The 57671-nt window shown below is 60.1% G+C and carries 49 protein-coding genes and 1 pseudogene (1 of these 50 running past the window's edge); 19 read left to right on the top strand and 31 right to left on the bottom strand.

Annotation, left to right across the window (positions count from 1 at the left end):
- The 9 genes from ACFQ00_RS03130 to ACFQ00_RS03090 all read right to left on the bottom strand — a co-directional run.
- On the bottom strand, nt 1–1187 hold the 5' portion of the coding sequence (locus tag ACFQ00_RS03130) for a TonB-dependent receptor (RefSeq protein ID WP_381486078.1). Its footprint begins 952 nt before the window's first position; only the first 1187 of its 2139 coding nucleotides appear in the window; its start codon is at nt 1185–1187; its stop codon lies beyond the left edge, outside the window.
- A 171-nt stretch (nt 1188–1358) separates the two neighbouring features.
- Nucleotides 1359–1985, bottom strand: coding sequence for an MSMEG_1061 family FMN-dependent PPOX-type flavoprotein (locus tag ACFQ00_RS03125; protein WP_381486076.1), 627 nt, complete (start codon nt 1983–1985; stop codon nt 1359–1361).
- Nucleotides 1982–3070, bottom strand: a complete 1089-nt coding sequence (locus ACFQ00_RS03120) for a DUF917 domain-containing protein (protein ID WP_381486073.1) — start codon at nt 3068–3070, stop codon at nt 1982–1984. The genes ACFQ00_RS03125 and ACFQ00_RS03120 overlap by 4 nt, the downstream gene beginning before the upstream one ends.
- Entirely contained in the window at nt 3067–4653 is a 1587-nt protein-coding gene (locus ACFQ00_RS03115; protein ID WP_381486070.1) for a hydantoinase/oxoprolinase N-terminal domain-containing protein, read from the bottom strand. The genes ACFQ00_RS03120 and ACFQ00_RS03115 overlap by 4 nt, the downstream gene beginning before the upstream one ends.
- Before the next feature lie 99 nt (nt 4654–4752).
- Entirely contained in the window at nt 4753–7407 is a 2655-nt protein-coding gene (locus ACFQ00_RS03110; protein WP_381486067.1) for a LuxR C-terminal-related transcriptional regulator, read from the bottom strand.
- Nucleotides 7408–7602: 195 nt separating this feature from the next.
- Nucleotides 7603–7857, bottom strand: a complete 255-nt coding sequence (locus ACFQ00_RS03105) for a hypothetical protein (protein WP_381486064.1) — start codon at nt 7855–7857, stop codon at nt 7603–7605.
- A 44-nt stretch (nt 7858–7901) separates the two neighbouring features.
- Complete coding sequence (locus ACFQ00_RS03100; protein WP_381486061.1) at nt 7902–8801, bottom strand: fumarylacetoacetate hydrolase family protein; 900 nt, start codon at nt 8799–8801, stop codon at nt 7902–7904.
- A gap of 62 nt (nt 8802–8863) precedes the next feature.
- Nucleotides 8864–9514, bottom strand: a complete 651-nt coding sequence (locus ACFQ00_RS03095) for a TetR family transcriptional regulator (RefSeq protein ID WP_381486058.1) — start codon at nt 9512–9514, stop codon at nt 8864–8866.
- A 40-nt stretch (nt 9515–9554) separates the two neighbouring features.
- Nucleotides 9555–10676 (bottom strand): Rieske 2Fe-2S domain-containing protein, encoded by a 1122-nt coding sequence (locus tag ACFQ00_RS03090; RefSeq protein ID WP_381486056.1) that lies wholly within the window; start codon nt 10674–10676, stop codon nt 9555–9557.
- A 162-nt stretch (nt 10677–10838) separates the two neighbouring features.
- Between ACFQ00_RS03090 and ACFQ00_RS03085 the strand changes: the two genes are divergently transcribed.
- The 5 genes from ACFQ00_RS03085 (at nt 10839) to ACFQ00_RS03065 (ending at nt 16233) form a co-directional block, all read left to right on the top strand.
- The gene (locus ACFQ00_RS03085; protein ID WP_381486053.1) at nt 10839–11372 is read left to right on the top strand and encodes a cupin domain-containing protein; all 534 of its coding nucleotides are present in this window, start codon (nt 10839–10841) and stop codon (nt 11370–11372) included.
- Between the two features lie 114 nt (nt 11373–11486).
- A complete protein-coding gene (locus tag ACFQ00_RS03080; RefSeq protein ID WP_381486050.1) occupies nt 11487–13703 on the top strand; it encodes a TonB-dependent receptor in 2217 nt (738 codons plus the stop codon).
- 6 nt (nt 13704–13709) lie between these two features.
- Nucleotides 13710–14873 (top strand): thiolase domain-containing protein, encoded by a 1164-nt coding sequence (locus ACFQ00_RS03075; RefSeq protein ID WP_381486047.1) that lies wholly within the window; start codon nt 13710–13712, stop codon nt 14871–14873.
- Nucleotides 14870–15598 (top strand): CoA transferase subunit A, encoded by a 729-nt coding sequence (locus tag ACFQ00_RS03070; RefSeq protein ID WP_381486044.1) that lies wholly within the window; start codon nt 14870–14872, stop codon nt 15596–15598. The genes ACFQ00_RS03075 and ACFQ00_RS03070 overlap by 4 nt, the downstream gene beginning before the upstream one ends.
- Nucleotides 15598–16233 carry a CoA transferase subunit B gene (locus ACFQ00_RS03065; protein WP_381487820.1) on the top strand — a complete coding sequence of 212 codons (636 nt, stop codon included), beginning with the start codon at nt 15598–15600 and terminating at the stop codon, nt 16231–16233. Before ACFQ00_RS03070 ends, ACFQ00_RS03065 begins: the two co-directional genes overlap by 1 nt.
- 926 nt (nt 16234–17159) lie before the next feature.
- Here ACFQ00_RS03065 and ACFQ00_RS03060 read toward each other — a convergent pair.
- The 3 genes from ACFQ00_RS03060 to ACFQ00_RS03050 all read right to left on the bottom strand — a co-directional run bounded on the left by ACFQ00_RS03060 (nt 17160) and on the right by ACFQ00_RS03050 (nt 19652).
- Nucleotides 17160–17897, bottom strand: a complete 738-nt coding sequence (locus ACFQ00_RS03060) for an SDR family NAD(P)-dependent oxidoreductase (RefSeq protein ID WP_381486041.1) — start codon at nt 17895–17897, stop codon at nt 17160–17162.
- Nucleotides 17898–18066: 169 nt separating this feature from the next.
- Nucleotides 18067–18417 carry a hypothetical protein gene (locus ACFQ00_RS03055; protein ID WP_381486038.1) on the bottom strand — a complete coding sequence of 117 codons (351 nt, stop codon included), beginning with the start codon at nt 18415–18417 and terminating at the stop codon, nt 18067–18069.
- The gene (locus ACFQ00_RS03050; protein WP_381486035.1) at nt 18414–19652 is read right to left on the bottom strand and encodes an aromatic ring-hydroxylating oxygenase subunit alpha; all 1239 of its coding nucleotides are present in this window, start codon (nt 19650–19652) and stop codon (nt 18414–18416) included. The genes ACFQ00_RS03055 and ACFQ00_RS03050 overlap by 4 nt, the downstream gene beginning before the upstream one ends.
- Before the next feature lie 371 nt (nt 19653–20023).
- On the opposite strand from ACFQ00_RS03050, the gene ACFQ00_RS03045 reads away from it, so the two are divergent.
- Nucleotides 20024–21025, top strand: a complete 1002-nt coding sequence (locus ACFQ00_RS03045) for a fumarylacetoacetate hydrolase family protein (protein ID WP_381486032.1) — start codon at nt 20024–20026, stop codon at nt 21023–21025.
- A gap of 116 nt (nt 21026–21141) precedes the next feature.
- Nucleotides 21142–23289, top strand: a complete 2148-nt coding sequence (locus ACFQ00_RS03040) for a molybdopterin-containing oxidoreductase family protein (RefSeq protein WP_381486029.1) — start codon at nt 21142–21144, stop codon at nt 23287–23289.
- A 22-nt stretch (nt 23290–23311) separates the two neighbouring features.
- Here ACFQ00_RS03040 and ACFQ00_RS03035 read toward each other — a convergent pair whose 3' ends face one another.
- The 5 genes from ACFQ00_RS03035 to ACFQ00_RS03015 form a co-directional block, all read right to left on the bottom strand.
- Entirely contained in the window at nt 23312–24001 is a 690-nt protein-coding gene (locus ACFQ00_RS03035; protein WP_381486027.1) for a TetR/AcrR family transcriptional regulator, read from the bottom strand.
- 64 nt (nt 24002–24065) lie between these two features.
- Nucleotides 24066–26090, bottom strand: a complete 2025-nt coding sequence (locus ACFQ00_RS03030; RefSeq protein ID WP_381486024.1) for an acetoacetate--CoA ligase — start codon at nt 26088–26090, stop codon at nt 24066–24068.
- The gene (locus ACFQ00_RS03025) at nt 26087–26521 is read right to left on the bottom strand and encodes a nuclear transport factor 2 family protein (protein ID WP_381486021.1); all 435 of its coding nucleotides are present in this window, start codon (nt 26519–26521) and stop codon (nt 26087–26089) included. Before ACFQ00_RS03025 ends, ACFQ00_RS03030 begins: the two co-directional genes overlap by 4 nt.
- Nucleotides 26521–28179, bottom strand: coding sequence for an FAD-dependent monooxygenase (locus tag ACFQ00_RS03020; protein ID WP_381486018.1), 1659 nt, complete (start codon nt 28177–28179; stop codon nt 26521–26523). The genes ACFQ00_RS03025 and ACFQ00_RS03020 overlap by 1 nt, the downstream gene beginning before the upstream one ends.
- A complete protein-coding gene (locus ACFQ00_RS03015) occupies nt 28176–29054 on the bottom strand; it encodes a fumarylacetoacetate hydrolase family protein (RefSeq protein ID WP_381486016.1) in 879 nt (292 codons plus the stop codon). Before ACFQ00_RS03015 ends, ACFQ00_RS03020 begins: the two co-directional genes overlap by 4 nt.
- A 241-nt stretch (nt 29055–29295) precedes the next feature.
- On the opposite strand from ACFQ00_RS03015, the gene ACFQ00_RS03010 reads away from it, so the two are divergent.
- Nucleotides 29296–29667, top strand: coding sequence for an EthD domain-containing protein (locus tag ACFQ00_RS03010; RefSeq protein WP_381486013.1), 372 nt, complete (start codon nt 29296–29298; stop codon nt 29665–29667).
- Nucleotides 29668–29701: 34 nt separating this feature from the next.
- On the opposite strand, the gene ACFQ00_RS03005 is transcribed toward ACFQ00_RS03010, so the two are convergent.
- Nucleotides 29702–30280 carry a VOC family protein gene (locus tag ACFQ00_RS03005; RefSeq protein ID WP_381486010.1) on the bottom strand — a complete coding sequence of 193 codons (579 nt, stop codon included), beginning with the start codon at nt 30278–30280 and terminating at the stop codon, nt 29702–29704.
- A gap of 275 nt (nt 30281–30555) precedes the next feature.
- On the opposite strand from ACFQ00_RS03005, the gene ACFQ00_RS03000 reads away from it, so the two are divergent.
- From ACFQ00_RS03000 to ACFQ00_RS02985, 4 genes are all read left to right on the top strand, one after another.
- Nucleotides 30556–31320: an SDR family NAD(P)-dependent oxidoreductase gene (locus ACFQ00_RS03000; RefSeq protein ID WP_381486008.1), complete on the top strand. Its 765-nt coding sequence runs from the start codon at nt 30556–30558 to the stop codon at nt 31318–31320.
- Nucleotides 31321–31380: 60 nt separating this feature from the next.
- Nucleotides 31381–31950: a nuclear transport factor 2 family protein gene (locus tag ACFQ00_RS02995; protein ID WP_381486005.1), complete on the top strand. Its 570-nt coding sequence runs from the start codon at nt 31381–31383 to the stop codon at nt 31948–31950.
- A gap of 286 nt (nt 31951–32236) precedes the next feature.
- Nucleotides 32237–34486: a TonB-dependent receptor gene (locus tag ACFQ00_RS02990; protein ID WP_381486002.1), complete on the top strand. Its 2250-nt coding sequence runs from the start codon at nt 32237–32239 to the stop codon at nt 34484–34486.
- A 67-nt stretch (nt 34487–34553) separates the two neighbouring features.
- Nucleotides 34554–35768, top strand: a complete 1215-nt coding sequence (locus tag ACFQ00_RS02985) for an amidohydrolase family protein (RefSeq protein WP_381485999.1) — start codon at nt 34554–34556, stop codon at nt 35766–35768.
- A gap of 196 nt (nt 35769–35964) precedes the next feature.
- Here the strand turns inward: ACFQ00_RS02985 and ACFQ00_RS02980 are convergent, their stop codons facing one another.
- Nucleotides 35965–36918 (bottom strand): phytanoyl-CoA dioxygenase family protein, encoded by a 954-nt coding sequence (locus ACFQ00_RS02980; protein ID WP_381485996.1) that lies wholly within the window; start codon nt 36916–36918, stop codon nt 35965–35967.
- Between the two features lie 365 nt (nt 36919–37283).
- Here ACFQ00_RS02980 and ACFQ00_RS02975 point away from each other — a divergent pair, with 365 nt between their 5' ends.
- The gene (locus ACFQ00_RS02975; protein WP_381485993.1) at nt 37284–38306 is read left to right on the top strand and encodes a zinc-dependent alcohol dehydrogenase family protein; all 1023 of its coding nucleotides are present in this window, start codon (nt 37284–37286) and stop codon (nt 38304–38306) included.
- A gap of 509 nt (nt 38307–38815) precedes the next feature.
- Here ACFQ00_RS02975 and ACFQ00_RS02970 read toward each other — a convergent pair.
- Nucleotides 38816–39167, bottom strand: a pseudogene (locus tag ACFQ00_RS02970) (MobA/MobL family protein); the annotation flags it as partial.
- A 174-nt stretch (nt 39168–39341) separates the two neighbouring features.
- On the opposite strand from ACFQ00_RS02970, the gene ACFQ00_RS02965 reads away from it, so the two are divergent.
- The 3 genes from ACFQ00_RS02965 (at nt 39342) to ACFQ00_RS02955 (ending at nt 40316) form a co-directional block, all read left to right on the top strand.
- Complete coding sequence (locus tag ACFQ00_RS02965; RefSeq protein ID WP_381485990.1) at nt 39342–39665, top strand: conjugal transfer protein TraD; 324 nt, start codon at nt 39342–39344, stop codon at nt 39663–39665.
- A gap of 26 nt (nt 39666–39691) precedes the next feature.
- Nucleotides 39692–39901, top strand: coding sequence for a conjugal transfer protein TraD (gene traD, locus ACFQ00_RS02960; RefSeq protein ID WP_381485987.1), 210 nt, complete (start codon nt 39692–39694; stop codon nt 39899–39901).
- Nucleotides 39902–40112: 211 nt separating this feature from the next.
- Nucleotides 40113–40316, top strand: coding sequence for a hypothetical protein (locus ACFQ00_RS02955; RefSeq protein ID WP_381485984.1), 204 nt, complete (start codon nt 40113–40115; stop codon nt 40314–40316).
- 9 nt (nt 40317–40325) lie between these two features.
- On the opposite strand, the gene ACFQ00_RS02950 is transcribed toward ACFQ00_RS02955, so the two are convergent.
- Nucleotides 40326–41417, bottom strand: a complete 1092-nt coding sequence (locus tag ACFQ00_RS02950) for a tyrosine-type recombinase/integrase (protein WP_381485981.1) — start codon at nt 41415–41417, stop codon at nt 40326–40328.
- 493 nt (nt 41418–41910) lie between these two features.
- Here ACFQ00_RS02950 and ACFQ00_RS02945 point away from each other — a divergent pair, with 493 nt between their 5' ends.
- On the top strand, nt 41911–42249 hold the full coding sequence (locus tag ACFQ00_RS02945) for a hypothetical protein (RefSeq protein WP_381485978.1): 339 nt from the start codon (nt 41911–41913) through the stop codon (nt 42247–42249).
- Here the strand turns inward: ACFQ00_RS02945 and ACFQ00_RS02940 are convergent.
- Nucleotides 42230–42829, bottom strand: coding sequence for an FMN-binding negative transcriptional regulator (locus ACFQ00_RS02940; RefSeq protein ID WP_381485976.1), 600 nt, complete (start codon nt 42827–42829; stop codon nt 42230–42232). The two genes, ACFQ00_RS02945 and ACFQ00_RS02940, sit on opposite strands and share 20 nt — an antisense overlap.
- Before the next feature lie 119 nt (nt 42830–42948).
- Between ACFQ00_RS02940 and ACFQ00_RS02935 the strand changes: the two genes are divergently transcribed.
- Nucleotides 42949–43194 carry a hypothetical protein gene (locus ACFQ00_RS02935; RefSeq protein ID WP_381485973.1) on the top strand — a complete coding sequence of 82 codons (246 nt, stop codon included), beginning with the start codon at nt 42949–42951 and terminating at the stop codon, nt 43192–43194.
- Between the two features lie 18 nt (nt 43195–43212).
- Here ACFQ00_RS02935 and ACFQ00_RS02930 read toward each other — a convergent pair whose 3' ends face one another.
- The gene (locus ACFQ00_RS02930; protein WP_381485970.1) at nt 43213–44502 is read right to left on the bottom strand and encodes a hydroxymethylglutaryl-CoA reductase, degradative; all 1290 of its coding nucleotides are present in this window, start codon (nt 44500–44502) and stop codon (nt 43213–43215) included.
- A 113-nt stretch (nt 44503–44615) separates the two neighbouring features.
- Here ACFQ00_RS02930 and ACFQ00_RS02925 point away from each other — a divergent pair, with 113 nt between their 5' ends.
- Nucleotides 44616–45986, top strand: a complete 1371-nt coding sequence (locus ACFQ00_RS02925; protein ID WP_381485967.1) for an aminotransferase-like domain-containing protein — start codon at nt 44616–44618, stop codon at nt 45984–45986.
- Here ACFQ00_RS02925 and ACFQ00_RS02920 read toward each other — a convergent pair.
- From ACFQ00_RS02920 to ACFQ00_RS02885, 8 genes are all read right to left on the bottom strand, one after another.
- Nucleotides 45983–46750, bottom strand: coding sequence for an enoyl-CoA hydratase/isomerase family protein (locus tag ACFQ00_RS02920; protein ID WP_381485964.1), 768 nt, complete (start codon nt 46748–46750; stop codon nt 45983–45985). The two genes, ACFQ00_RS02925 and ACFQ00_RS02920, sit on opposite strands and share 4 nt — an antisense overlap.
- Complete coding sequence (locus ACFQ00_RS02915) at nt 46751–47995, bottom strand: CaiB/BaiF CoA transferase family protein (RefSeq protein WP_381485961.1); 1245 nt, start codon at nt 47993–47995, stop codon at nt 46751–46753.
- The gene (locus ACFQ00_RS02910; RefSeq protein ID WP_381485958.1) at nt 47985–49589 is read right to left on the bottom strand and encodes an MFS transporter; all 1605 of its coding nucleotides are present in this window, start codon (nt 49587–49589) and stop codon (nt 47985–47987) included. Before ACFQ00_RS02910 ends, ACFQ00_RS02915 begins: the two co-directional genes overlap by 11 nt.
- A 35-nt stretch (nt 49590–49624) precedes the next feature.
- Nucleotides 49625–51298, bottom strand: coding sequence for an amidohydrolase (locus tag ACFQ00_RS02905; RefSeq protein WP_381485955.1), 1674 nt, complete (start codon nt 51296–51298; stop codon nt 49625–49627).
- Nucleotides 51299–51341: 43 nt separating this feature from the next.
- Complete coding sequence (locus tag ACFQ00_RS02900; RefSeq protein ID WP_381485952.1) at nt 51342–51836, bottom strand: hypothetical protein; 495 nt, start codon at nt 51834–51836, stop codon at nt 51342–51344.
- Between the two features lie 13 nt (nt 51837–51849).
- The gene (locus ACFQ00_RS02895) at nt 51850–53445 is read right to left on the bottom strand and encodes an alpha/beta hydrolase (protein ID WP_381485950.1); all 1596 of its coding nucleotides are present in this window, start codon (nt 53443–53445) and stop codon (nt 51850–51852) included.
- Between the two features lie 78 nt (nt 53446–53523).
- On the bottom strand, nt 53524–56514 hold the full coding sequence (locus ACFQ00_RS02890) for a TonB-dependent receptor (RefSeq protein ID WP_381485947.1): 2991 nt from the start codon (nt 56512–56514) through the stop codon (nt 53524–53526).
- Nucleotides 56515–57132: 618 nt separating this feature from the next.
- Nucleotides 57133–57552 carry a fumarylacetoacetate hydrolase family protein gene (locus ACFQ00_RS02885; protein WP_381485944.1) on the bottom strand — a complete coding sequence of 140 codons (420 nt, stop codon included), beginning with the start codon at nt 57550–57552 and terminating at the stop codon, nt 57133–57135.
- Nucleotides 57553–57671 lie beyond the last annotated feature (119 nt).

Raw genomic sequence — 57671 nt, 5'->3', positions numbered from 1 at the left:
ACCGTGTTGATCACGCGGTCTTCAGCGATCCCGTAAAGAAGCTCGGCCCGCCGCTTGCGTTCCTGATAGAAGCCGCCGATCTGATAGGTGAGCCAGTTGCCGATCTCTCCGGCGTAGCGCAGTTCCTGGTTCCACGCCCGCGTCGTAACCTTCCAGTCCTGCAGGAGGTCATAAAATTCCGGCGGGACCTCCGGGAACTCCAGGTGCGGTTCGACGGTCGGAAGCCAGTCCCCTTCCCCGACGACGGCATCGACGGTTTTTCCAAAACTTGTGACCGAAGTCAGCGTGCCGCCCCACGGCGCCTCCCATGCGACCTTTACCGAACCGAAGCCCAGTTCACGATCATCCACGCCCACGCTATTGTAATCGAGGCGGATCGTATCGAAGTCGTTGATCTGCGACGGCACCGCCATCTGGGTGAGTTCATTGTAGATCGCACCCGCATGCGTATCGACATAGGTGCCGCGCACGTCGATGGTCAGCGTTTCGGTCGGCCGGAATTCAAGCTGACCGCGAAGGGCGAGTTCCCGATAGAAATCGACCGTGCTGTCGTCGTAAGCGTTCCTGAGCGTGCCATCCTCGTCGCGGTAGCCGCCGGCAACGCGGAAGAAGATGCGGTCTTCCACGATGGGACCGGACAGCACGGCATTGACGGCCTTGTAGTCACCGTTGCCGTACGCAAGCTTCAGCTTGCCTTCCAGATCGTTCGTCGGCGCCTTGGTGGTGATGTTGATCGCGCCCGCGATCGCGTTCGCACCGTAGAGGGAGCCTTGAGGCCCACGCAGAACCTCGACCTGTTTGAGATCGTAGAAATCCTGGTTGATGAAATCGAGCGCGGGCATGACGACGCCGTCGACCATCACGGCGATCGGCGCTTCATTTTCCTGCGTGGTGGAAATGCCGCGTGCCGTCAGCGTGATGAAGCCCGGCTTGATGCCCTGCATGGCGACCACGTTCGGAACCGACTGGACGATATCCTCCATGCGAAAAACCCCGGTGTTCACCAGCGTTTCCTCGCCGATGACGCTGATCGAATCCGGCACATCGATCAGAAGGTCCGCCTGCCGCCGTGCGGTGACGGTGATTTCTCCCTCTGTCGCGCCGCTCTCCGCCTGCTGGGCGAGAGCCGGAACGGAAAGGCTGGCAGCAGCCACCGAGATCAACAGGAACCCACGAACAGACATCATCTTACCCCCCGTCTCCAGATACACTCCCACGTTCAGCGCAACTCCCCTGCTACGCCGTTCGGCCTTCAACTGTGCCTGTGGCGCTATCATATCGCAGGCCGCGCTCACGCAAATCGGCCGTTAGAGTAAATCCGACCACCCAGGCGGGTAGTCGGGCACCCTTTGCGGCGCTCAATACAAATCTTCCTCGATTCCGCGCCGGTACGCCGCATCGAGTTCGTCCTCGTCGGCATCCGCCAGCTTCGCCTGATCCGCCATCATGCGGCCGATCTTCGGAATGGCATCACGCCCGGGCCAACTATCCGGCTCCCAGATGCGCGAGCGCTTTATCGCCTTGCCGCAGTGAAAATAGGCCTCGTCGACCTGGACCCGGATCGCCAGCTTCGGCGGCCGGTTGAACTCGACGAGCGCGTTCAGCAGAGCGGGATCACGCGTCAGCGTCGCCGTGCCGTTCACGCGCAGGAAAAGGTCATGGCCCGGCAAGAGGAAGACGACGCCGCAGCGAGGGTCTTCAAGCAGGTTGTGCATAGTTTCGAGCTTGTTGTTGCCCGGCCAGTCCGGAATGGCGAAGCTCTTGCGGTCGATGACGTGCACGAAGCCGTGCTCGCCGCCACGCGGGGAGATGTCCGCGCCCGTGCCGCCGACCGATGCCAGAAAGCAGACCGGCGCTTCGCGGATCATGGCGAGGGCATGATCATCCAGAAAGTCGAACTTCGTCTTCAGGATGATCTCCGACGGAGAGGCGTAGAGCGCTTCGAGATCGGCCACGGATGCAATGCGATGCGGGTCGTCCATCATGCCATCTCCTCGATCGGCTGAAACGGATCGGTGAAGCCAAAAGCCTGCGGCCCCACGACGCGGAGCGCGGCTTCGCTGCGCAGGATCGGCGGCGCGCTGATCCCGATGACCCGCACGCGCTGGCCGTATTTCAGCGTTTCGGCCGTGATCGGCGTCGCGGTTTCGCTGTCGAGGATGGCGATGAGGTCGGGGACGATCGCGACCGGCTTTCCATCTTGCCGCGCGACGAGATACTCGTTGCGAAACTGAATACTGATGCGTGCCTGCGCGGTATTTTCGATCTCGACCGTGCCCACCGTGAAGCCCTGCGCGATCTCTCGCCGAAGGTCCACGATGCGGCCATCGAACAACGATCGACAATGCTTGTAGTAGTCGGTCGTGGGCAGATAGGTCAGCAGCGCCTCGAAAGGATCGCACATCTGCTCGCGCGCGACGCGCAGCAACCGGCCGATTTTCCATGCAAGACCGACCGTGCCGCGCACTGCCGAGCGCTTCGCTTCCGCGCCGCTCATCGGATAGCAGCAGATCTGCGCGGCCGCGCCCATCGCAACGACGATCTGGCGCCCGAGCCGTTCCGCCGATTCCACATCCACCGTCCGCACCGCCACGCAGTTGCCGAGTTCGTCGCTGATCGCGAGCGGCGATATGCTCTGGCCGAAGATGTTGAACGTCACCATCGGCAGTTCGGGAAACGCCCGGCCCATACCGTCGCCATCGACCAGCGGCAGCCCGCGCCGCGCGGCGAGCACAATCGGCAGCATCGCGTTCAGCCCACCGATTTCAGGGGCGATGATCGCATGCGCGCACTTGCCGATGGCGGTTTCGACGGCTTCAAGCGCGATTTCGGCTTCAGCGCCGTTGGGTAGTTTTTCGACCATGACGGAGGGTGCGCCCATCATGGCGGTGGGCACGATCAACGCTTCGTCCGGCACCGCCTCCACATGGATGAGCTCTACCGGCCCGAAGGCGCGGATCGCTTCCTCGACCATCAACCGGCCGATATAGGGATCCCCGCCGCCGCCCGCGCCCAGCAGCGCCGCACCCGTCGCGATGTCCGCGACATCCGCGATATCGATCCGCTTCATACAGCCTCCGCCACCCGGTCGTCGCGCCGGCTCACCACCTTCACGCGGACACGCACGGTGCGCCCCGGCAGGTAGGACAGCAGCACCTCCTCGATCTCGAGAACGTCAAGATCGCCCCCGGCGCCCGCATCGCGCGCCCTTTTGCACGCTTCCGACCTGACGGCAGCGATGGCCGCCTCTCGCCCTTCGTCATCGTAGGAGCAGACTTTTTCATATTCGCCGCCGATCTGCGCGATGGCCGCGCCGATGGCGTTGGCGACCGCCGCGTTCGCGGGCATCAGGATTTCCGAAGCGCCCTTGATGCCGCCCCGGAATATCACGCCGCCGCCGCCCACGAGGATCACGGGTACAGGGTCCGGCGAGGTCTTGACGCGTTCGACGGCATCTTCGATGCGCAGCCTGAACTCCTCCAGGCCGGCCGCGACGAAGCCCCTGTCGAGATGTGCCACGCGGCCGGCGTCACCGACATCGAGTCGCCCATCCGCAACAGCCAGATCGGTAAGCGTCATATCCTCGCCCCCAAAGACGAGGGCGCGTGTCGACAGTTCGTAGCCGACGGAATCGGGGCCGATCGACACCGTGCCGCCAATCGAACATCCCGCATGTGTGTCGGAGGCCCTTCGCACGCGGCTCCCCCCTCCCACGCCAATGGCCAGAACATCGGGCATTCGGAAGTTGGTCTTCACACCGCCGATATCGACCGAAACCGCTGATTCGCGAGGGAATCCGGCCTTGATCGCACCGACATCCGAAGTGGTCCCCCCGATATCCACCACAATCGCGTCCTCCCGCCCGGTCAGGAACGAGGCGCCGCGCATGCTGTTCGTCGGCCCGGAAGCGACCGTGAACACCGGAAGCCGTTCGACCTGCCCGATATCGAGCGGCGTTCCGTCGTTCTGGCTCACATAGAAAGGCGCTGCGATCCCAAGCTCCCGAAGCGCTTCGCGGAAGGCCTGCGTTACGGAGACCGACAAGGCCCGCAGGGCCGCATTCAGGATCGTCGCGTTTTCACGTTCGAGAAAGCCGATGCGTCCGATTTCCGAGGAAAGGCTGACACTGGCGCCCGGGATGATTTGCTCCACCAGCGCGGCGCAGCGGCGCTCCATATCGTCTCGAAGCGGCGAGAAGATACAGGAGATCGCCACAGAGCGGATACCGTCAGCGGCGAAGCCCGCGATGGCCGCGTGCGCCGCATCGTCATCGAATGCGGCGATGGGACGCCCATCGACGTTGTAGCCGCCGCGCAGCCCGGCCACGCCTCCCCGGATGATGCCGCGAAGCGCGTTCGGCCAGCCGACGAACGGCGGCAGACAGCACCCGGCCGGCTCGGCGATACGAAGCACGCCGACCCGCTCGAGCGATAGTCCCTGCACGAGCGCGTTCGTGAAATGCGTCGTGCCGATCATGACGCCGGTGATCCGGCCCCCGGCGATGCCGCTCTCATTCAATATGGCTCTCACGGCAGCGACGACACCGGCGACGACGTCGCGGCTCGTCGGAGCCTTGGTCGCAGCGAGCACCTGCCGACCGCTCATCAACACGGCATCGGTATTCGTTCCGCCGACGTCTATTCCTACGCGCATACCATCCCCGGTGCTGATTTTCCGGCACCTTAGAGGGAATGAGGGAGGTCGTACGCAGGCGCGAAGTGTAAGAACGGAAGGCTTGGCGGGTAGTCGCGTCTAGCCTTCGATACCCGAGATCAGCCCCTGTTGACGTGCGACGACGACCGCCATGGCGCGATCGCTGACCCCGAGTTTCGCGAACAGCTTCTTGACGTGATATTTGATCGCGTCCTCGCCGAGACCCAGCCTGCGCGCGATATGCTTGTTGGAAAGGCCTTCACCGAGACCGGCCAGAACCTCGGCTTCCCGGCCGACCAGCAGGTTTGCGTTACCGTGCACAGCCACGGCTTCTTCGTCCCGGCGTGATGTGGACCGCACAATCTTCGCCATCAAGGCAACCTCTGACGATGTCAGATTGACGGCCCGGAACCAGCGCATCGCCTTCTGGACAAGACTTCCCACCTGTTCCCCGGCTTCCACAAACGGCCGATAGAGTTGTTCGTCCGCCGCAAGGTGAATTGCCCGGTGAAGTGCTCCAGCGGATTCGTCTTCAAGACCCATCCTGTCCAGCGCCAGCGCCTTCAGCATCAGGAGTTTGATCACCGAGCGTCTCCGCCCCAAGCGGGCACACGCATCGATCTGTTCATCAACGAGCGCCGCAACGGCTTCTGGCGTACCGCCCTCGAGCGCTACAAACGCGCGCGTGGCGGCGCTGATTTCACGCTCGAGCAGCGTCATCTCGACGGGGGAGTCTCCGAAAGACGTCGAGTGCGTTCCAAAGGCCTCCAGCGTCACGTCTTCCGGAAGGGCCATTTCCACGCGCAACTCACCAACGATGCGCGCAAGCCTGGCGAGTTTCCGTTCCTGGGCTGTCCGGGCAGCCCGCTCCAGCACGCTGCGCCCCGAAGTAAAATCTCCCCGGACACGGAATATCTGCAGGAGTACGGCATAGGCATGTTGATAGATTTCGAGCCAACATTCGCCCTGCTCGATCGCATCGAGCGCGGCGGAGATGCGTTCGGCGGCGGCGTCTTCGTCGCCCTTTTCGTAAAGCCATGCGCCATAAAGGACGTCGATCATGGCGACGGCTGAGCGGTCGCTCGACAAACTTGCGCCGGCCAGTTTGCGGGCCTCCGACAACACCGAACCGGCCTGAGCCAACTGAGCGGCCGCCAGATAGGCAAGCCCCAGATGGAGGCGCGCGAAGATGCGGCCGTTGATCGATTCGAAATCCTCGTAGAGCCGGACCGCGCGTTCACCAGCCTCGATTGCGGCATGGATATTGCCTTCGCGGATCATCGACACGCAGAGCATTTCCGCGCACGGGGCCTCCATCCAGCGGTCGTCGCCCGTAACGGACGACAAGGCTTCGACGTCGTCGCGAAGCATTCCGGCATCACCCTGCTCGACAAGGCTGAGCTGTACGGCGGCGAGATCGCGCGCAAAGACGATTGGGTCGCCGAGCGCGTCGCGCGGCACGGCCCGCAGCGCGGCCATTTCCAGTCTTGCATCGTCATAGCGTCCGGATTTCAGCCAGATGAGCGCCCGGGCGGCGCGAAGGCGTGGACGGGCGTCAATCTGTTCGCATGTCAAATTGTCGAGCAGCGCCTTCAACATCGGCGCGCCGTGCCGAACCGCGATCCATATGCCGTCGGCCTTTTCGATCATGTCGCAGGCCGCTTCCGCGTCTCCGGCCCGGCACATGTGAGACACCGCGCCCACCAGCCGCCCCTGCCCCGCATACCATTTGGCGGCGCTTCGATGCAGCGATCGTACGGCCTGTTCCCCGCGCAGCTGTAGTCGTGCGGCTAGGTGATCCCGGAAAAGCGTATGATAGCGAAACCAGCCTACGCTGGCTTCAACCGGCGTGATGACGGCCGAGGATCGTCCCAGCTCGGGTAGCAATGCCCAGCTGTCGTTCCGCCCGGTCAGTTCCTGCGCCAGATCCCCGTTGACCTCATCGACGATCGAAGTCGAAACGAGGAAATCGGCGATGTCCGCGGGAATTTCGTCGATGATCTGTTCGGTCAGATAGTCCGAAACGTCGCCCGCCGCACCGGAGAATTCAAGGATGCGGCTATCGGCATCCGGCCGTCCTTCGATCCACATGCGGGCGAGCTGAACGGCCACGGGCCAGCCTTCGGTACGCTCGTGGAGTGCCGCCACGGCATCTTTCGAGACAAGCGAGCCGACAAGGCTCTCGATCTCGCCGACCGTAAGCCGGAGCTCATCCTGATCGACCTCCATCACGGCGCCTGCTGCCTTCAACGCCGTCAACGGGATCAAGCCTCGCTGCCGTGTCGCAACCAGGAAGCGCACGTTCTTGGGCGCCGCCGTGAAAAGTCTCGCAAACATCTGGTGAACTTCGCGGCCTACCAGATGGAAGTCATCCAGGATGAAAACGATGGGCCCGAGCGGGCCCATATCCTGAACAAGGCCCGCAAGTGCGTCTGAAACAGTACCTCGAAGCTCAGTGCCGGCAGACCTTCCCTGGCCCTCGACGGCATTCGACAGGGCATAACGGAGATGTAGCAATACGGAGATGGGATGAAGGTCGTACTTGTCCAGACAGAGCCATATGACCGTCTGCCCCTTCGCGAGCAGCCTTTCACGCACCTGCGCCAGAAGCGTCGTCTTCCCATAACCGCCGCCAGCGTTGAGGACGCTCAGACGAACCGGCTCCCCATCGAAGACTGCTAACAGCTTGGACCGCCCAATAAGATCGGACCTAAGATGTGGGGGTAACAGCTTATGGGGAAACAGCCCTTCCATGCAGAATTGCTGGCATAGCAATCGTCCGCTTTCAACACTCAACAAACGCTAATTCGCACGTGTCGACGCTTCACGTCCTGTCCGCCATAGTCCGAACTAACTTTCTGCGAACCGCATTGGATTGTTGTGGACGTCAATGGACACAGCCGCAAAGGACTGGAGAGCCCTTCCGAGAGGCCCAGAAAATCCATAAACTTACATTGATGTAAATATTGGACACCACGACCGATAGTAGATGCCGCGCTCTGCGAGCCCGGCGGCGAAGCGCCCCGATCGATCGAGAAGCTGGCCATAGGTCAGCGTCGTGGTGTTGTCGCCGATCAGCGAAACGCCGTCTTGTCCGCCGCGTGACGTTTCCAGCAGGAGCTGCGTGAGGCTGAGCGCGGGCTTCTCGTAAACAGCGATGATCTGTTCGAGGCGGCTCCCGATCTCCACTGGATAATGGAACACGGGCATTGCGCCTCGAGTTGAGAGACAAGGGAGGTCGAAACCGGCTACGCGGCGGCGAAACGCACGGTGTTTCGCAGCGTGCCGATCCCCTCGACTTCGAGTTCGACGACATCCCCGTCCGCCAGCCGCTTGTCGATCTCCAAGCCGCAGCCGTTAAGCACGGTGCCCGATCCGATGATTTCGCCCGGAACTAGGGAGCGATCCTGGCTGAGCTTCGCGATCGCGTCCTCGAAGCTCCAGTGCATCGTGCCGGTCGTGCCCTGCGACCAGACCTCGCCGTTAACACGGGCGGTCATCGCCAGCGCATAAGGGTCCGGGATGGAATCGGCGGTGACAATGCACGGCCCGAAGCTGTTGGCGAAATCCTTCCCTGCACCCGGCCCCAGGCCGCAGGCCATGAACGGCATCTGCAGGTCGCGCGCCGACCAGTCGTTCAGGATCGTGTAGCCGAAGATGTGCTCGGCCGCGTTTTCCCGCGCGATGTTCGCGCCGCCCTTCCCGATCACCACCGCCCATTCCAGCTCGTAATCGGCTTCCTGCGAATCCCGCGGCCAGAGGACCGTATCGCCGGACCCGAAGACATGCACATTGTCCGCGTTGTAGTAGATAATCTGCTTCTTGAACTGCGGATCGAATTCCCGCCCGATCATCCCGTAAGCCTTTTCGAGATGTTCGAGGAACAGGCACGCGTCGCGAAACCGCACCGGCCGGGGGATGGGCGAATGCAGGCGCACGCGCTCCGGCGCCAGGCAATCCCCGGCATGATCCTGCAGGATGGTCCGCGCTGTCGCCAGCGCCGGCGCACCACCTTCGATCAGGCCCTGCATGGTGCCGGGGATCTCCATCCCCTGCCCGCGCGCCGCCGACACGAGATCGACGATTCCGGACGCAGTGATCCCACCGATGCGCGGCCCCGAGCCGGCATCGTAAGTGACGAGCTTCATGATTCTCTTCTCCTGTCAGCCGCCCCGCGTTGCCGGAGTGCGGCAAGGGTCGGCGCTCATTTCTATCCGGACGCGAGACCGTTCAGCAGCAGCGGCACCACGATCCGAAGTGTGTCATCGACATTCTCGGGGTCGGCGCGGCCTTCGCTCAGCCGGGTGATGCGCCCCCCGTCGGCCATGATGAAGATCATCACGCCGATGATCATCTGGTACGCCCAGTGCACTTCGGCGTCGCTTCGCTGGGGCCAGATGAGCTTCAGCTGACCGATGATCTCGCGGGCGATCGGGTCGAACATCTCCTGCAGGATACCCCGTTCCGTCGAACGCGGATCTCCGGTTTCGCGGGCAAGCAGAAGGCTGAAATGGTTGATGCCTTCCCGCGACCGCAAGTTCAGCATGGGAACGAGGATCGCCTTCACGATCATTTCCAGCCGGCGGCGCGGGTCGTCCTCCATGGCCGCCATCGCCAGACCGACGCGCCGTTCTTCCACCACGACGGGCGCCCGCGCCTGGAAGATCGCGCGGTAGAGCCCTTCCTTGCTGCCGAAGTAGTAGTTGATCAGCCCGACGGGCACATCGGCCTTCTCGGCGATCTGCCGAACCGAAGTCCCGTCGATCCCCGAATTGGCGAACAACTCTTCAGCCGCGTGCAGGATGCGCGACTGCGCGCCCTCCTCGTCATGCTCCGCACGGCGCCGGCCAGTTGTCTTCATGCTGCTCACAATCCCGATTGCGGCCGAACGAACCGGCGGTTCAGACATTTGCCTCGACCCGTTCCTTCTCGGCGGTGGCTGGTCCCTCATCCGTAGGCGATCGCTCCTGACGTATCAACTTGGCCAGCGTCCGCCGCGCGTACACCGCGGCCTTGTCGGTCTCCAGGATCAGCGGCTGCATCCTGAAGAAGTCGCGGTCGCCCATCACGCCCTGAACGTCCTGAATCATGGGTGCGTCCTCATCCACGAAAGCGCGGCGCACGATCTCGCCCATCGCCGCCGTGATCTTGTCGTCGCCCAGCTTTTCGCTGCGCGAGATCGCGTAGAAGTAATGACAGGTGGATTCGGTCTCGGGGGCGAGCAGGTGCGCGCTGGGCATGTGCACGCCTTCGTTCTTGGGCTGCCCCAGGTCCGTCATCGTCAGATCCAGGATAAGACTGGAGGCCGGATGCAGCGCCATCGGCACGTGCACATCGCCGACATCCTTGCCCGCGAACAGCGCGAAAAGCGGTGTCGGCGGGCTGTTTCGGAAGATGTAGTCCGAATTGATCACGCGGCCGTCGGTGTGGAAGTTGTATTCCATCTTCGTTTCGCCGATCCAGTCGTCGGCGCTCACACCCACCGTGTTGACGTGGATATAGGCTGAGTGGGTCAGGTCCAGCAGGTTGTCGATCACCAGCTGATAGTTGGCATTGATCCGCAGATAACCGGTCGTGCCCGACCAGCGCGCGCGGTCCTCGACGAAGTCGAACGCAACGATCTGGCTTTCATCGAGACTTTCAGGGTCGCCCATCCACACCCAGAGGGCGCCGCTTTTCTCGACCACCGGATAAGCCCGGATGTGCGCGCCGGGCGCGATGGCGCCGCTGCCGTGAGGATTGCGGATGCATCGCCCCTCCGCACCGAATTCCAGCCCGTGATACCCACAGCGGATGGCGTCCCCGACAACCGCTCCCCGCCAAAGCGGCGCGAAGCGGTGCGGACAGATGCCGGTGAGGCAGACCACCGCGCCGTCCTGCTTGCGATACAGGACGAGTTCCTGATCGAGCAGCTTGATCCCGATCGGATCGGTTTTCAGGTCGCCCGACCAGCCCGCGCAATACCAGCTGTTGTAAAGGAAACTCAACGGCTCCTCCCCTTCATTCCATGGCGCTTCCGGCACGTGCGCGTTTCACGTCTGCACGGCCGTATCTGTTCAGGCGCCTATCGGAACGGGCTTACCACACGAAAAACAGTCGATCAACATGATTGATCACTTGTTCAAATTAATGATTGACTCGTTCAATTTGCCTTTCTATCCCTAGGCCACCAAGGGGAGAAGAACATGGTCTGGAAAGTACGGCGCGTCGTTACGGGGCATGACGATCAGGGGCGCTCCACATTTCTGTTCGACGACCAGAACGGGCGCATGAAGGAAATGGACTCGATGCCGGGTCTCGCCCTCACCGACATCTGGGAAACGACGTCCACGCCCGCGTCGAATGCCGGCGCGGATGACGCCGCGGGCAGGCCGGTGCGGCTGGAGCCTTTGCCCGGCGGCTCGATCTTCCGCATCGTGGAATTCCCGCCGGACACGGTCTGGATGGGCAAGGTCGATCCCGCCATCGCCTTCGAATCCATCGGCGCGGGCGACGTGCACGACAGCGCGTCGGACGATCCGCTGCGCCACAAGACCAACACCATCGACTACATCATCATCCTGCAGGGTGAGATCGATGCCGTGCTCGACTCCGGCTCGGTACGCCTTCGTCAGGGCGATGCGCTGGTGCAGCGCGGCACCGTGCACAGCTGGAGCGTCAAGGGTGACGAGCCCTGCATTCTCGCGGTCGTCCTCATCAACGCCGTGCCCGCGCCGTAGCGCGTCGCGCACGCTGCCGCACAAATGCGCCCCAAACGGCTGAAGCCGGGGGCCAAGAACAACGAAAAGACTGGCGGCGCCATGAAGCCCGCCAGACCATTGGGGAGATGGATCATGAGCAAGCGTGTCTATTGGACTGCGTTATTGTCATCCGGCGTCATCGCCATGTCCGCCGGCATCGCACAGGCGCAAAGCCAGGCAGAGGCGAGCCGGGACTCGACCACGGACAGTCTCGGCGCCATCGTCATCACGGCGCAGCGCCGCGAGGAAAGCGTGCAGGATGCAGCGCTGTCGATCACGGCGCTCGGCGGCGACACGCTGCTCAACCGGCAGATCACCTCGGTCGAGGCCCTTTCCAAAGCGATCCCGAACGTCGATTTCGGAACCTTTGGCGGATCGGCGCGCATCGCCGTTCGCGGCATCGGCTTCGACACGATCAATCCGGGCGCCGAGGGGCGCATCGCCTACCACCTCGACGGCGTTTACATCGGCCGTCCGGCTGCGCAGATCGGCACGTTCTTCGATGTGGAGCGCGTGGAGGTGCTGCGCGGTCCGCAGGGCACGCTCTATGGCCGCAACGCGACGGGCGGCTCGATCAACGTCATCAGCCGCAAGCCGAAGGATCATCTCGAAGGCTATGCGCGCGTTGGCTACGGCAACTACGATCGCATGACGTTCGAAGGCGCATTGGGCGGCCCGCTCGCCGAAGGCGTGCGTGCGCGCGTCGCTGTCCAGGCCGAAGATCGTGATGGCTATGGCACGAACCTGCACACCGGCCACGATATCGACGATTCCCGGCGCTGGGGCGTACGCGGCACGCTGTCGTTCGATCTCGGCCCAACGGCGACGCTTGACCTGACGGCAGACTATTACCGCGAGAACGACCGCAACTACGGCAACCACTTCCTCGGCGCGGGCAATGATTTCATCCCACCCGTCGGCCTTGCCCTTGGCGGAACCGTTCCGGACAAGGCCCGGGACATCGACGATGTCTACGAACCGCGCAACCGCCGCGAATTCTGGGGCGTCGCCGCGAATTTCGAAGCCGAACTCGGCGACCTGACGCTGCGCGCGATCAGCGCCTACCGCGACAGCGACATGTACCTGCGCACGGAGTTGGACGTCACCAGCCTCCCGCTCACCTTGTTCGATTTCACGGAGCGTGCGAAACAGTTCAGTCAGGAAGTGCAGCTCTCCGGCGACTACAGCTGGGGCAGCTTCGTCGCCGGTGTCTATTATTTCGACGAGAAGATCTTCGGCGGATCGGAAATCCCGTTCAGCGGCCTCGTGTTCGGCATGTCCGAGCCCCTGCTCGAGGCTTACGAAGCCTTTGGCGATACGCACACCAAGGCCGCCGCCGCATTCGGTCAGGTCGATATTCACGTAACCGACACGCTCACCGCGGTGGTTGGCCTACGCTACAGCTGGGAAAAGAAATCGGTCGACGACTATGGTCAATTCGATCTGTCGCGGCTCTACGCGCCCGACAATCCCCCGCTACCCATCGTCAGCCGTCAGGCTTCCACCAGCGACAATTCCATCACCCCGAAGCTGGGTCTGGAATGGCGGCCGGTCGACGACGTGATGGTCTATGCGACCGTTTCGAAGGGCTTCAAGAGCGGCGGCTTCAATCTCGGCGACAATCTGCCGCCCTTCGAACCTGAAACCATCTGGGCCTACGAGGCGGGCCTGAAATCGACGTTCGCCGACGGCCGGGTCCGCTTCAACGCGGCGGGCTTCTACTACGACTATTCCAATCTTCAGGTCTCGAAGGTGATCGGCACCTCCGTCACCATCGTGAACGCCGCCGGGTCCGAGATCTACGGCATCGAGGCCGACCTCAACGTCATGCCCGTCGATGGCCTGCAGTTCGATATCTCCGGCGCGCTTCTGCACAGCGAATACAAAGACTTCTCGACGCCAGATCCCGCGCGTCCCGAGCTGATCACGCCCGAGAATCCCACCGGCACCGTCGTTCTCGATGGCAACCATCTCACGCAGGCGCCGAAGCGGTCATTCAGCGCGGGCGTGCAGTACGAGATGGAAATCGGCGATGTGACGCTCACGCCGCGCGGCGAGCTGACCTATCAGTCCCGCGTCTTCTTCACGCCGTTCAATCTCGATCGTGTGTCGCGCGCGCCCAACACCAAGCTCAACGCGTTCCTCACCATCGAGAAGGGACCTTGGACCGCCAGCCTCTACGGGCGCAATCTCACCAACCGCCGCACCATCGGCAATGCGCTGGTCGCTTCCGCCCTCGCCGGCTTCCCGGTCATCGGCACCTACGATCCGCCGCGGACCTATGGTGTCGAACTCGGCGTCCGGTTCTGAGGCGGCATGAGCGCGTGTATCGTCGGCTACGGCCATACGCCGTTCGGGAAACTCGACGCGCTCGGATTGGAAGACCTCATCACGCTCGCCGTGTCGGAGGCATTGGCGAACGCGGGCGTCGACGCGGCGGAGATTGACGCAGTCTGGCTAGGGCATTTCAATTCGGGTCTGGTTCCCGATGCCTTTGCCGCGTCGATGATCCTGCACGCGCATCCCGACCTGCGCTTCAAGCCCGCGATCCGCTGCGAGAACGCCTGCGCATCGGGAAGCGCAGCGATCTTCGCCGCGCTCGATGCGGTGAACAGCGGGCGGTGCAAGCTCGCGCTGGTCGTCGGCGCGGAAAAGATGACGGGCCTCGGCACTGAAGGCGTGACCCGCGCGCTTGGCGGCGCGAGCTATCAGGCCGAGGAAAGCGGCGTTTCCTTCCCCGAGATTTTCGCCCGCTTCGCGCGCGCCTATCAAGACGCCTACGAGGATCCGGCCGAAGCCATGGCGCGCATCGCGGTGAAGAACCACGCGAACGCGATGCGCAATCCGCTTGCGCAGATGCACCGCCCGCTCGATCTCGATTTCTGCCTGACGACGTCCGACAGGAACCCGTTGATCGCCGATCCGCTGAGGCTCAGTGATTGCTCGCTGATCTCCGACGGCGCCGCCGCCATCGTCATCGCGCATCCGTCCCTGCTGGGTCGCTTCGACCGTGCCGTCGCCTTCCGCGCCGCGGAAATGGTCAGCGACTATCTTCCCCTGTCCGCCAAGCAGCTCGCGCATTTCGAGGCACCGACGCGTGCCATCGCGCAGGCCTACGCAGCGGCAGGTGTGGGCGTGGAAGACATCGACCTCGCCGAGGTGCACGACTGTTTCACCATCGCCGAGCTGCTTGCCACGGAAGCGCTCGGCCTTTGCTGCCGGGGTCATGGCAGCGCCGTGCTGCGCGAAGGCCAGACCGAACGTGACGGGCGCCTGCCCGTCAACCTTTCGGGCGGGCTGAAGGCCAAGGGGCATCCGGTCGGCGCCACGGGCGTGTCTATGCATGTGATGGTCGCTCGCCAGCTGCTCGGCGAAGCCGATGCGATGCAGATCGAAACGCCCCGGCTCGGCCTTTGCCTCAACATGGGCGGCGGCGCGGTGAACGCGGCGGTCACGATCCTCGAGGCAGTGAAGGCGTGATCGGCGCAGGAACATCCGCTCAGCGGATTTACCCCGACGCAATCAACGCGCTGGTGGATCTTCTGCGCGACGGGATGACGATCTGCGTGGGTGGCTTCGGCCTATGCGGCATTCCCGAGCGCCTGATTGACGCCGTTGTCGGAAGCGGCGTGAAGAATCTCACGGTGGTATCGAATAATGCCGGAATCGACAATGAGGGTTTGGGGAAGCTCCTTCGCACCCGGCAAATAGCGAAGATCATCAGCAGTTATGTCGGCGAGAACAAGGAGTTCGAGCGGCAATATCTGGCTGGCGAAGTTGAAGTGGAATTCTGTCCGCAGGGCACACTTGCCGAACGCATGCGCGCCGGTGGTGCCGGCATTCCAGGTTTCTACACACGGACCGGGGTGGGCACGCAGGTAGCCGAAGGCAAGGAAACGAAATTCTTCGACGGAGAGGAATATCTGCTGGAGCACGGCATCTGCGCCGATGTGGCGCTGGTCAAGGCCTGGAGATCGGACGAGACCGGCAATCTTGTGTTCCGCAAGACCGCACGCAATTTCAACGTGCCGGCGGCAACCTGCGGCAAAGTCTGCGTGGTGGAGGTCGAGGAGTTGGTGCCGACCGGCAGCCTCGATCCCGATTGCATTCATCTTCCGGGTGTCTACGTCCAGCGCGTACTTGTGGGAGCTCCCTACGACAAGAAGATCGAATTCCGCACAGTGCGCCCCAGGGAGACGGCATGATGGCCTGGACTCGAGACGAGATGGCAGCGCGCGCCGCGAAAGAACTGGAAGACGGCTTCTACGTGAATCTCGGTATCGGCATTCCCACGCTGGTGGCAAACCATGTACCCGAAAGCATCACGGTCACGTTGCAGTCCGAGAACGGGATGCTCGGCATTGGCCCGTTCCCCTATGCAGGTGAAGAAGACGCCGATCTTATCAATGCCGGCAAGCAAACGATCAGCGAACTCCCGCAATCGGCATATTTCGACAGCGCCCAGAGCTTCGCGATGATTCGGGGCGGGCATATCGACCTCACGGTTCTGGGCGCGATGGAGATCAGCCAGAAGGGCGACATCGCGAACTGGATGATCCCCGGCAAGATGATCAAGGGCATGGGCGGCGCAATGGACCTCGTCGCCGGAGTGAGGAAGGTGATCGTTGTGATGGAACATCTGAGCAAGGCGGGGGATCCAAAGTTTGTCCCTGAATGCACGCTGCCGCTCACGGGCAGAAACGTGGTCAACATGATCATCACCGATATGGCCGTATTCGAGCGTTCCGACCGCGCAAGCCTGTTCAGGCTGACCGAGTTAGCGCCCGGCATAACGGCAGAAGATATCGCGAATGCGACAACCGCAGCTTATCTTCAGTAAGAGAAAAATATGTCTGCGTGCCATGAAGGACGCAAACGGACATGTATGGACACCAAGCAGAGGCGGCTCCCGCGCGGCTTTACAAGCAGATAAAGACCGCACCCGTCACCAAGCTTGTACACTTTCTCGCGGGTTTTCGCGTCGCGGATCGCCAGCGCCGAGAGTCGCATGGCACCTCCTTCCAGAGGGCAACTCGACAACCCGAATAATACCATGGTATCGTCGTGGTATCGGGCGAATTTCCCGATCGCCTGCAGACGCCATAGCAAAAACAGTTCAGGAAACCAGTCGCTTGGTGGACGAAAATGGACGTCCACGGACGGTTTTGGTGCCAGGAAAGGCACTCGATAGTAAAGTATAGTACTTTGAAATATTAGGTGAAATTCCAAGAAAGATTTCCGCGGCCCGATTTGATGGCCCAATTCATGCCTGTTTTTGAGATGTCTGCAATGGTTCGAGAACTTATGGAGCCTCAAGAACGCCGGTATCCGTACGTTGTCAGCTATGGGTACCAGCCTTCACCGGCATCCATTGTCGCGTAGCAAATCTCATTTGCACGGTGTTGCTAGAGGCGTCGAGCTGTGTCGCAGAATAGTGGGGCCCAAAGTGGGGCCAGTAACAAACGTCCTCTAAAAAATCTTAAAAATCATATTGCTATGATATGAATTGGCGGAGAGGGAGGGAAGGCATATTTCCAAGAAAGTCAAATTAAATACAGATAGTTAAGGAATTTCGTGATGAATATGCCCCATTTGATGCCCATTTCGAGTTCCGCGTATTCAGTACTGCGAACAGCGGGAGGAAATTGGTTTTCCTCACTGTCTGGAACTCGATCGGCTACCGTTTTCTCCTCCGGGTTCCTGCTCATTTTTCAGATTGGCTAGGCAGGCCCTGCCCGAATCTGCACTACTCTAGCCGGAGCGCACTCACGTGAGGGCCAGCCCTCCATCAACCGGCATGACAAGGCCAGTGACGAAGCTGGCTTCGTCACTCACGAGCCAACTCACGGCGTTCGCTATCTCGGCCGACGTGCCGATCCGTTTCATTGGCGTCAAGTCGATCACGCCGGCGCCATATTCCATTGCGACCCTTCGATACATGGGCGTGTCCACGATTCCTGGGCAAACTACGTTGACCCGAATGCCCGCGGATGCATTTTCGAGTGCCGCAGCTAAGGTGATGCCGACCACTCCCCATTTGGACGCCGTGTATGGGATGACTTGCAACATCGGACGTATACCCGCAGTCGATGAGATGTTGACGATCGAACCTCCGCCATGATCTCGCATGTGGTTGATAGCGGCCCGCATCGTGAGGAACGTCCCGCGCAGGTTCACCGAGTTAACCACGTCAAAATCCTTCAGGGTAACGTCACCGAAGGCAGTAAAGGGACTGGTTATACCGGCGCAGTTCACGAGATAGCGGACGTTGCCAAAACTGGCCGCGCATTTCTCGATGAGTGTATCCCCCAGAGCCTCGCTGGAAACGTCTCCTTCCACGGTGACAAGCCGGTCGCAACCGATCCGTGCGGACAGGGCGGCCAGCCCGGCGCCGTCACGATCCATGGCGACGACACTGGCGCCTTCACGCAGCAGCCGCTCAACGACCGCTTCACCCATGCCGCTGGCACCGCCTGTGACGATCCCTGCCTTGTCCTGCATCATTGCCTTCCTCCCCCCTACCCTAAAAGTTACTGCCTCGGACCCACATTCTCGATTCGGAGGCGATGCAGCCGATCGTGCGTTTCTTTTTCTCGATGGGAGACGCCAACCAGCGCGCCAAGGGCCTCCCTGTAGACCGCGGATTTCGCATCTGCCCGTGCCGGTTTGCGCGCTACGATCTGCCCTCCAGAAGGCGGAGAGTATTCGGATAGGTCGCGATTGGTCCGCACGGCCATTGATGCAGCTCGACGGCGATCGCCGCTTGAATCAGCCCCAGGCTCAATTCGTAGAGCGTGTTCGCTGCCGGTGGCAGACAATCGGGTGAATACTGATCCAGATAATCGAGTATCTCTTCCAGCCGTTCGATGCCCGCGTCGTAAAAGCGAACTATCTCATCATAATCACATGAGACTCTGCGTTCGATGCGTTCACCCATGGTGGGCACCGCCCAATACTCGACGAAGGGCTGGAGGTCGGCAAAGCAGTCAGGAATCTTTCCTGCGTCATCGGGCATGTCGCTCACGCGGAGATCGCCTCCTTCACGGTTTCGGATCGGACCCATTTATCGACTGCGGACAGAGAGTGTCGGATAAGGACCTCGTTGTCCTGCAAATGGATGTGGCTTTTGCCGCCGGAATTGATGGCCTTCTGGGTCCGCTCAACATTGCTGAGGTCTTCCAGGACCGTCTCCATAATCCGGGCGATGAAGTGATCCTGCTGAAGGCGCGTGCGCATCGATTTGGGCGTGGGCATGTAGAAGCGCGCCTCATACCGCGAAGTGTCCTTCGTGATCGGCCAGAACTGATGCGTTATGACCCCGCCCGGGTTGATATCGAGCTGGGTGTTGGGGAACATCCAGTTGACGTCCAGGGACCAGGTGTTCGAACGGGCCGGATTGACGGCCGGGTGAGACAGAAAATCCGCAACCGCTTCGGCGTCCACATCCTGAGACAAGCCATTGGTGATATTGAGCAGCATCCGGTCGAGGCGCTGCCTTGCCGGCGCGACATAATCCGGATCCCCGTACATCGAGCCCGATCTGTGCGACCCGAAAAATTTCGCGTCGATCAATTTGCCACTGGCATTGTCCTTGGACGCAAAAATGCCGCCAATGGTTTTGGGGTGAATACAGGCAATATGGTATGACTCGCCGAAGGCATCCGCGAGAACCTTCCAGTTGCACTTCATTTCTGCAGTGAAAACGACTGGAGTTGCCGCGCTATTGTAGCGAATGCCCGACAGATATTTTCCGAAATCGCCGAGAAATTCCTCGATCCCGATTTCGGGCTCAGGCGACAGGTTGATGAATAGCCAGCCCTCCCAGATCGCCAGGGCCACGGGGGTCAAGCCGCAGTTGGCCTTGTCGAGACCGCCGAAGTCAGCTTCGCCGGGAACGCCGGCCAGACTCCCATCGGGTTTGTAGGTCCAGGCGTGGTACGGGCATTTAAAACCGCGCGCAGAGCCTTTTCGGTTCCAGACAAGCTGATTGCTGCGATGCGAGCACACATTGTGGAACGCGCGAACCACCCCTTTTCCATCTCGTGTGATCAGGATCGAAGCGCCAGCAACCTCGACCTCCTGGACGACGTAGTCGTAAGGATTCGCGATCTGCTCCTCACGGCCAACAAGCAACCAGGCGCGCTTGAAGATCCGCTCCTTCTCGAGCTCAAAATACGCTTCGGACCGGTAGGGCTCAAGCGAGACTGGCTCCATGGCAAGGCCGGCCGCATGCGTCCAACGCGCAACCTTTGTCGTCATCACGCTCTCCAAATCCAGCCCCACCTCTTGATGTTATCCCTGGCAAAGCCCCCCCTCCAAGGGAGAGGCGATACCTTATTCTCTCTTTCTGCCCTCTACTGTACATTTGATCAACATAAATGTGCATACTCGAGTTTTGACTACTTTTCCTTCATGCTGCTAGAGCATAATAGAGGCACGATCTTTCGCAGCAAATTGCAAATATGCCTACGCCCATATCGAGTGGGTCTCACGCACCCTTGATAACTTTGTAAATGATCAATATAAATCACCCTCAACGGACGGACCTTGCTTCCGTTGTTTTCATCGGCTGACGCGGAACGGCGCCGTTCCGCGGGCGGAGCCAGTCAGGTCGCCGAAAGGGAAGACGCATGAAACTAGTGACGTTCGAGAACGAGGGGGCGCCAAGGCTCGGCGTCATGGCGTCCGACATAGACCTCGTCGACATAGACATTGCTCTGGAAACCCTGACTGCTGAACGAGGGTTTGGCGACATGATCGGCCTGATCAAAGCGGGGAGAAAGGGCCTGGATCAGGTTGCGGAGGTCCTCTACCGGGCGCCCGAGCAGGCACTCCGAAGCCTCGCGAATGTTCGCCTGCGTGCGCCCATACCGGCGCCACCACGCCTGCGCGATACGCTGATGTTCCTTGAGCATATGGAGAATGGTTTGCGGGAATGGGCGCGCAACCTCGCGAAAGATGCCCCCGATCCTGAAGCGAAGTTCGCCGAATTGATGGCATCGGGTCGGTACAGCATACATCCTGTCTTCAGGGAGCAGGTGATTTATTACAACGCGGATCACCTTGCCATTTCGGGGCCGGAAGACGCCATCGACTGGCCTGCGGCGTCTTCGTACGCAGATTTCGAACTGGAATGGGCTGTCGTAATCGGATCTGCCGAGCGCGGCATGTCGCCGGAAGCCGCCAGAACAGCGATTTTCGGCTACACCATCTTCAACGACTGGTCTGCCCGTGATCTTCAGCTGGACTTCATGCAGGCCAATCTTGGCCCGTCTGGCGGGAAGGACTTTGCCGGCGGCAATGGCTTTGGCCCATGCATCGTGACGCCCGATGAAATCCCCGATCCTTATGCCCTCAGGATGGAAGCCCGTGTGAACGGGGAGCTATGGTCGCAGGGTTCGACCGGATCGATGCATCACAAATTTGAGGATGCAATCGCCCAATTCAGCCGTTTTGAGGACCTCGCGCCAGGTGAAATCATCGGTTCGGGCACCGTTCTGCATGGCTGTGGCTATGAACTTGGCCGGAAACTCTCGAGCGGCGATGTCGTGGAGCTTAGCGTCGAGAACATCGGGACCTTGCGCAACAGCGTTCGGCTCCAATTGTCCGAGCTTCAACGGAATGCGAACTAGGGCAACCACCGATACGATTGTGGCGGATCGGTCGGCCATATCGAAGTCATTCCAGGACAGGTGACCGCCATCTCATGCCACGGCAAGGCCAACGGCTGCTGTAGAGGGAAACCGCGATGAAAGAGAGCCACAGGACGTTTTGCAGGGTCTGCTCCTCCCTTTGCGCCGTCAAGGTCGAGGTTGAGGACAACCGGATCGTCGCCATCCGGGGTGACCGGGATAATCCGATGACGAGCGGCTATTTTTGCATCAAGGGATCGAAAGCCCAGGCACTTCACAATGGAGACGATCGCCTTTTCACGTCATTGAAGCGCGATGGGAAGGGCGATCTGGCCCCTGCCGATACCGACGACGCGCTCGACGCGGTCCATCTGCGCCTCTCGCAATTAATCGAGAAGTACGGCCCGCACTCGGTGGCCTTGTACTTTGGTACAGGCATCAATCAGAATGCCGTGGGCGCGGCCGCGATGAAGGACTGGTTCAGCATGCTGGGCTCGCCCTTCATTTACTCAAGCATGACGGTCGACCAGTCCGCGAAGTGGGTCACCATGGGGCGAATGGGATTCTTCGCGACCGCAAAATACAATTTTCTGGATGCGGACGTGCTTCTTTTGGCAGGCACGAATCCCGCCGTTTCTCACTTTACGTTCGGCATGCCGACAATGAATCCCGTAAAGTGGTTACGCCAAGGGATCGCGCGCGGGCTGAAGCTAATCACTGTCGATCCGCGCGTGACGGAAACGGCCACGCTGGCAGACACGCACGTCTCGATTCGCCCTGGCGAAGATGCCGCATTCTTCGCCGGGCTGATCCGTGTTGTGCTGGAAAACGGATGGGAGAACCGCGCCTTCTGCGATCGGTATGTGGCAGGCTTGGAGGCTTTGCGTGCGGCGGTCGAGCCATTTTCGCTGGATATCGTAAGGGCCCGCACCGGAATCGCCTCCGAACAGATCGTCGAGGTTGCAAGATTATTCGCAGCCGCCAGGCGCAAATCCGCCGTCACCGGAACGGGGCCAAATATGAGCCCCCACTCCAACGTCTCGGAACATCTTTGCGAAGCCTTCAATGCGATCTGTGGCGGGTATCGGCAGGCGGGGGACTTTGTCTACAATACGGGCCTTCTTTCCGGTGCCGGTGCGCAAACGGAGCAGGTCGTCCCGCCCTCGCGCAGCTGGGAACGCGGCGTGAAATGCCATAGCGCAGATATAGGCCCTCTGTTCGGTGAGTATCCGTCGGGCCTTCTGGCGGACGAAATTCTGGCCGAGGGTCCAGATCGTCTGCGCGCGCTTATCGTCGTCGGGGGCAACCCGGCGAAGGCTGTGTGTGGTTCGGAGCGCATGCTCGAAGCCTTGGACAAGCTAGACCTTCTGGTCAGTATCGGTCCGCGCATGAATGATACGGCCGAGCATGCAGATTTCGTGATTGCAACCGATCTGATGTACGAACGCTATGATTGCACTGCATTTCACGATTCCATTTTGTCCCACAGCTACGCACGGATCACGGAACCGATACTGAAGAGACCCGAGGGGGTCGTGAGCGATCTGGAGGTGTTCTGGGGCCTGGCGCGCCGGCTCGGTCAAAAGCTGATGGTGCGCAAGCCGAGCTATGGTGTGGATTATGCCGCCGCGCCCGCAATCGGGATCGAGTTCGGCGGCGACGCCCCGCCCAGCACGGAAGACGCTGTGCGGTGGATGGTTTCTCAGGGCAAGCTTACTTACGAGGCGCTTCGAGACAGCGAGCAAGGCATTCTCATCGAAGCCGATCTACCTGTCATCAAGGCCCCTAAGGAAGACGACGGCGCGCGCCTCGATCTCTGCCCGACGGACGTCGCCGATGAAATAGCGGCTGTCTTTGAGCAGGGCGGTATAACGCAAGGCGGCTACCGGCTGACGGTTCGCCGGATGCTGGACACGTTGAACAGCGCGTTTGTCGAGGCGAGCCAAACGCGGCAACGCTACCGGATCAATCCCACTTTCATGAACCCGGAAGACATGGCGGCTGAGGGTCTGAATGGCGGTGATGCGGTCAGGATCACCTCCTCGCACGGATCCGTCATTGGATATGTGAAACAGGACAAAGGCTTGGCGCGCGGTGTCGTTTCAATCACACATGGTTGGGGGAAAGTCGACCAGAATGAAGATCCGCTAAGCCTCCTCGGCACTTTTAGCGGACACCTGGTGTCGCCGGATATACGCGAGAGCATCAATTTCATGCCCTGGCAGAGCGGCATCCCTGTGACTGTGAGCGCCGCGGGAAGCTAGAACGTCGAGAAGTCGCTTCCTGCTAACCGCCGAAGACCATGTGTTCGATAAGTTCGATCGATCTCTTGATTTCGCCTGCCGAGAAGGGGTTTTTACCCGTAAGATATTCGTACTCGGCCGCTACCGAAAATGGCACCGCGGCAATGCCGATGATGGCGTACCACAGCCGGGGAAGTCCGAGATCGGCCCTGATGGCGCCCTCTCGTTGGGCCTGACCTGCGACATCCAGGAATTCGTCGTAGTTGGCGCGTGTGAAGCGTTCGCTGAGCCAGGAAAGCCGGGGCGAAGGCTGCATGCCTTCCTGCGTCATGATGCGATGGAGTTCCGGGTGTTTCGATTGAAACAGGACGATATCGGAGATCAGTTGCCGAAGGCGTTCGGCCGCACTGGTTGCGCCGATCGTTTCCGCCCGGCTCTGATGGAACTGCTGGTACTCGGTGAGGATCCTCTCCATGACCAGTTCCCAGAGCCGCTCCTTTGTCTTCACATGATAAATGAGGAGCTGGATCGTGATGCCGGCGTCAGCCGCGATCGAACGCATGCGGGCACCCTTGAACCCATCGCGGGTAAAGGCGGCCGTCGCGGCCGCCATCACGTTTGCGAGAACTTCATCCGGCTGACGCTTGTTTCGGCGCTTTGCAGGCCCCTTCACGGGCTTGGCACCGCCCTCCGGGGAGCTCGGATCAACGTCTGTCAACTTCGCCTCGGACATAGAGATCGTTCACTCAATTAGGTAGAGGCCTCCTCCCTATCAGTCAAACTGACTAAGAAAAGCCCTAAGCTGCAAACGCGTCACGATTAAAGCGAGCGCGTATTTCAGGACGCGCTGCAAAAGAGGTATACCAATCCACCGTAGAACCATCAGCCATACCGTCGCGGTTCATGACAGTTGCGACCGGAGCGCCCATCAGCAGCTTTCGGACGGGAATCTCCATTTTCTTGCCGGTCCTCGTGTAAGGAATTGCCGGGGCCTGAACTATGAGATCTGGTACATGGCGCGGGCTGCCGCGTTCCTGAAGCGCCTTGTTGATCTGCGCAATCAGCTCGGCATCAAGCTGATCGCCGTCCTTGAGGCTCACGAAAAGAGGCATATAGAAGCCTCCATCGTGAGTTTCACAACAGACGATCAGGCTATCCGAGACCCTCGGGAGCTCTTTCAGAATAGCGTACACCTCCGAAGTGCCGATCCTGACCCCGTATCGATTGAGCGTGGCGTCGGAGCGCCCATAGATGAAGCAGCCGCCAGCCTCTGTGATCTTGATATAATCGCCGTGCCGCCAGACGCCCGGAAAATCGCTGAAATACGCTTCCTTGAACCGCACGTTGTTGAAGTCGCCCCAAAAAAAGAGCGGCATGGCAGGAAAGGGACGCGTGACGACCAGTTCGCCAACCCGATCGGTCAGAGCTTCGCCCGAATCGCTCCAGGCTTCAACCGCCATTCCCAGCATGCGCCCCTGCATCTCCGCCGCGCGGACCGGCCGTGATGGCATGGCACCAACCAGCGCACCGCACATGTCGGTTCCGCCCGATGTGTTGATCACCCGGAGGTCTTGCTTCACATTGGCATATAGCCACTCGAAAGTGGCGGGAGTCGACGGGGCTCCGCCGAGAACAACCGCCTTCAAGCGCGACAGGTCATGCGTTTCGCTTGGTTTGATACCGCCATTTTCCATCATCGCAACCAGCGTGGGGCTCGCCCCCGCCATCGTCGTACCGCTCCGGGCCGTCAGGTCCCACAATGCATCGATCGATGGCCAGGTCGGGCTGCCATCGTAGAGGACAGCGGACGCACCGGCCAGCAACGTGCCCACGACGAAATTCCACATCATCCAGCCTGTGGTCGTGTAGAAGAACATGGATTGACCAGGTCGCAGATCGAGATGGAGGCGCGTGGATTTCAGTTGGTCCAGCGTCATCCCTACATGGCTGTGGGTAATCGCCTTGGGCAGCCCCGTCGTGCCAGAAGAATAGAGCACCCAAAGCGGATGATTTGCAGGCAGACGCTCGAAACGAAAGTCCTGCCGCGAAGGGGAAGGTCCCTCCACAACTGACGCCCAGAGATGAACGGGCTGCGCAAGCACGGGAGCTTCAAGGCCAAGATAGGGCAGCCAGATAATATGCCGCAAACTTGGCAGGCCGGCTGTGATGATCTCAACCTGCTCGCGACGATCAAAGCGCTTGCCGGCAAAGCTGTAGCCATCGCCGACGAGCAGGATAGTCGGCTCGATCTGCTGGAACCGTGAAAGTACGGCTTCTGCGCCGAACTCCGGCGAGGCACTCGACCAGACTGCACCAATCGCCGTCGCTGCAAGCATGGCAATAACGGTCTCGGGCACGTTCGGCATGTAGGAGACCACCCGCTGGCCGGGCCGCACGCCAAGGGCTCTCAGCCTCGTCGCCGTAGCGCGAACTTGCCGCCCCAGTTCCTGCCAGCTTGTCGTCGAAGCCGGTCGAATCTCACTGCTGTGATGAAGCGCGACCTCGTCGGGCGCTGCTTCCCCCTCGCGGCGGAGGACGTGCTCGGCGTAATTAAGGCGCGCACCCACGAACCAGCGCGTGTTCATGATGTCAGGCCCGGTGAGGACCTTCTCATAACTGCCATCGCTGATGATCTCGAAATAGTCCCAGAGTACCGCCCAGAACTCCTCGATCGAAGATGCCGACCAGCGCCATAGCGCTTCATCGTCGGCCAGTGTCTGGCCGCGTTCGCATTCGAGCCAGCGAATAAATTCGTTCATTTGCGTTCGCTCGACCCACGAAGGGTCGGGCGTCCACAGCACGTCCCCTTCGTTGACAGTCATCGCGTCGTGACCATGGCGACCCGACTTTCGTGGTGTGCGATGCGCCAGCCATCGCCCGTGTGGGTGAATGTCTGATGGAACTCCACCACCCCAGCGATTCCGGCGATGTCTATCGGCGTGCTGTCGTCCTTGGCAGGCCCCTGAAACATGTTCACATAGGTGACCGCTCGCGCTCGATCCTTTCCGATTTGTTCGAAGAAGGGTGGCGCACACACGTGGCGTGTCTCGATCGCCACGGGCCGGGCATTCAGGAAGGCCAGAATGTTCTCGTGCCCTTCTGCCCTAAGTCCCGGACGCTCGAACACACCGTCGGGCACGAACAAATTACAGAGTTCGTCATAACGGCGCTGATCCACGAGATACGCAAAGCCAAGGACGAGATCTGTGCATGCGGATTTGGTATCCGCGCCGGCCGGGTCGTGATGCTTCATCAGGCTGCCTCGGCCGTTGACGTCTGATTCTGCGATATGCGCCCAGACGCGCGCGTGAGAACGGACCGGGCATCACCCACGTCATCTCCCCGCCAAGCGATATGTCCGTCGGGACGGACGAGCAGAAGCCTGCGATCGATCACATGAAGAGCCGCCTGGTCAGGAAGTTCGGCCACGGTCAGTGGAATGCCGAGCTCGTCTGCTGCCTCTACAAACGGTCTCGCATTTCCGCCACGGACCGCGATGACGCTGAACGCCGGCCCCAGCTTGTCGAGCAACGGCGTGCTGTCACTCAGCAGGATATGGGGCAATCTCGCGCCGGGATAGGTCGTCGGTATGCAGCGCAGAGGATCGAAGGTTGGCGGTGGCCCCGCGTCGACCGCCAGAATTGCGGAAGCGGGATAACGGTAACCGTGCTCAATTCCCCAGCTTTCATTTTCCGCGTTCCCGAGAGTCTTGATGCTCTCGCTCAGCGCGGAACGTCGAGCCGCTCCCTCTGGTCCGGCCGCGTCAAGCTCCCCTTCCGTCATGGCGTTGACGTATAAATCGAGAATAGCCATACGGACCGCGAAGTGCCGCTCGGACGCTTGCCGGTTCTGCACCGCGACCGCCATGCGTTCGCTCTCGTAGCTCTTGAGCAGCGCGTCGCCGCCCCAGCCCTTGATGGTTGCCGCAAGCTTCCAGCCAAGGTCGACGGCATCGCCGACGCCCGTGTTCATGCCATAGCCGCCCGTTGGAATCACCTGGTGGGCGGCATCTCCCGCCAGAATGACGCGATCTGCGATATAGCGCTCCGCGATCACCAGCCGCGGAGTCCACGGATTCGCCATGAGGATCTCGAATGGAAAATCCTGTCCCACGAATTCCCTGATCATCGCCTCGGCATCCAGCGTCGTCTCGTCGGTTCCCGGCAAGAGAGGAAGATGCGCTGTCCACGTGTCGCGATCATCCTGCGCGACGAGGCTGCCCGCGTGATTCTGGAGGTGCCACGCGATGCCGAAGCGCGCGAGAATCTCCCGCGCATCCGAGCGGAAATGGATCATCATTATGCGAGCGACGTCGTGGTTGCCCTCAAGCTCGATGCCCACGGCCCGGCGAACGCGGCTGCCACCGCCATCGCAGCCGATCAAATAGTCCGACCTGATGGATGCACGCTGTTCACCATCGGTCTGCTTGATCGTCGTAACGACGCCGTCCGCCTCTTGCTGCAACGTCTCAAACATCCAGCCAAAGCGGGCATCGACGAGCGGATTTTCTTCGATCGCCTTTTTCAGCACGGGTTCGAGCACGATTTGCGAAATGCGCATCCCCGGCTCTGCGGTTCCCGACCCGTTGTTGAGCAGCGCCGTGGCGTTTCGCTGCTCGGCGGCACAGGGATAATCGAAGCGGGCGAGTTCCTCGCCATTCGGCGCTGTGCACCAGATGATTGGCCAGGGATTTTCCTCGGGCACGCCGACCGCCCGCAGGCGGTCGCTCAGGCCAAGGCGACGGTACAATTCCATGCTACGCCCGTTGGTCAGGTCCATTTTAGGATGGCGCGTCGTATGGGTGTTTCTCTCCACGAGGATCGAGCGCACGCCGTGGCGCGCCAGCTCAAGCGCAAGGGTCATGCCCACCGGCCCGCCCCCTGCGATCATTACGGGAATTTCCACGATCATCCGTTCTGACCTTGACTGACCACCTCGCCGATTTTCTCGGCGACGATGGTGTTCTGAATGTATCCCAAGCCCTCGACTTCGGCGCGCACCACGTCGCCGGGAACGAGCCACGTGGGCGGGTTCATAAGGCCCCCCACGCCACTTGGCGTGCCGGTGAATATCACGTCCCCCGGCTCAATCGTCATAACCTGACTCAAGAGCGCCACTTGCGCCGCGCAATCGAACACCATCCGGCTGGTGCGTGACGATTGACGTTGCTGATCATTTACAAAGCTGTGAATTCCCGCATCTGCTGGATCGAAGCAATCTGCAGTAGTGATCCATGGGCCGAAGGGCGCATGGCCGTCGAACGCTTTGCCCAGAAAGACCTGGCTCGTCTTCAACTGCCAGTCACGGACGCTGACGTCGTTGCCCACACAATAGCCGAATATCGCGTTCGCTGCATCTTCCCGGCTCAGATGGCGGCAGCGTTTGCCAATGATGACGACGAGTTCGACTTCATAGTCGAGCTGATCGGACACGACCGGGCGCTTGATGTCATCGAAAGGGCCGTTCACAGCCGTCGCGGGCTTGGCGAACCACATCTGTTCGCTGGGCGGCTGCATGCCTCCCTCCGCCGCATGTTCGGCGTAATTAAGACCTATCCCGAGAACCTTGTTCGGGCGGGCAATCGGCGCATGCAGCCGAACGTCGTCCAATGGCAGCGTGAATTCGCTGATCTCCGCCAACTGCGCCTTGAGTTCACTCCAGCGCTCGATGACGTCGATCATACTGCCCGTATCTATTCCCCAATTTGAAAGCGGCGCAATCGCCGAGCCATCGGTCAGGCCCAGCCTCTGCGCGCCACCCCCCTGCGAAAATCGCACCAGTTTCATTGCATCTCCCCAAATCGGAACGAACGATGTCGCCATTTCGATGCGACATTTCTGGCCTGCCCTCGTCCAGCCCCCTGTTGACAAAACGCTACTTCTTACTGTTCATAAGATCAAGATTGTTTCTGCGGAGGGGCAGCGCCATGCGGTAGGTGTCCGAGGCAGAGCGGGACAGCGGCAGCGGCTTCATAAGAAGGGCAAGCCGCGCGCCTGGATCAAAGCGATAATCTGATAGGGGAATGATATGTTCAAAATCGTGGTTTTCGGAAAGCGCCGTTCCGGCATGAGCCGTGAAGAACTAATCCGGGCTTACGAGAATGATCATCTGAACCTCGCTGACCGCCTCATCGGCGATGGCACGATCCCGCCAATGCTGCAATATCGCCGCAACTACATTTGCCACGATGATCCGTTGAATATCGGCAGTATCGAGTTCGATGTCGTGACCGAGGCCGTGTTTTCCGATCGGGCGAGCTTCGAAGCGAACAGATCAGGATTGTCGGAGCCGAAAATCGCCCGCGCGCTGATGGAAGACATGCAGAAATTTCTGGACCTTTCCGACCTCCGCTACCTTGTGGTGGAGGAATTCTCCGGAGGTGGTGGAGCCGCCACCTAACAGGGCACAACATCTCGCACAGGATAGATTGGAATCAGCAGAAACCTTTGGTTCCGGACGACAAGAGGTTGGCCATATCCTCGCCTAACCGATATCGTTCAAGCAGGACATCAGGGTCTATCTCGATGCCGAGCGGGTTTTTCGCGAATGCCGGCGAACGAAAATACCGATGCGCCGCCTCCCGCGTCTGGAAATTATCAACCTGTAGCTCGATCTGATTGCCATCCGGGTCTTTGTAGTAAAGCGATGTGGTCGGGCCGTGATCAATCTTGAAATATGGCTCTATACCGTGAGCTTTGAGGCGGTCGTAGGTTTCAAGAAGGTCGCCAATGGTTTTATACGTGAAGGCGACGTGATCGAACCCCGAAGCCTCATGGTTTGGCTCTTCAAGATTTGGAATCTTGCCGACCACAATGCGATGATGCTCGTCATCAAAGTATAAAAATGCCAGAGAGCCGTTATTGAACACGGATTCGGCTTGAAATACGACTGTATACCATTCGACCAGTTCTAAAACATTATTTGTACGAACCACGACATGGGCAAGCCTCACAGGGCGTATAGCAACGGCATTGGTCGTTTCGTCCACTTTGCCCGCCACCGCGTCGATCATGACACTCTCGCTCCGATACCATTCAGGGCGCCTACACCAGATCAAAATCGAGATGGATCTGTGAACGCATTAAAAACTTGTCTTATGGTCAGTAGTATTCGGGTTTCTGGCGCGAGTCAACGCGGTTAGGGGTCGGCGATTTGCGTTAGGGAGACCCGCCATGGCAGCATAGATGGACTTTGCGCTTATCATTAATGATCAATTGACAAGTTTATGCGCGACCCTAAACTTCAGAAGGCAGGGCTAGACGCAAAGAAACCTGGGGAGGGCTGCCCATGCGGGACCTGGACGGCAATGCTTACATTGTTACCGGCGCAGGGTCCGGAATTGGAGAGGCCACCACTGTCAGTTTGGTGCGATCGGGCGCCAAAGTCGTCGCGGCCGACATCGATGAGGACGCGCTCGCGGCGTTAACCGAGCATGTCGCGGACAAGACGAAGTTGACAACGGTTCAGTTCGATCTGGCTGATGAAGCTTCGATCATCGATCTTGTCGACAGGGCAAAACGCGATCACGGACGCATTGATGGCGTGGTGAATGCGGCTGCGGATCTATCCCAGGCGACCATGTCGCGAGACTGTGACCTAGCCGATATGGATGCCGCCTTGTGGGCCAGTGTTCTGCAGGTCAATCTCATTGGAACAGGCATCATCATTCGAGAGGTCGTGCCGCATTTGCGCGAGGCAAATGGTGGTTCCATAGTGAATATCTCATCGGCGGCGGCCTGGCTGGGAGAAGCGGTAAGGCCTGCTTACGCTGCATCCAAAATTGGTCTCCACGCCATGACTCGCCACGTCGCGCGTGCGTGGGGACGACAAAATATTCGGTGCAACTGCATCGCTCCCGGCATGGTTCTCAGCCAAACAGGCTCTGCTCTCATGACCAGGCAGTATCAGGATGATATGCTCGCAGCCATCTGCCTACCCGATCTGGGTCAGCCCGACGATATCGCCGCTGGTATTTTGTTCCTGCTGTCTGAAGAGGCACGCTGGATCACTGGGCAAGTCATTCCCATTGATGGCGGGCTAATTTACAAATAGCGTCTTCGAAAATTTCTCACGCAATCGTTGAGCGAAGATCGAAAAAGGGAAGAGAGCGGCATGAATAGCGAAAATGAAATTCGGAATTTCATCGCTGAATCTCAGATCATGAAAAAACTGCACCTCTACGCGCGCGGCTGCGATCGCGGCGATCTGGAGATAATGAAATCGATCTACCACCCCGACGCACAGGAAGAGCATGGAATATTTTCCGGAAATGGACATGATTTCTGCGATTTTGTAGTTAGCTTCGTAGCCACCGTGGACTCGGTAACGCACTATATCACCAATGCGATCATCGAAGTCGACGGCAACATTGCGCATTCGGAAAGCAGCTTCTTCGTGGCAACAATCGGAATTTCCGACGAGAATGGGGAGAAAATCGATCTCCTGATGGGTGGGCGCTATTTTGACCGCTTTGAGAGGCGGGAAGCCGATTGGAAAATCGCCCATCGGCAGGTTTCTTTCGACTGGTACACACGCGCGCCCAAAAGCAGTTCGTGGGACGATCCCTTGGTGCAACAGTGGACGATGCGCGGCCGCAAGGACAAGCAGGATCATGTCTATCGGTTTCTTGAAGAGCGGAGTGTTGGGGCGCGGATGGGCACACTTCCGCCGGAACAGAATTAACCAATACTGATCGTATATAAAGTTTTAGGCGGGTGCGGTGCAGGGTTGGACCACTCCCCGCCACCCTGGTCGCGGCGACCCACTGAACCTTACGCACGCAATACGCCACCCTCCTCTGGCCAAGGCTCGGCGATGCCACACCTGGAATCCCCAATGGGAAATCGCATTTCTACATTGACGATATCTTTTAATGATCATATGACAAGTAGTGTGGCATCACTAAAAGCCGCAAACCAGATTGCCCGACAGGAAAAAGGCGCTGGTCTAAAATATGGGGGAGGCTTTCATGGTCGCTAGAAATTCCGCGCTCGGATTCCTTATTGGCGCAGCCTGCATTTCCGGGCCTGCAATCCTGGAGCCCGCGTATGCGGCGGAGCAAGGCGGCGCTTCTTCGCAGCCTGAAATCGCGGGCGAGAATCCTGCCGGGCTTGATGAAATCGTGGTGACCGCACAGCGGCGGGCGGAAAATCTTCAGAAGGTTCCGATTTCGATCAGCGCCTTTGGTGCCGACACGCTCAATCAGAACAACATCAGCTCAGGTCTGGATTTGGGTAAGGTGGTGCCTTCCCTGAAGATAAATACCGACTCATCGACCGTCACGACATTCCTTCGCGGTGTCGGCAGCAGTGTGGCAGCCGTAGGAAACGAGGCCAGCGTTCCCGTCTATATTGACGGCGTATATTTCAGCCGGGTCCAGCCCGTTCTGCTTCGATTGAACAACATCACGCGCGTGGAGGTTCTGAAGGGGCCTCAGGGAACCTTGTTTGGACGCAACGCGTCAGGAGGCCTCGTTCACGTCATAACGCGAGATCCGCAGCCGGGCCAGAAACTCGAGCTCAATGGGCGATTTGCTTACGAAAGCTACGAAACGGTTGATGCCAGCGCCTCGATGGCCACGGGTCTTGGCGAAAGCGTGGCGATTGATATTTCTGGCCTTTACCGTGATCAGAGCGATGGCTGGGGCACCAACTTCGCGACGGGCGGCGACTGGAGCAAGGAAAAGCAGTGGCTAGCTCGTGGCAAGCTGGTGGCGAATCTCACGTCGACGACAACGTTGAAACTCGAAGCCGATTATTCGCGCGGTCGCACCGACATCGCGTCGCCTTCGCACTATTTTGATCATCGCCAAGGCTATGCGGACGGATCAATAATGCCGCTGCCTCTGATCGGGCTGCGCGATGCCCAGAGCGATGGACCCTCGTTCCAGATCGACCGGGTGTATGGCGGCTCCGCGACGATCGAGCAGGATCTGGGCTTCGCGACCCTGATCGACACGCTGGCAATCAGGAAGAACCGGCAGGAGTATTATCTTGATCTCGATGCCTCGCCTCTCCCGGCCAACAACGTCCTCCTCGATGGCTATGGCAATGACACCATAAATGAGCTGCGGCTCGTGTCGAATGGTGGCGGAAAGCTGAGTTGGACAGCCGGTCTTTTCTACATGCATCAGGTTCAGGGCTATGATCCCGCGGTGTTTTCCGGCTTCGTGTACGGGCCGCTGGTCGGCGCCGGAAATGGGTATGGGATCCGGGCGAAACAGACGATCAAGTCCTATGCGGGATACGCGCAAGGGGCTTACGAGCTGACCGATTCCCTCAAGCTTACGCTCGGGCTGCGTTACACTGTGGACAAGGTACGCGCCGAGGGCGACCAGCGTGTCTTCGTGCCTTCGGTGACGGAGATCGTCATCCCAGGCAGCGCCGGCGTCGATCGGACGCAATTTGAAAAGCTCACGTGGCGCAGCGCGCTGGATTACGAGGTTGCGCCGAATATCCTCCTCTTCGCGTCAGCGAGCAGGGGCTTCAAGGGCGGCGGATATGCGCTTCTCCCCTTTACGGCGGGCTCGCAGCCCGCGCGACCGGAAGTGCTGGATGCGTATGAGGCGGGCTTCAAATCCGAACTTCTGGACCGGCGCCTCAGGCTGAACGTCGCGGCGTTCTGGTATGACATCAAGGATCCGCAGGTTTTCACGACGCCGTCGCCGGGTGTCACCGTCGTCACCAACGCAGAAAAGGCGAGATCGCGCGGTATCGATATCGATGGCGAGGCGTTCCTCAGCGACCGTCTCTCCGTGACATTCTCCGCATCGCACTTGGACTCCAAGTACCTGAAATATGTCGCGGCTCCATTTTACTATCCAAACCCCAATCCTCCCTTTGGAAATTCTGCCGTCGTAGCCGGACTGGCAAACGGGAATCGGCTGACACGCGCTCCGGAGTTTTCTGGGAATCTGGGATTGGCCTACAACCTGCCGCTTTCCAATGATGGTTCCATCAGGATCACGACGAATGTGTCCTGGACCGACAAATTCTATTGGGACCCGGACAATCGGAATGTGCAGCCGAATTATGCGCTCGTAGACGCGCAGATCGCCTATACGTTCCCAGGGGAAATGGCCACGCTGAGCGTGTTCGGACGCAACCTCACAGACAAGTTCTACTACACCAACGCATACGAACTTGGAGGTCCGACCGGCGACTGGGGCGGCGCGGGCGCACCCCGTGTCATCGGAGCTGCCCTGGCCCTGAAATACTGAAGCCCGGTTTGAGCGCGCGGCGGCGTCATGAAGCGCAGCGCGCTCAAATCATACGGAGAGTGATGTCATGCTGGACCCGATTGCCTTGCCGCGTCCACTGCGCAGCCTCGCCGGACGGATCACAGATACCGACAGTCACGAAATGATCCCGGCCCAGCTTTGGGAGTCGACCTTTGGGCCGGAGGTCAAGGAACTCGCCGACGCGCTGATGAACACCGACATCACCGACGCGCATGACAAGAACTCCTCCAACATACCTGATTATCCGGGTGACATTGTTCAGATCGATGAGTCTGTCGGTGACCTGAAGGGATGTCGTGCGCCCGGCGCCACCGATATCGCGCGCCGCCTGGATGTGATGGACGCCATGGGCATCAAACGACAGCTGATGTATCCGACCAGCGTCGGCATCTGGGCGACACTCCTTCTGATGAGTGAGGCCGATCCGCTTTTTCTTCACACGATCGGCGGGGACCGGGCGCGAAAGGCGAAATCCTGGATCAAGCTCTACAATCGCTGGATGATGGCAGAGGTGAAACGCTCCGACCGCATAAGGCCGGTCCCGCCGCTGGTTGGCGAGAGCGTTGCGGAACTGCAGCAAGCGGCCGGCGAGATGATAAATGCCGGCATCAAGGCCATCTGGTTTCCATCAAGTCTGGCACCGGCCGGCAGATCGCCGGCCCATCCGGACCTCGATCCGCTTTGGGCGAGGCTGGCCGAGGCGAACTGTGTCGTCGCCCTGCATGTTGGAACAGAGGGCAAGTATTTCGAACCCCTGTCCACCTGGCGTGATGCCCCTGCGTTCGAGGGTTACCGGTCGCTGGGCGAATTCAGCACCGACCCCTGGTACCTGTCAAACGTCCATCTGCCCGCCCAGAATTTTGTGACCACCATGATCCTCGGCGGCGTATTTGTTCGGCATCCGGCTCTGCGCGTTGCCGTCAGCGAGGTCGGTGCCCACTGGGTCGGGCCAATGATGGAGGCCATGGATATCTGGCATAGAAACCTCACGGCATTCTCGCCCCATTCACAGCGCCTGATGCAGCTTCCGTCTACGTTCGTGAAAAAGAATATCCGTGTATCTCCATTCTCATTCGAGGATGTCGCGACCTATCTGGACCGATACGACGTAAGCGATGTTCTATGCTTCTCAAGCGACTACCCGCATGTGGAAGGTGGCAAGAGCGCGATGGACGCGTTCTATCGCAACATCGAGCGTCATGGTTCTGCAATGGTCGAGAAATTCTTCGTGACCAATGGGGAATATATACTGCCCGAATGACAGCCTGCATAAGCGAGGCTGACCTCCGGCAATCAGAAAATCGAGATGTGTGGTCACGCTGCACATCAGCATGTACGCCGCGCAGGCTTGCCTGTTGGTCTCGGCCTTATATTCCCCGATCCATCAGAATTGCGGAAAGTCGGGTATGGGCGGGGACGCGCATCCGCACGTCCCCGCAGGTGATCAAGCGCCGATCCTAGCGGTACGCCGTCGTTCCAATCATCGACCAGTCGGGTGAATCGAAGCGCGGGCCTTCCTCGCGCCACCACCATTTCAGGCTTTCGCCAATCAACGCGCGGTATCGCGGCGGGTATTTATCGAGAGTCTCCTGGTCCACCCTGTCGAAAAATACTTCCATCGGGCGGAGATGGGGCCTGATGAAATAAAGAATAACGTTGAGCCTCAAGCCGCGATTCTGGCGAGCCATCGCGCCATGCCAGGTCGCCCCGTCCCACAGGATGAGGGAGCCGGCGGGCGCTTCGACCGGAACCACGCTATCGGCACCTTCGTCGCCAACAGGCAGGCGCCGGTATTTATGCGAACCTGGGACATAAAGAAGAGCGCCATCATCAACGGTATAGTCCGTAAGCGTGTAGGTGGCATTCGCGCCGCCTCCATTGGCGGAGTACGGCGGGGGAACCAGAAGCTCGTCCGTATGAAGCTTCAGGGCCTTGCCGCCCTTGGCCTTGATGAGGGCCTGGCAGTTGGAAATCGAAAAATTACGCCCAAGCCGGTACCCTACAAGCGCCAGCAGCGTCTCGTTCATCATGAGATCCGAAAAGATCGGATCTTCGAGAAGCATGTAGGCCATGTGCTTGCCAAATGGCGTCACCGTGGCAGCTTCCAGAGTTTCCGCATTTTCGAAATCAAGCGTCTCTCCATGGCGACGCTCATACGTTCGCAGCACGGCATCGCGCACCTGCCTTGTGAAGGCGGCGCCGGCAATCTTCTCGGGGGGGACGACCGTCAAACCCTTTACATCGAGTTCCAATGCATATTGCGACAGCCCCAGACGGACCAATTCGTCATAGATGTAGTTGACGTCCTCCCTGATGTCGTACCCCAGGTTTTTATGGTATTCTTGGCCCGCGGCGACTGGCTCCAGGGAGGGAACGGCGTTCGCGGTAGCTGCACTCGGCTTGGGCCTCATCTCGACAATCCTTTCCCTCATTATGCAATCTCGGGCGACCTGCGGCTGGGCCACTGCAAAAGATAACGCGCAGCAGACTAGCCAGAACGGCACGTCTGTCAACTTTACACTTGTCGTCTGAACAGGAAATTCACAAAATTGCGAGCATTGAAAAGGTTCTCCCCGTCTGTGCAATCGTGCCCACGTGAACGGAGACGCTACGATTAATCCGGAAAATGATGCTTCCATGAGGATGCACCCATCAGGCTTGCGTACTTATCATTTGGTAAGTAAGTGAAACATTGCTTGATGTGGCAACCACAGCTTGAGGGAACCTGAAGGTTTCACGGCCGAGGTGGCGCTTGATGTGTTTAGGAGATTGACTCATGAGCAACGGCGAAATGCGTGCGGCAAGAATTGGGTCGCCGGCCTCCCTGGCAAGCATTGAGGTCCAGAAGGCCCCCGTCCCCAGCCCGGGCGCAGATGATATCGTACTCCGTGTTGAGGCGAGCTCCCTGAACTTCCACGACTATCTCGTTGTCACGGGTGTGATACCGCAGCCGAATGGAAGGATACCGCTCTCAGACGGGGCCGGCACCATCGCGGCGCTGGGCAGCAACGTTCGCGGCATGAAGGTCGGCGACCATGTCATGGGCCTCTTTTTCCCCCACTGGCACGATGGCGAGCCGTCACCGGAAAAGAATGGCGCGATTTCGGGTGAAACCGTCGATGGCTTCGCCGCCGATTATGTCAGCCTAAGCAGTTCCGCCATAACGCCCATTCCCGCGGGATACAGCTCCCTGGAAGCGGCTACCCTGCCCTGCGCGGGTGTGACGGCCTGGCGTGCATTGACCGAAACAGCCAAGCTGAAGTCCGGCGATACCCTACTTGTTCAGGGCTCGGGAGGCGTCTCGATGTTTGCGCTTCAGATCGCAAAGGCGATTGGTGCGACCGTCATCGCCACATCATCAGATGACACCAAGCTCGACAGGTTGCGCTCCATGGGAGCCGACTACCTGATCAACTACCGTACGACGCCGGATTGGGCAGCGGCAGCTCGTGCAGCCACCGGTGGCAAAGGCGTTGATGTCATATTGGACATCGGCGGCGGGAACACATTGCCGCAATCGATTGCCGCCTGCCGCATGGGAGGGCAAATTCTGATGATTGGCGTGTTGTCAGGTGTCAGCATGACAATGGGCATCCCCGCAATAGTCATGAATCACATTCACCTGTCCGGGCTAGCGGTTGGCAGCAGAGCGCATCAACTGGAACTGGTGGACTTCATCAACCGCACAGGAATACGGCCAGTAATCGACTCGTCCTTTCCGCTCGACAAACTCGGAGAGGCATTCCGCTATCAGCAAACCAACAAGCATTTCGGGAAAATCGGGGTTGACATCATTTAGCTGAGCAGGAATCTGATAGCGTTGCGTATGAACTGCACAAGCGACCCACCTATCGCCATGGAATTCTCGGTCTGCGCGGTGTGCGACCTTTTCAGCTCTAAATCTCATCAGGACTCAACGTCGAGACGCTGTGGAGGAAAGTCCTTATTGCAATACGCTTGAGTGCAGGCATCTCGTGTTGATAGCACTTGTTATGACCGGCAAAAATGGTTGCCCCTCCACCGCGACCGAAATAAAAAGTGCCAAGTTTTCTCGTTCCTTTTGGCTTAGCGCCGGATTGATCTCCGCGATCAGCCTATTCAGCGCTGATCGTTCGTGCGTATAGACTTCGCCTACCCGCTCTTTCACGAAGGGATCATGGTTCGACATCGCCCAAAGCTCAGGCAAACACGCGTCGTTTTCTCGGTCGTTATATCATCCAGTATCCATGCCACGATACGACTTAAGCGATCTTCGGCGCTGGAAGTATGATCGTTGAATATAATCTTCAGCTTCCCTTCACAGACTCACATACCGCGCTCGACGCACTCGCGGGCCACGAAGTCGCGCGCCACTTCGATCGCATCTGCCTGCTCCAGTTCCCTTGGCAGCGCGAACTCGACCTCGCGGGCGAGTTGCGCGTCCTTGCGCACCTCCGCCGTCTCGACAGCGTTCCAGAGCACTTCGCGATTCCGAAGCTGCTCGGGCGCATGTTCGGGGAGCATGACTTCCGAATGGATGACGCCGGCCTTGTTCGTGATCGTGATGGCGATCGAGGCGAGCATCGTCGAGCCGTGAGGCGGAGCGGTACGCGGCCGACGCAACTGCGCTTGCGCCGGCACTCTGGCTGATGACCTTCGCGCTGAAGTGATAGATCGCCATGGCGGCAGGATATCTACACTCCTGAAGCCACGTCGGCACGACTATAAGCGCGCCCTCACAAGATCGAATCTCGCGAGGGGGCCGGGCGGTCTCACACAGGTTCGGCCTCTTTACGGCAAGCAAAAACGACTCGTAGCGTCGGGCACATCACCGCAAACCAAAGGACTCCATCCCATGCGCAGACCCCGTAACTATGATGCCGAGATGAAGCTGCTCGCCGACAAGGCGAAGGCGCTTCAGGATCGGAAGCTCCGAGAGCTTGGGCAACTGGTCACGGCGACCGACGCCGATGCGCTTGGGATCGACGTGCTTGCCGGCGTTCTGGTCAACGCCGCAGCGACCACCGACATGGTGCAGAGGGAAGAATGGCATACTGCGGGCGCGGCGTTCTTTCTGCGCGGGAAACACGCTCCGGCAGGTGCTGCGAAGGGCACTGCGCGCCGAGCGAAGGTTGCAGGTGCTGCGGTATCGACTGCAGGCGCGGCGGGCATGGGCTGATACGCGAGACTGGGTGGTGAAGCGCCGTGAGCGGACGCGCAGGCTCATCGAACTTGGCGGGCTCATCGAAGGCCAGGCTCGACGTGCTGGTCGAGGATGACCGGGCGGCGATCTACGGTGCCCTGCTCGAGCTCGTGCGGCAGGCCGAATGTGAGCAGCAAGATGAGATCATCGCGTTGTGGCGGCGCAAGGGGAAACGGGCGTTCGAAATGGAGGCCGCAGAGCGGAACGCATGATGTCGGCTTCGCGCCCATGTCGGCCGTTCACCGCCCGATGCGCGCAGCCTGAAAGCGGGCGGTGAATCCGTCCAGGCAGCACCGGATGGCCCGAGTCCGCCGTCAGCGCATGGATGAAGAACCCCATGTTCTTTCATGTCGACGACCTGCCGGCGGAATAGACCGGGACCTGCGCTGGACACGATGAGGGCGCACCCGCTATCGGCGCGGCATGGCAATCATCGCAACGATCATGAACTCGGCTACGGGCCAGCCCATCCAGAAGATGACCTTCGGCCGGATGCCCAAGCCGTGGGTAACATTCAACCTCGAAACCGGGGAACGCGTCACCGCCGACCGCGTGCATGTCGGCAAGCCCGCGCCGGGCAAGTTCATCGCACCTGTCGAAGTCTGGGTCACACCGAAACACAGTTGAGTGCAATATTCAGCTGAGCCTTCCTGCACGAAGCTCGTCAAGATGGTCGCTCCACCACTGATGCATCGCCACCCTCTCGTCCCAATAACGGCCTCGATTGTATATTCCTCTGATCGCGTTCGTGTCAGCGTGGGCAAGTGATTGCTCGATTGCGTCAGCACTCCATTTCCCGCTTTCGTTAAGCAGCGTGGAGGCTGTTGTCCGGAGTCCGTGCTCCGTTATCTCTCCCACCGCATAACCCATACGTCGAAATGCCTGATTGATCGTATTTTCGCTCTGCGGTCTTTGGGCAGTATGGAAAGCTGGAAAGAGAAAGCCTACGGGGCCGGTGACCGCATAAAGCTCTTTCAGGTACCGGAGCACCTGTCGGGAAAGTGGCACGGCATGGGGACGGCGCATCTTCATGCGTTCAGCAGGAATTTTCCAGATTGAGGTTTCTAGGTCGATCTCTGACCACGATGCCTTTCTGAGTTCTCCAGCGCGTGGCATCACATGGGGCGCGATCTGCATTGCGAGGCGCGTGATTGCGTTGCCGGGGTACGCCTCTATGGCTCGTAGCAACTCTCCAACGGCATCGGGATCAAGCAATGTACCGTGATGCTTGGCCTTCGGAGTGATCAAAGCCCCGCGAAGGAGTGACGTGGGGTCCGTCTCACCCCGGCCAGCCGCAACAGCATACCGGAAAACCCGGCTGGCGAACGAGCGGCAGCGACGGGCAGTCTCATGTTTTCCTCGTGCTTCAAGTCGCTTCAATGCGGAGAGCACGTCAAGGGGCTTGAGGTCGCTAATGGGAAAGCTGGCGATAGGTTTCAGCTGTTCCAGAATCCAGTTGGCTTTGGTCGTCGTCTCCGCCCGTCCCTCAGCAACCATTTTGTCGATGTATTCCTTGGCAATGTCACCGAAAGTGTTGGCAACTGCATAGGCAGCATTTAATTTCTCGCGCTTCCGCTCAGCAAGCGGATCACGGTTGTTTGCGAGACTTGTCCGCGCCTCGTCGCTTTTCCGGCGAGCATCCGCGAGGTCGACATCCGGGTATACGCCAAGCGCAATGCGTTTTTTGCTTGCCTTGATAAAGGTACTTGTAACGCCACAGCTTTGCACCTGTGGACCGCACCTCAATATACAGACCGCGCCCATCGGTGCACTTTTAGCTTCGATCCTTCGTTTTGAGTGCGCGAATTGCTAGATTCGTAAGAGCCATCACTGATCGCCTTCAAAAGGGTCAGTCCACGTTACGGCTATCACTACATTTCAGCACTCGGGCCACCGTATTTTTCCGGGCCACCGATGCCCTTTTCGGTGGCCCGTTTTTGGCTGGGATGGAGTGAAACTCCCTCGGATGCCATAGGACAGGACCAAGAGAAAAATGGCAGATTTCTGCCGTTTTTTCGATACTTTTGGAATGCCCAGAGGAGAACAAATGGTGCCAGGAAAGGACTCGAAAGTCCGCCTAAGAGGCGCAGAAAATCAATAAACTTACAATATTGTAAATAGCGGATACCATGGCCGATACCAAGGGACTATGAGGTCCAGTGGTTCGAGTCCTACCGGTACGAGAGCCAAGGTTTCAGCGCCCGATTCGCAGCCTGAGGTGATGGCCGGCCAACGCACCCAGATCCTCAACGGCCTGCGTGGGCATCTCGCCGAGATCGGTATCATCGCTGCGCGAGGAGCCCGCCACTCCCGCGCACTCGCAGAGGTTGTTCACACAGGCAATACGAGCATTCCCCAGGAAGTGCGCGTAGCCCGCTTGCCGCTGGCCATACAACTCGATCACCTCGATGTGCAGATTGCAGTAGCAGATGCGGCGATCATCCAACTGACCAAGAACGATCCCGTGTCGAGCCAGTTGATGTCGACCCGAATGGCGGAGAAAGACATTGATGCGCTGATTGCCGCTGGTGTAATCGCCGCTACAGACGCCCCGCATTGAAGCGGCGCATCCACGACACCGTAGCCGCGTCGGGAAGCGATCCCAGAATTGACTGCAACGTCCCAGGCGCCTCATCCTGTCCAAGTTTGAATCGTCCCGATAGATTCGTCACACAAGCCCGAAATCCGATGATCTGCACCAGCATTCCTTCGTAGCGCGCACCCAGTTCGTCAGCGTTCCAGGGCTGCGCCCGACCCGATTCCACCGCATCGAGCAAAACGCGCAGCGATGTTTCGGTGAACAGGGGATCGAAAACGATCTCAGCGCTAATCTTGAGCTGAACATAATTCCACGTTGGTCCCCAGTTGCGGCGACGCGCATGTTCAGGGCTCACATAGGCATCCGGCCCCTTGAAGAGTATTGTCGCGTGCGGATCAGCAACAAGGGCCGCATGAAGAGGATTGGACCGCCCCATGTGGCCGATCAGTTGTACAAGGTCTCCATCATCACCATAAACGCCCACGAGCGGCAACAAACTTGCTTCCATGTTGGCAGAGCTGCTGCCACACACCCATGCGAGCGGATAGGTCTCGATTAGCGCACGCACATCGTCGCATTCGAATTGTTCGAATCTCGTCACTCGCTGCTACTCCATGATAAATTTGCCCGAACCGACAGTTGAACTTTGCGTTCTCGATAAGCCAGACTGATACTTATTACTTCAGGGCAGCACGGCCGCCTGCCCGGGAAAAGGCCGCCGTGGAGGTAATCCCCGGCAGCCGCTTCGTAGGAACGACCTTCCTGTCGGCACGAGTTGCCAGCTATTATGCGTGGGCGCGTGCGCCCGGCGAGCTTTATCGCGGCGAATATAGCAGCAGCCTCGTGAGCGTCGATGCCAACACCGGCAGCGTACGCTGCGCGTGGTCCGCGACGGAGGCCGATCCCGTCCGTGAGGTTATCGCCTCTTTCTACCCGCTGCACACGGGTGAAAGTCTCGGCACATAGTTGTGGTTTCGCCGGCGATCACGGGGCAGCGCGGCGTAATTCGGCAAGCACTACAGCAGCGGCTTCCTCGTTGATGGCGCTTTGCGCGACGACGCGCCTTGCCACCTCGGCCACCTCGTCCCCGACGGCGCCGACGGCGAACGCGACATTCTGGGCGTGAAGCGACATGTGCCCCCGCTGTATGCCTTCGGTCGCCAGCGCCTTCATCGCTCCGAAATTCTGCGCGAGCCCGACCGCTGCGACAATCCGCGCCAGATCGCTCGCCGACTTCACCTGCAGAATCGCCAGGAGAGCGCGCGCGGTGGGGTGGATCTTCACCGCGCCGCCGACGAGGCCCACGGCGAGCGGCAGTTCGATCGTACCCGCGAGATCGCCCGAGGCGGTGACCTCCCAGCTCGTCAGGCTCCGGTAGCGCCCAGTGCGGGCGGCAAAGGCATGTGCGCCTGATTCCACTGCGCGTGTATCGTTGCCCGTCGCGAGGACGACCGCGGAAATACCATTCATGATACCTTTGTTGTGTGTTGCGGCGCGGTACGGGTCGTTGTCCGCGAAATGATATGCGGCGATCATCGCATCGCGCACGTCGTCGCCACCGATAGCAGTAGAGGGCCATGTCGCTCGCGCACGCACGACGCGCCGGTCAGCGAGGTTGGAGAGTATCCGCAACAGCGCCCGCCCCCCGGTCCATGCCGCGAGATCGGGCGCGAGCCGTTCCGCCATCGAGTTGACGGCATTGGCGCCCATCGCATCGCGTGTATCGACGATGATATGCGTGATGAGCATTTCACCTGACGGTGTCTCGACGCGCCGAACCTCAAGATCCCGAAAGCCGCCACCAAGGCTGACGAGCATCGGATCGCAGGCGTTGCAGATGCGCTCGATTTCGGATTGACGTTCCAGGATGATGAGGCGCGCGCGTGCGGGATCAGGGAGACCGAGCAACTGGATTTGCGCGATCATTTCCGTGCCCGATATTGAGGTCGTGAAACCGCCCGCCTCATAGCACTGCCGGGCGGAGTTGCCGACCGCGGCAACGACGGACGACTCCTCTGTCGCCATCGGCACCAGAACATCGCGCCCATCGACCCGCATGTTCGTGGCAATGCCGACCGGGATGGCGATCGTGGTAACCATGTTCTCGATCATGTGGTCCGCAAGTTGCGTATCGATATTCGAAGCAAGCGCGAGTTGGCGCCGATGCTCTTCGGCAAGGTTTGCGAACGCGGCGACATGGTCGATGCGCTGCTCGACGGGCAGCTTGTGAAAGCCCGGTATTCGGGATGTGTGTGAAGTCGCTTGATCTGTCACTGCAGTTCTTTCTCCGAACGCCTGACGTATCGATAGCGGGTCCACCCCAATTGAGGCAGGTACAATTCAAGGCGATATGATAGGAACGTGGTGCAACCGGAGAGCCGACACCCATGCCGTCGCCGCCAATGAAGATCGATTTCGTCATTAACAGCATCTTGATGCAGCTGGACGCGGGAACGCTGCGCCCGGGGCAGCGGCTGCCGTCGATCCGCGACGAGGCGCAGCGGCTCGGTATCGGCAAGAATACTGTGGTAGAGGCGTATCTTCGCCTTGTCGGACAGGGGGTTTTGCAGGCAAAACCCGGTTCCGGCTACTATGTCGTGCGCACCCCGCAAGCCGCCGCGCAAAAGCTGAGCGCGCCGCCTGCCATGGCGACCGATCGGCTGTCCCTCCTCACCGAACAACTGGACCGGCGCCTGCCGATCCGTCCCGGTGACGGTCGTCCACCGACCGAATGGCTGGAGACGTCCGAACTGCGCCGCTACCTGTCGTACCAGCGCTTTCAGGAAGCGGATTCCTATAATTCAAGCTGGGGATACGGCCCGCTGCGCGAGCGACTGTGCGGTGCGTTCGCCGAACGGGGAATTGCGTGTCGCGAAAGCCAGCTGCTGATGACCCACGGCGCCAACCATGCGATGGACCTTGTGATCCGCCGCTACATCAGGTCCGGCGAGAATGTACTTGTCGACGACCCAGGCTATTATCCGCTTCTTGCCAAGCTGGCCCTCGCCGGTGCGAACGCTATCGGCGTCACGCGGCGGCATGACGGCCCCGACGTCGCCGACCTCGAAGACAAGGCGAGGAAGAGCGGTGCGAAGTTTTTCTTCACCCAGTCGCTTGCCCACAATCCGACTGGGGGGTCGATCACCATCGGCACTGCCTATGCGGTCCTGCGCGCCGCCACCGACCTCGACATCCGTATCGTGGAAGACGATCCTTTTGCGGATATCCTGCCCTACACCGCGCCGCGCCTCGCGGCGCTCGATCAGCTTGAGCGCGTTATCTACATCGGGACGTTTTCCAAGACACTGGCGGGCAGCTTTCGTACGGGATACCTAGCCGCCGCTCCGAGGCTTGCGAGCGAACTCAACGACCTCAAGATTGCAACCGCCGTTTCGACGTCGGCCCATGACGAACGCCTGATTTTCCAGCTTGTGGAGCACGGCCATTATCTGAAACACCTCCGCCGTCTGCGCGCCCGCGCAAGCGCGGCGACAACGGCAAGCGTAGATGCGCTGGAAGCCCTTGGCCTCACTATTCGTCGCCCGATCGGCGGCGGCTTCTATCTGTGGGTCGAGCTTCCCGAACACATGAACAGCGAGCATCTCGTTCACGACGCGGCGAAGGCGGGCATCTTCATCGCGCTTTCAGCCAATTTTTCGATTCGCGAAAATCCGTCACCCGCCATGCGTGTCAATGTCGCCTACGGTGCCGACCCGACCTTCATCGCCTGGCTTCGGGAGAAGCTGGAAGACCGTTAGCCAGGCACCTTTCTTTCATTTGGCGTAGCAAAGCGCTCCAGCGTCCGCTTGGCGTGATCGCTGGTAAACGTGCGCTGCCCGAGCGCAGCTTCGCGCGTGAACGCTTCAGCCACCGGAAGATCGTACAACGTCAGCGCGGCCTCCTTGATCGTCTGGACCGCAAGCGGGCTTTTCTGCGCGATCTCAGCGGCAAGAGCGGCAGCGGTGGCTTCTACCTGATCATTCGCAACGACCCGATTGAGCACCCCGCGCAAAAACAATTCGGCCGCCGAGAAGCGCCGACCCGTGAGCATGAGCTCCATGGCGTGCGCATAGGCGATCTGGCGTGTCAGTCGAACCAAAGTACCACCCGCCGGTACAAACCCATGGTTCACCTCGGGAAACTGAAATACCGCATCTTCGGATGCTATTCGTATATCGGTCGCGAGCATGATTTCGAAACCGCCACCCATGCACAGACCGCGAACCGCCGATACGATGGGTTTGTAGAATCCGCCGGTCTTCAGGTGGGCGGGATCCCATGCACTGATATCGAACCGCCCCGAGGCGAGCGCCGGAATGGATTCGGAAAGATCGGCGCCAACGCAGAACGCCCGGTCCCCTGCCCCGGCAAGCACAACCGCATGAATGCGGTCGTCGTGGCCGATCTCGGCAAAGGCGCGCCCGAGATCGTCGTACATCGCCAGCGTCAACGCATTCAGCTTTTCCGGCCGCGCGAAACGCACGGTTGCCACGGCGCCATCGCGGGTCACTTCGATCGCCATCTAGATCACACCTTTTTCACGGAGCGACGCAAGCGCGGCATCATCGAGACCAAGCATGTCCTTCAAGACCAGCTCATTGTCCTGTCCGAGCACGGGCGCCGGACCGTGCGCCTCCACAGCCGCGCCTGACAGCTTGATCGGAAGGCCGAGCATCTCGATATCGCGGCCCGCGACGGGAACATCGACGATCATCCCGCGTGCCCTGATGTGAGGGTCGGCGATCACTTCGTCGATCGACTTGATCGCGCTGAGCGGCACGTCGTCCCCCGCCATCACTTCCAGTTCTGCCTTGGTGTAGCGACTGAACCAGCGATTGAGCAGAGGCGTGACGACCGTTTTATCGGTTTCCGGGTCGAACCGCTTTTCCATCGTGTCGATGCGCGGGTCCGTCGCCGACTCCGGCTCCCCGAACATCGCGCAGGTGATCGCCCAGAACTTGTCCGTATACCCGCCAAAGAAGACGTAACCGTCCGCACACGGATACTGGCCGTATGGCCTTACGAACGGATGATCATTGCCGAGCGGCGTGGCGATTTCCTTGTCCACCGTGTAGCGCACGACGGCATTTTCGGTCAGCGAGAAAACGGCATCCTGCTGCGAGACATCGACGACCTGACCGATGCCCTTGCGTTCCGCCTCGCGCAGCGCCGCGAGAATACCGACCGCTGCATAGAGCGAAGCCGAAAGATCGCCGATGATCGTGCCGACGCGCACCGGCGCCTGACCGGGATAGCCGTTCATGGACCAGAGCCCGCCGGTCGCCTGCCCGCTATTGTCATAGCCGGGACGCCTGGAATTCGGGCCTGTGCGGCCGAACCCGCTGATCGCGGCATAGACGAGACGCGGATTTTCGACCTTGAGCTCGTCGTAGCCGAGGCCGAGCTTGTCCATCACGCCGGGACGAAAGTTTTCGACAAGAATATCCGCCTTTCGCACCAGCTTTCGGAACAGAACCTTCCCGTCCTCGCTTCTGAGATCGAGCGATACACCGAGCTTGTTGCGGTTGTACTGCGCGTAGAAGGCACTGGCCTGCGTATCACCATTGTTCACCATCGGCGGAAAGGTGCGCGTGTAATCCGGATCCTTCGGATGTTCGATCTTGATGACGGTCGCGCCCATATCCGCAAGCATCATCGCGCAGAACGGCCCGGCGACGACACGCGTGACATCGAGGACGACGACCCCGGCAAGCGGCCCGTCGCGCCCGGGCACTGTCGCTTCGTGACGGTCCGCATCAACCCGCATATCGTTCATCCTTGACGAGATCACGCTCCCGCAACAGCAGCATCGTCACGATCAGGGCCATCGCGACGACGCACCAACTGTACCACAAACCCGCATAGGGATCGCCGGTACGCGCCACGATATACTGCTCCATGAACGGAAGCACGCCGCCGAAATACCCCGTACCGAAGTGATAGGGAATCGACATCGAGCTGTAGCGGATGCGCGGAGGGAACAATTCGGTGAGGAGCGCGGCCACCGGCCCATAGGTCGCCCCCGACAGCGCCGTGAGCGCCATCACCACGAGGAAGATGATCCCCATGTTCGGCGCTGAAGGAACCACCGTTCCGAGCGGATAGCCCGCCGCTTTCAGCGCACCATCAAGCTCCGCATCGCTATGGCCATTTACAACATTGCCGCCGATCGTGATGGCAGCGGAGGGCGCCTCATCGAGATCGTAGGCGAGACCACGCTTGGAGAGATAATCGAGCAGACGGCTGCACGCTTCATCCTGCGTTTTGACGAAGGGATTGAAGCCACAATCGGGACCGGAAACAACGATGGGCGCCTCTTCGGACGCGTGCGCAAGCGCGGGATTCGCAGCGTAACCCATGACCCAGTAGAGCGGGAACATCAGCAGCAGCGTAAGCACATAGCCCGTCACGATCAGGCGTTTGCGGCCGATGCGATCCGAAAGCCAGCCGAACAGCACGAACCAGCCGAGGCCCATGACCGCCGCAGCCCCGACGATCATCTGCGCGACGCTCTCTTCCACATGCATCGCATTCTGCAGAAAGCCGAGCGTCGTGAACATCGCTGTGAACCAGATCACCGTGAGACCGGCGGCGATACCGAACAGCGCAAGAAACAGACGACGGCCATTCCCCGGATAGGTGAAGCTCTCGCGAAACGGATTCTTCGCGGTTTTTCCGGCCGCCTTCATCGCCTGAAAGACAGGGCTTTCGGACAGCTTGACGCGCATCCAGAGCGAAATCGCCAGAAGGATGAGCGATAACAGGAACGGAACGCGCCAACCCCATGCGTCCCAGATTTCAGTCGGCATACTCCATTTGCAAGCGAGCACGACAACAAGGCTGAGGAAGAAGCCCGCGCCGACACTCGCCTGAATGAAACTGGTGAAGAAGCCGCGCTTGCCCGCCGGGGAATGCTCCGCCACGTAAATCGCCGCGCCGCCGTATTCGCCGCCGAGCGCGAGACCCTGAACGATACGCAGCAGAATGATGAGCGCCGGGGCCGCGAAGCCGATCGTCGCATAGGACGGCACCAGACCCACGCCCGCCGTCGCCACGCCCATCAGGAGGATCGTGACGATGAACGTATGCTTGCGCCCGAAGCGATCGCCGAGATAGCCGAAGATGACCGCGCCCAAAGGCCGGAAGCAGAAGCCGACGGCGAACCCTGCCCAGGCGAGAAGCGTCTGCAACTGTTCGTTCCCGGTGGGGAAAAACATCTGCCCGATGATGCCGGACGCGGCAAGCGTGCCGTAGATGAAAAAATCGTACCATTCGAATAGCGTGCCGAGCGACGATGCCGTGATGACCCGGCGCACGTCCCCGGGGGCAGGCTCCTCCTGTGCGGAAATTTCAGATGACACGATTTTCCCCTGATTCTTATCTCAATGTCGGACTTTTAGGCCGATGATGCCGTAAAACGCTCCTGCCCATCGACGAAGGTGCGCAGCACACCGGTTTTCAGATATTGATCGGGCGCGGCAGAGAGCAGATTGCGGTCCAGCACTGTCATATCCGCAAGATAGCCCAGTGCGATCCGGCCGAGGCGATCCTCCTGGAAGCCCGCGTAGGCAGCGGTGCTTGTATAGGCCGTCAATGTTTCCGCGATCGTCACACGCTGCTCCGGGTGCCAGCCATTGGGGTTGGCGCCATCTATGGTCTGCCGCCGGACGGCTGCATCCACGCCGGTCATCGGATCGAGCGGCGCGACCGGCCAATCCGAGCCGAAACACGTTCGGACACCTGCATCGAGGAGGGAGCGGAAAGCGTAGGTTCGCAGCAGGCGCTCCTCACCGATCCGTTGGACCGCCCAGCGTCCATCGTCGGCGGCATGGTAGGGCTGAACTGAGGCGATGACGTTCTGCCGGGCCATTTTCTCCCAGGCGCCGGGGCTGAGATGCTGCGCATGTTCGATGCGGAAGCGCCGGTCGCGCCTGCCGTTCCGTCGCTCGGCATCGGCGAAGATATCGAGCACGACGTCATTCGCTTCATCGCCGATCGCATGGGTGGTGATCACGAGCCCCGCAGCGTCAGCCGCCGGTATCCATTCACGCATCTCGTCGAGCCCCGTGGTCCACACGCCGCGCTGGCCTGGGGCATCCAGATAGGGTTCGTGGAAGCGCGCTGTGCGGGCGCCGAGCGAACCGTCCGACACGCATTTGAGCGCACCCCAGCGTACCCAATCGTCGCCGCGCCCTTCGGCCTTCACGAGCGCGGCCACGCGTTCCCAATCCGCGAGCGGAACGAAGGAATAGAAGCGGATACCGGGCGCGCCGTTCGCGCGCAGACGGCGCGCCGCGTCCTGAACGCTCCAGTCCACCTCGGTATTGTGAACCTGCGCGACGCCTTTACTGAGCGCATATTCTATGCCCTGCCGGACGATCTGATCCGTGAATGCCGCGCTCATCGGCGGGATGACGCCGTGCACGTGGCGCGTCGCATTGTCTTTCAGGACACCCGTGGGCTCGCCGCGTTCATCGCGCTCGATCACGCCGCCCGGAACATCAGGCGTGCTCCGATCGATACCGGCAAGGCGAAGCGCCGCCGAATTCAGGAACAGCGAGTGGAGATCGGTTCGCGGAATGGCGACGGGCGTATCGCCGGACACCGCATCGATCCACTCCTTTCTGGGAAGCTCGCCGCCCCAGCGCTGCTCGTCCCACGGGCCGCCCAGAAGCCATTGGCCGTGCGGAAGTGCACGCACGGCCGCACCGATCCGATCGATGAACTCGGCCTTTGAACGCACATCGATGAACACGGGCCGCGCGATGTTGATCGACCCGAGCAGGAAATGCGTGTGGCAATCAATGAACGCAGGCATCACGAACGCGCCACCGCAATCGACGACGCGCGTTTTCCGGCCGATCGCCGATCGCACTGCGCCGCTCCCAAGGGCAGCGATCCGGTTTCCCGCGATACCCACCGCATCCGACATCGCGCCTTGATCGCCTGTCCAGACTGCGGCGTTGATGAGCGCGGTATCGAGGGTGCCATTGGCTGCGAAGGCCGGACCGCAGAGCGCAGCGGCAGCACCGGACGCGATCAGCTGACGCCGCGTGAACTGATAGCTCATCTCAGCAGTCCTCCCGTCCTTATTCACTCTGTGCCCACTCGCATCAGTTGCGCCCCATCTTGCGCGATGGATTCGCGGCACGCCATTTATCGAGCCTTGCCAGCCACTGCGCCGCTGAGACCGGACCAACGGTCCGGGTGTCGCTATGCGATGCGATCAGCTCGCGTATGTGTATGAAATAGGCGGGCCCGGTAGGCAGCCCAAGTTCCTTGCTTCGCCTCGCCATGGCCGCTTCCTGCTCGGAGGTCGGCGTGATGACCGGTACGGGCTTGAACAGGATGACATCGAATTCGGCACCGTTCTCATGGAAAAACAGCTGGATCGGCGGCTGACCGCCCGCCGCCAGGACGTCGTCGCCCAGCCCGATGAAGCGAATGAACGCTTCCTGCTTGCCCGGCGCGAGCTTGAAAATCTCGAACCACGTCTCCGGCCAGGGCGCATCCGCCTCGACGGCCGGCACGGGCGCGCTTTGTTGAGCAGCGGCGGGAACCCCATGGAACGCAGCGACAGCGATCGCCAATGCAGCAAGATGTTTCATGATATTCCCTCCATCACTTTTCCCGATTGTGCCCGACGCCCGGCAATACGCAATCCGCACGACCGGGCAGGCCGCGCGCGTGTGCGCGGAGCGAGCTTGTATCGAGCCGCGTCAGTTCCGGATACTTCGCCAGTGTGGCTTTGAATGCTCCCGCAGGCGCACCGCGAACATGCTGATCCAGAAAGGCCAGCGTCGTATCGTTGACAAGGGCCAGCGCCCGACTGCCATCGAGACTGGTGAAATGCTCCGACTTGAACGGCCCGCGCGCGCTCAGCACGAAATCGGTCAGTCCCATGTGCAGGATACCGCGCGCGCGAAGTCGCAGTATGTCCTCCCTATCGCCAACGCAGTGCCATTTCTCCCACGCATAGTCCGTGGGATTGAATTTGGGATCGCGGCGTTGAACATCACTGAACGGCTGGTCGGTAAGCAGGAGCAGGAGCGGCGCCCGCAGCTCCCGGTCGAATTGTCCGCCGTCGAAATTCTCTCCATCGAGATCAACCGCGGCAACGCAGTCGGGATCGGCATCGCAGGCACTGACGGCCGTGGATCCGCCGAACGACATGCCCGCATAGACGATCCGTGGAAAGTCCGCAGCGGCCATGACCCGGCTGATCGCGGGAGGCGGCCGATCGCGCAATGCCCAGCTTGCAAACAGCACATCGTCGCGCCATGCGGCCAGACTTTGGCCGAGCCGGTGTCCCGCGACTGCGGCCTTGTATGTGGGCAGCGCTGAAACGCGCGCTTCATGACTCTCGCCGCCCATGAACGCGGTCGTTGCTTCTTCCCATTTCCGATCGGCGACCGGATCGCCAACGCCTTCCGGCCCGGTATGCAGCGCGGACGGGATGAGCGTTCCGTTCTGCAAACGCACATCGGCGCTGTCGCGCGGGTGTGCGACGCTGACGACGATATAACCGTGGCTGGCGAGGCGTTCCATCAACGCCGTATTCTGCGCGCGAAAGGACCAGTAGCCATGACTGAAGATCACGAGGGGGAACTTTCGCGCCTCGGCGATCGGCGCACCCTCGATTGCGTGCGTGCCGGTCGAATGCAGGGAAAGAAAGCGGTAGGCGGGAAAGCCCCACAGCTTTGCGACAGACACGGCCTCATCGAGCGTTTCGCGCCGTGTCAGATAAGGGCGCGCATTCCCGCCTGCCTTGGCGGACGCGGGATACCAGATGGTGATGGGAATATCCCTCGGAACGTCAGGCTTCGTGAACAGCACACCCCGGCGTGACAGATCGCGGAGGTCCGCTGTCTGGATACCGACGCGAAACGGTCCATCGGGCTGCGGCAGGGTGAAGATCGGGAAGAAAACATAGGGCGCAGCGGAAACGAGCGTGAACGCCACCGTCATGGCCGCTACCCGCCGTACACCCAGCGCCTCGCGCCTGAGCATCCACCACCCCGCCCCGACCGCGAGCGCAGAAACCAGAAGCGCCGGCATGATCTGCCACCGTAGCGACCAGGCCGCGAACACGGCGATCAGAAGTGCGCCAAGCGATCCGGCAAGAAAAACGGCCTTTCCATACGTGTACCGGCGAAATGCCAGCACCGTCGACGAGAGTAGCAGCAGCCCGAATACGATCATGTCTGTTGTCGGCATACCCGCTCCCGCAATCATCGCAGCCGCACTATCACGTCAGGCAGTCGGGCCGGGCTCCAGCAGCCCGGCCCTTCAATTTCAGAACACCAGATCCAGACCGAGCCGAACATAACGCGGCCGCTGGTAAGCGATCGGTAGACCGTATTCGGGCCTCAGAGCATCGCTGTTTTGGTAGTACTCGCCGATCTGATCGACATCGGTAACGCCCTTGAAGTTGAACAGGTTGAAGACATCGGCACGCAGCGTCGTCTTGCCCATCAGCGGCAGCTTAATGTCGTACCGTAGCGAAACGTCGATGTTCTTGACCCAGTCGCTCTTCAGCCCGGTGCCGTCGAGACCCGTACCGCGAGGTTGCAGGCGGCCGAGGCAGTACTGTGACCAGGCACCATAGAGATATCCGAGGTTCGTGCCGTCAAACCCGCCACGGCTGTTGCCGATGCAGCCGAAGTGACGCGGCGAGGTGAGCGACGCATTGAAGCCCAGGAGCAACGCATCCGTGACCTGATAGGCACCCCATATCTTGAACTGATGTGCGCGGTGGTTGGGTAGTTTGCCATATGCGCCCTCCATCAGGTCGGGCTGATCGAAGTCGCGCGTGAGGCCCGTACCGTTCTGGCTGAAATCGGACTGGACGAAGCCTTCGACGTTTCCGCGGCTTTTCGACCACGTATAAGAGCCGCGCAGCGACCAGACGCCGTCGAACGCACGTTCGAAGGTGAACTCAACCGCATCGTATTTCCGCGCAGCGCTCGGGATTCCGATGTCTTCAGCATTCAGTGTGACGGTTCGGGGCGTCGCTTCGCCGTTGATCGGGTCGCTGAGCGTGATCTCGATATCCCGGTTCGGGTTGGCAACGACATATTGGTGATAGCCGTCCCAGATGTCATCGCACCCGGTGATACCCTCCGCGTCGCAGTACGACCGCACCGCCGCGTCGATCGCGATGTCGTCGGCGACCGCCAGCAGGCGCCGACGCGTGTAGGCGACGCCGAACGTCCATTGCTCGCTGAAACGGTAGGAGGCTCCGACGATGATTTCGTCCTCCTCGCTCGCCTTCAGATTTCGCGAGGCGACCTGACCGGGGTCGCGGATCGCACCAGTCGCGATGACATTACAGTTGGCGCCGCCCACACCGAAGATCGGCGCCGGGCACGCCTGCCCCCCATCCCAGCCCGTAATCTGCGTCGTCAGCGTCGGCACGCTGCTGGCACTGAACGTGCCATCGGTTTGCCAATATTCGGTGAAGCTGATCGGCGACCCGAAACTGACGGCGGAAACGTTCGACGCTACCGGAAGATAATAGCGGCCGTAGTTGCCGTAGAGTTTGATGCGTCCGTCGCCCGACACGTCGTAAGATGCGCCGATGCGCGGCGCCCAGGCATTGTCGAGATCGATGTATTTGACCCCGGCGTTGCTGTAATTGGCGAACTGATCGAGCCTGACGCCGAGATTGACCGTCAGCCGGGGCGTCACGTTCCATTCGTCCTGGACGTAATACGCCTTGTTCTTGCCCTTGAACCCTCCGCCGAGGCTTCCGTATCCGACACCGACATACCTGTCGTTCGCCTCAAGGCCGGCCGCGAGGCATTGCGGCGTATCCGCGCCGCAGACGTTGAGGTAATAGCTCACACCGCCAGGTGCCGCCGCAAGCCCGTTCGCATCGTAACCGTCCGCGCCGGTGGGAACGGAAACCTTCGACAATCTGGTGTTCTCAGTATCCATGCCGAAGCGGACATGGTGGTCGCCGAGCAGCGAGAAATAAAGGTCGGCATCGAACCGATAGAATTCGCGCCGCGTGCTGTAGGGAGACTGAACGCTGTCGAGCTTCTGGTCGCTAAGAACAACCCCTGTCAGCTCATCCCGCACATAATTGCCGTCGTTGTTGGTGAGAACATCGAAGCGTTCCTTGGAAACGCCGTACGCACCGGAAATGGTGAACCATTCCGCCAGATTGCCGGTATAGCGCGCGACATAACTCTCCCCACCCGAACGATGGCGCGTTTGGCTGAGTTCGTCGCCCACCGTGTCCGTCGCCGGATCGAAACCCAATGTTGTTCTGCGCCGTTCGGTGCTCGTGTCGAAATAGGTGAATTCCAGGTGATGGTCATCAAGCGGATAGGCATCAAGCTTGACGCCCCAGATCGGATCATTGTCCCGATCCACGAAGCGCGCACCCGATTCGATACTGCTGTGGCCACTCTTGATATCCCGGAATTCGATCAGGCCGTAGGCGAACAGCCGATCCCGAATGATCGGGCCTCCCACTTCCGCAATCGCACTCAAGTTGTTATTCGTGTCCTTCCCGTTGCGGTCGCGATAGGTATCCTTGGTCGTAGATCTCAGACTGTTCGGTTCCCAGTTGAGATGAATGCCCGCCGTCCAGTCGTTCGTTCCGGCCTTCGTCACCGCATTGATGATGCCGCCTGTTGCCCGGCCGTACTCCGCCGGATAACCGCCCGTCTTGACCTCAACCGACCGGAAGAATTCGAACGGAACGGGCGCCGAACCCAGATACGTATCGAAATTCGTGATGTTTAGGCCGTTGATAAAATACGCATTTTCAGCCACCGAAGCACCGCCGAATGACGGAAGATTGCCGAAGGTCGTATCGCCGGCCGTAGCTGTCGGGGCGAGCAGCGCTGCATCCGTTAAGCTTCGGCCAAGCGGCACGCGGCTCACCAGGTCCTGCAGATCGACCGCGATACCCGTGGTGGTGTTCGAAAAGTCGAGATTGCGGCGTGCGCTCGTCACCACAATTTCCGTCGCAGCGCCGACGACGAAAGTATAGTTTGCGGTCGCCGACGCGGCGACCCGGATCCCCTCCTCACCCGCGTCTCCAGCCGAAGAGCTGATCACGACATTGTAGGAGCCGGGAGGCAGTGCACCGAAGCGGAATGCACCCGATGCGTTGCTGGTCGCGGAGCGCGTGAAGCCCTGATCTGCCGACGTCAGCGTGACATTCGCATTGGGAACCGGGGCACCGTCAGCATCGACTACCGTGCCGGAAAGCGCGCCGGAGGTATAATCCTGCGCGGCAGCCGGTGCGCTGAGGCCTAAGCCGATGACCATGGCCGGTGCTGCACACAATGCGAGCACAGCTGCCGAACCTGATCTCAGTAAACGCCAAGATGATTTCCCCATTTAAATTCCCCTTGTTGAAAGATCTCGTCGCGGCGAGGGTAGATTTTCGTGAAATTCAGGAAGCAACCGGCGCTCCGGCGGTACACCGAAGCATGGCTTCCACTCGCAAGCGTACCGGCAAGCCAATGCACCCTTCAGGCTCACGATTTTGCATCACATTCCCCCTTTCGCGAGTCACCAAAACGACAGCTCACGACCCTTGACGTTCCGCAGCAACGCCGCAGGACTTTCTTAGAGGTGCAAAAGAAGACATCTCAGGGATGGTTGCGGGCTTATACGGGGTTTATGTTCCCATAAAGAAACAGGTACAATTTGAGAAAAGTTCTGTCCAGAGTCTACTGAAACGGCAGACGATCTCGCCTTTTTCTTTCCGTACGCGGCCAGGCAACATTGGTGGCACCCGTGAAAGCAGGAACAGTTTGGTCGCTTTGTATCCTTGTTATCGATACCGAGCCGTGGCTCACGTTTCCTGAGCCGACATACAGAAATGACCGACGAAAATGGACGAGCACGGAGGCTGTCGGACTCGACAGTCACCTCGTAAAGCTAAGAAAAATCGCCAAAATTGCATTGATGTAAATTGATGCCATAGCCGATACTAAGGGTAGGCTGAACTGCAAAGAATGTTGAAGCTGGCCAGGCTGCGGCGAAACGCACGGTGTTTCGCAGCGTGCCGATTCCCTCGATCTCCAGTTCGACGACATCGCCGTCCGCAAGCCGCTTGCCGATCTCGAAACCGCAGCCGTTGAGCACGGTGCCCGATCCGATGATTTCGCCCGGAACTAGGGAGCGATCCTGGCTGAGCTTCGCGATCGCGTCCTCGAAGCTCCAGTGCATCGTGCCGGTCGCGCCCTGCGACCAGACCTCGCCGTTCACCCGGGCGGTCATTGCCAGCGCATAGGCCAGTCGCACATCGGTGCCGGCTGACCGGCTCGGAAATCCGCATGTGGGGATCATCTCGCCCATCTGCGCAATACATATCGTTCGGCAACCGTTTTCAATTATCCGCGATGACTAGGTTTCGTGGACAAAGGGTATCCATAGCTTGATTGAGGCGAGAGCGACAAAGCCGAGGTAGGACTCGC

Origin of the sequence: Sphingosinicella xenopeptidilytica (genome assembly GCF_042676985.1) — a bacterium.
Classification (GTDB): Bacteria; Pseudomonadota; Alphaproteobacteria; order Sphingomonadales; family Sphingomonadaceae; genus Sphingosinicella; species Sphingosinicella xenopeptidilytica.
The sequence above is the reverse complement of the archived record's forward strand: the minus strand, read 5'-3'. Positions and strand labels throughout refer to the sequence as shown.

Coding starts and splice junctions, on each gene's coding strand:
- ACFQ00_RS03080 (WP_381486050.1), top strand. CDS start 11,487: ATGAGCAAGCGTGTCTATTGGACTGCGTTATTGTCATCCGGCGTCATC.
- ACFQ00_RS03040 (WP_381486029.1), top strand. CDS start 21,142: ATGAAAGAGAGCCACAGGACGTTTTGCAGGGTCTGCTCCTCCCTTTGC.
- ACFQ00_RS03000 (WP_381486008.1), top strand. CDS start 30,556: ATGCGGGACCTGGACGGCAATGCTTACATTGTTACCGGCGCAGGGTCC.
- ACFQ00_RS02920 (WP_381485964.1), bottom strand. CDS start 46,750: ATGGCGATCGAAGTGACCCGCGATGGCGCCGTGGCAACCGTGCGTTTC.
- ACFQ00_RS02900 (WP_381485952.1), bottom strand. CDS start 51,836: ATGAAACATCTTGCTGCATTGGCGATCGCTGTCGCTGCGTTCCATGGG.
- ACFQ00_RS03045 (WP_381486032.1), top strand. CDS start 20,024: ATGAAACTAGTGACGTTCGAGAACGAGGGGGCGCCAAGGCTCGGCGTC.
- ACFQ00_RS02925 (WP_381485967.1), top strand. CDS start 44,616: ATGCCGTCGCCGCCAATGAAGATCGATTTCGTCATTAACAGCATCTTG.
- ACFQ00_RS03015 (WP_381486016.1), bottom strand. CDS start 29,054: ATGAAACTGGTGCGATTTTCGCAGGGGGGTGGCGCGCAGAGGCTGGGC.
- ACFQ00_RS02975 (WP_381485993.1), top strand. CDS start 37,284: ATGAGCAACGGCGAAATGCGTGCGGCAAGAATTGGGTCGCCGGCCTCC.
- ACFQ00_RS03030 (WP_381486024.1), bottom strand. CDS start 26,090: ATGACTGTCAACGAAGGGGACGTGCTGTGGACGCCCGACCCTTCGTGG.
- ACFQ00_RS03075 (WP_381486047.1), top strand. CDS start 13,710: ATGAGCGCGTGTATCGTCGGCTACGGCCATACGCCGTTCGGGAAACTC.
- ACFQ00_RS02990 (WP_381486002.1), top strand. CDS start 32,237: ATGGTCGCTAGAAATTCCGCGCTCGGATTCCTTATTGGCGCAGCCTGC.
- ACFQ00_RS02955 (WP_381485984.1), top strand. CDS start 40,113: ATGGCAATCATCGCAACGATCATGAACTCGGCTACGGGCCAGCCCATC.
- ACFQ00_RS02945 (WP_381485978.1), top strand. CDS start 41,911: ATGGCCGGCCAACGCACCCAGATCCTCAACGGCCTGCGTGGGCATCTC.
- ACFQ00_RS03110 (WP_381486067.1), bottom strand. CDS start 7,407: ATGGAAGGGCTGTTTCCCCATAAGCTGTTACCCCCACATCTTAGGTCC.
- ACFQ00_RS02890 (WP_381485947.1), bottom strand. CDS start 56,514: ATGGTCATCGGCTTAGGCCTCAGCGCACCGGCTGCCGCGCAGGATTAT.
- ACFQ00_RS03025 (WP_381486021.1), bottom strand. CDS start 26,521: ATGAAGCATCACGACCCGGCCGGCGCGGATACCAAATCCGCATGCACA.
- ACFQ00_RS03060 (WP_381486041.1), bottom strand. CDS start 17,897: ATGATGCAGGACAAGGCAGGGATCGTCACAGGCGGTGCCAGCGGCATG.
- ACFQ00_RS02895 (WP_381485950.1), bottom strand. CDS start 53,445: ATGCCGACAACAGACATGATCGTATTCGGGCTGCTGCTACTCTCGTCG.
- ACFQ00_RS03115 (WP_381486070.1), bottom strand. CDS start 4,653: ATGCGCGTAGGAATAGACGTCGGCGGAACGAATACCGATGCCGTGTTG.
- ACFQ00_RS03010 (WP_381486013.1), top strand. CDS start 29,296: ATGTTCAAAATCGTGGTTTTCGGAAAGCGCCGTTCCGGCATGAGCCGT.
- ACFQ00_RS02980 (WP_381485996.1), bottom strand. CDS start 36,918: ATGAGGCCCAAGCCGAGTGCAGCTACCGCGAACGCCGTTCCCTCCCTG.
- ACFQ00_RS03120 (WP_381486073.1), bottom strand. CDS start 3,070: ATGAAGCGGATCGATATCGCGGATGTCGCGGACATCGCGACGGGTGCG.
- ACFQ00_RS02995 (WP_381486005.1), top strand. CDS start 31,381: ATGAATAGCGAAAATGAAATTCGGAATTTCATCGCTGAATCTCAGATC.
- ACFQ00_RS03050 (WP_381486035.1), bottom strand. CDS start 19,652: ATGACGACAAAGGTTGCGCGTTGGACGCATGCGGCCGGCCTTGCCATG.
- ACFQ00_RS02905 (WP_381485955.1), bottom strand. CDS start 51,298: ATGAGCTATCAGTTCACGCGGCGTCAGCTGATCGCGTCCGGTGCTGCC.
- ACFQ00_RS02965 (WP_381485990.1), top strand. CDS start 39,342: ATGCGCAGACCCCGTAACTATGATGCCGAGATGAAGCTGCTCGCCGAC.
- ACFQ00_RS02985 (WP_381485999.1), top strand. CDS start 34,554: ATGCTGGACCCGATTGCCTTGCCGCGTCCACTGCGCAGCCTCGCCGGA.
- ACFQ00_RS03085 (WP_381486053.1), top strand. CDS start 10,839: ATGGTCTGGAAAGTACGGCGCGTCGTTACGGGGCATGACGATCAGGGG.
- ACFQ00_RS03020 (WP_381486018.1), bottom strand. CDS start 28,179: ATGATCGTGGAAATTCCCGTAATGATCGCAGGGGGCGGGCCGGTGGGC.
- ACFQ00_RS03100 (WP_381486061.1), bottom strand. CDS start 8,801: ATGAAGCTCGTCACTTACGATGCCGGCTCGGGGCCGCGCATCGGTGGG.
- ACFQ00_RS03005 (WP_381486010.1), bottom strand. CDS start 30,280: ATGATCGACGCGGTGGCGGGCAAAGTGGACGAAACGACCAATGCCGTT.
- ACFQ00_RS03125 (WP_381486076.1), bottom strand. CDS start 1,985: ATGATGGACGACCCGCATCGCATTGCATCCGTGGCCGATCTCGAAGCG.
- ACFQ00_RS03095 (WP_381486058.1), bottom strand. CDS start 9,514: ATGAAGACAACTGGCCGGCGCCGTGCGGAGCATGACGAGGAGGGCGCG.
- ACFQ00_RS02915 (WP_381485961.1), bottom strand. CDS start 47,995: ATGCGGGTTGATGCGGACCGTCACGAAGCGACAGTGCCCGGGCGCGAC.
- ACFQ00_RS02885 (WP_381485944.1), bottom strand. CDS start 57,552: ATGGGCGAGATGATCCCCACATGCGGATTTCCGAGCCGGTCAGCCGGC.
- ACFQ00_RS03065 (WP_381487820.1), top strand. CDS start 15,598: ATGGCCTGGACTCGAGACGAGATGGCAGCGCGCGCCGCGAAAGAACTG.
- ACFQ00_RS03035 (WP_381486027.1), bottom strand. CDS start 24,001: ATGTCCGAGGCGAAGTTGACAGACGTTGATCCGAGCTCCCCGGAGGGC.